General features: G+C 64.9%; 44 protein-coding genes, 1 tRNA gene and 2 pseudogenes (1 of these 47 only partly in view). 16 read left to right on the forward strand and 31 right to left on the reverse strand.

Going from position 1 to position 47,407, the window contains the following annotated elements:
• Positions 1-822, forward strand: the 3' portion of a protein-coding gene (locus AB4Z51_RS14505; protein WP_244623276.1) for an outer membrane protein. The gene continues 57 nt to the left of window position 1, outside the view; 822 of the gene's 879 nt are visible here — the last part of the coding sequence; its start codon lies beyond the left edge, outside the window; its stop codon occupies positions 820-822.
• A gap of 2 nt (positions 823-824) precedes the next feature.
• Here the strand turns inward: AB4Z51_RS14505 and AB4Z51_RS14510 are convergent, their stop codons facing one another.
• The 13 genes from AB4Z51_RS14510 to rpoZ form a co-directional block, all read right to left on the reverse strand.
• Positions 825-2,369: a GMC family oxidoreductase gene (locus tag AB4Z51_RS14510; RefSeq protein WP_135215707.1), complete on the reverse strand. Its 1,545-nt coding sequence runs from the start codon at positions 2,367-2,369 to the stop codon at positions 825-827.
• Positions 2,370-2,373: 4 nt separating this feature from the next.
• Positions 2,374-3,924, reverse strand: a complete 1,551-nt coding sequence (locus AB4Z51_RS14515; RefSeq protein ID WP_135215708.1) for an ABC transporter substrate-binding protein — start codon at positions 3,922-3,924, stop codon at positions 2,374-2,376.
• A gap of 294 nt (positions 3,925-4,218) precedes the next feature.
• Entirely contained in the window at positions 4,219-6,477 is a 2,259-nt protein-coding gene (gene parC, locus AB4Z51_RS14520; protein WP_135215709.1) for a DNA topoisomerase IV subunit A, read from the reverse strand.
• Positions 6,478-6,537: 60 nt separating this feature from the next.
• On the reverse strand, positions 6,538-6,816 hold the full coding sequence (locus AB4Z51_RS14525; protein ID WP_135215710.1) for a hypothetical protein: 279 nt from the start codon (positions 6,814-6,816) through the stop codon (positions 6,538-6,540).
• 105 nt (positions 6,817-6,921) lie between these two features.
• Positions 6,922-7,674: a DNA repair protein RecO gene (recO, locus tag AB4Z51_RS14530; protein WP_063982836.1), complete on the reverse strand. Its 753-nt coding sequence runs from the start codon at positions 7,672-7,674 to the stop codon at positions 6,922-6,924.
• 140 nt (positions 7,675-7,814) lie between these two features.
• Entirely contained in the window at positions 7,815-8,195 is a 381-nt protein-coding gene (locus tag AB4Z51_RS14535; protein WP_135215711.1) for a hypothetical protein, read from the reverse strand.
• A gap of 21 nt (positions 8,196-8,216) precedes the next feature.
• A complete protein-coding gene (gene era / locus AB4Z51_RS14540; RefSeq protein WP_085399877.1) occupies positions 8,217-9,143 on the reverse strand; it encodes a GTPase Era in 927 nt (308 codons plus the stop codon).
• Positions 9,133-9,999, reverse strand: a complete 867-nt coding sequence (gene rnc / locus AB4Z51_RS14545; RefSeq protein WP_441497589.1) for a ribonuclease III — start codon at positions 9,997-9,999, stop codon at positions 9,133-9,135. The genes era and rnc overlap by 11 nt, the downstream gene beginning before the upstream one ends.
• Positions 9,996-10,760: a signal peptidase I gene (gene lepB / locus AB4Z51_RS14550; RefSeq protein ID WP_014494746.1), complete on the reverse strand. Its 765-nt coding sequence runs from the start codon at positions 10,758-10,760 to the stop codon at positions 9,996-9,998. Before lepB ends, rnc begins: the two co-directional genes overlap by 4 nt.
• Positions 10,761-10,977: 217 nt before the next feature.
• A complete protein-coding gene (gene acpS, locus AB4Z51_RS14555; protein WP_135215713.1) occupies positions 10,978-11,430 on the reverse strand; it encodes a holo-ACP synthase in 453 nt (150 codons plus the stop codon).
• Entirely contained in the window at positions 11,427-12,179 is a 753-nt protein-coding gene (locus AB4Z51_RS14560; protein WP_135215714.1) for a pyridoxine 5'-phosphate synthase, read from the reverse strand. Before AB4Z51_RS14560 ends, acpS begins: the two co-directional genes overlap by 4 nt.
• Positions 12,180-12,224: 45 nt before the next feature.
• Positions 12,225-14,510, reverse strand: a complete 2,286-nt coding sequence (locus AB4Z51_RS14565; protein WP_071913178.1) for a RelA/SpoT family protein — start codon at positions 14,508-14,510, stop codon at positions 12,225-12,227.
• Positions 14,511-14,717: 207 nt separating this feature from the next.
• Entirely contained in the window at positions 14,718-15,110 is a 393-nt protein-coding gene (rpoZ, locus tag AB4Z51_RS14570) for a DNA-directed RNA polymerase subunit omega (RefSeq protein ID WP_014494742.1), read from the reverse strand.
• A 329-nt stretch (positions 15,111-15,439) separates the two neighbouring features.
• Here rpoZ and AB4Z51_RS14575 point away from each other — a divergent pair, with 329 nt between their 5' ends.
• Together AB4Z51_RS14575 and AB4Z51_RS14580 are read left to right on the forward strand one after the other, a co-directional pair.
• On the forward strand, positions 15,440-16,087 hold the full coding sequence (locus AB4Z51_RS14575) for a LabA-like NYN domain-containing protein (RefSeq protein WP_441497590.1): 648 nt from the start codon (positions 15,440-15,442) through the stop codon (positions 16,085-16,087).
• The gene (locus AB4Z51_RS14580) at positions 16,068-16,742 is read left to right on the forward strand and encodes a uracil-DNA glycosylase (RefSeq protein WP_063982832.1); all 675 of its coding nucleotides are present in this window, start codon (positions 16,068-16,070) and stop codon (positions 16,740-16,742) included. Before AB4Z51_RS14575 ends, AB4Z51_RS14580 begins: the two co-directional genes overlap by 20 nt.
• On the opposite strand, the gene AB4Z51_RS14585 is transcribed toward AB4Z51_RS14580, so the two are convergent.
• The 4 genes from AB4Z51_RS14585 to dapA are packed head-to-tail and all read right to left on the reverse strand — an operon-like array spanning position 16,739 to position 19,228.
• Positions 16,739-17,320 (reverse strand): peroxiredoxin, encoded by a 582-nt coding sequence (locus AB4Z51_RS14585; RefSeq protein ID WP_441497591.1) that lies wholly within the window; start codon positions 17,318-17,320, stop codon positions 16,739-16,741. The two genes, AB4Z51_RS14580 and AB4Z51_RS14585, sit on opposite strands and share 4 nt — an antisense overlap.
• A 17-nt stretch (positions 17,321-17,337) precedes the next feature.
• Positions 17,338-17,811: an SsrA-binding protein SmpB gene (gene smpB / locus AB4Z51_RS14590; RefSeq protein ID WP_008133025.1), complete on the reverse strand. Its 474-nt coding sequence runs from the start codon at positions 17,809-17,811 to the stop codon at positions 17,338-17,340.
• Positions 17,812-17,870: 59 nt separating this feature from the next.
• Entirely contained in the window at positions 17,871-18,287 is a 417-nt protein-coding gene (mscL, locus tag AB4Z51_RS14595; RefSeq protein WP_135215741.1) for a large conductance mechanosensitive channel protein MscL, read from the reverse strand.
• Between the two features lie 50 nt (positions 18,288-18,337).
• Entirely contained in the window at positions 18,338-19,228 is an 891-nt protein-coding gene (gene dapA, locus AB4Z51_RS14600) for a 4-hydroxy-tetrahydrodipicolinate synthase (protein ID WP_038975901.1), read from the reverse strand.
• A gap of 280 nt (positions 19,229-19,508) precedes the next feature.
• On the opposite strand from dapA, the gene AB4Z51_RS14605 reads away from it, so the two are divergent.
• Positions 19,509-21,905 (forward strand): lytic transglycosylase domain-containing protein, encoded by a 2,397-nt coding sequence (locus AB4Z51_RS14605; RefSeq protein WP_167768173.1) that lies wholly within the window; start codon positions 19,509-19,511, stop codon positions 21,903-21,905.
• Between the two features lie 476 nt (positions 21,906-22,381).
• Here the strand turns inward: AB4Z51_RS14605 and AB4Z51_RS14610 are convergent, their stop codons facing one another.
• From AB4Z51_RS14610 to AB4Z51_RS14655, 10 genes are all read right to left on the reverse strand, one after another.
• Complete coding sequence (locus AB4Z51_RS14610; RefSeq protein ID WP_135215717.1) at positions 22,382-23,953, reverse strand: porin; 1,572 nt, start codon at positions 23,951-23,953, stop codon at positions 22,382-22,384.
• Between the two features lie 576 nt (positions 23,954-24,529).
• Positions 24,530-24,623, reverse strand: a tRNA-Ser gene (locus tag AB4Z51_RS14615).
• 446 nt (positions 24,624-25,069) lie between these two features.
• Complete coding sequence (locus AB4Z51_RS14620; protein ID WP_014494734.1) at positions 25,070-25,336, reverse strand: hypothetical protein; 267 nt, start codon at positions 25,334-25,336, stop codon at positions 25,070-25,072.
• 1,501 nt (positions 25,337-26,837) lie between these two features.
• The gene (gene gatB, locus AB4Z51_RS14625) at positions 26,838-28,316 is read right to left on the reverse strand and encodes an Asp-tRNA(Asn)/Glu-tRNA(Gln) amidotransferase subunit GatB (protein WP_063982826.1); all 1,479 of its coding nucleotides are present in this window, start codon (positions 28,314-28,316) and stop codon (positions 26,838-26,840) included.
• Entirely contained in the window at positions 28,313-28,615 is a 303-nt protein-coding gene (locus AB4Z51_RS14630; protein WP_135215719.1) for a hypothetical protein, read from the reverse strand. The genes gatB and AB4Z51_RS14630 overlap by 4 nt, the downstream gene beginning before the upstream one ends.
• Complete coding sequence (gatA, locus tag AB4Z51_RS14635) at positions 28,606-30,081, reverse strand: Asp-tRNA(Asn)/Glu-tRNA(Gln) amidotransferase subunit GatA (RefSeq protein WP_063982825.1); 1,476 nt, start codon at positions 30,079-30,081, stop codon at positions 28,606-28,608. The genes AB4Z51_RS14630 and gatA overlap by 10 nt, the downstream gene beginning before the upstream one ends.
• Positions 30,078-30,293, reverse strand: coding sequence for a hypothetical protein (locus AB4Z51_RS14640; protein ID WP_014494728.1), 216 nt, complete (start codon positions 30,291-30,293; stop codon positions 30,078-30,080). Before AB4Z51_RS14640 ends, gatA begins: the two co-directional genes overlap by 4 nt.
• A gap of 79 nt (positions 30,294-30,372) precedes the next feature.
• Complete coding sequence (gene gatC / locus AB4Z51_RS14645; RefSeq protein ID WP_135215720.1) at positions 30,373-30,660, reverse strand: Asp-tRNA(Asn)/Glu-tRNA(Gln) amidotransferase subunit GatC; 288 nt, start codon at positions 30,658-30,660, stop codon at positions 30,373-30,375.
• 77 nt (positions 30,661-30,737) lie between these two features.
• On the reverse strand, positions 30,738-31,814 hold the full coding sequence (locus AB4Z51_RS14650; RefSeq protein WP_135215721.1) for an NAD(P)H-dependent flavin oxidoreductase: 1,077 nt from the start codon (positions 31,812-31,814) through the stop codon (positions 30,738-30,740).
• A 105-nt stretch (positions 31,815-31,919) separates the two neighbouring features.
• Entirely contained in the window at positions 31,920-32,945 is a 1,026-nt protein-coding gene (locus tag AB4Z51_RS14655; protein ID WP_135215722.1) for an NAD(P)H-dependent flavin oxidoreductase, read from the reverse strand.
• 97 nt (positions 32,946-33,042) lie between these two features.
• On the opposite strand from AB4Z51_RS14655, the gene AB4Z51_RS14660 reads away from it, so the two are divergent.
• Together AB4Z51_RS14660 and AB4Z51_RS14665 are read left to right on the forward strand one after the other, a co-directional pair.
• Positions 33,043-33,933, forward strand: a complete 891-nt coding sequence (locus AB4Z51_RS14660; protein WP_135215723.1) for a LysR family transcriptional regulator — start codon at positions 33,043-33,045, stop codon at positions 33,931-33,933.
• Positions 33,934-34,120: 187 nt separating this feature from the next.
• A complete protein-coding gene (locus AB4Z51_RS14665; protein WP_135215724.1) occupies positions 34,121-35,053 on the forward strand; it encodes a cyclase family protein in 933 nt (310 codons plus the stop codon).
• Positions 35,054-35,119: 66 nt separating this feature from the next.
• On the opposite strand, the gene AB4Z51_RS14670 is transcribed toward AB4Z51_RS14665, so the two are convergent.
• Positions 35,120-35,335, reverse strand: coding sequence for a hypothetical protein (locus tag AB4Z51_RS14670; protein ID WP_028155062.1), 216 nt, complete (start codon positions 35,333-35,335; stop codon positions 35,120-35,122).
• Between the two features lie 46 nt (positions 35,336-35,381).
• On the opposite strand from AB4Z51_RS14670, the gene ruvX reads away from it, so the two are divergent.
• A complete protein-coding gene (gene ruvX, locus AB4Z51_RS14675) occupies positions 35,382-35,867 on the forward strand; it encodes a Holliday junction resolvase RuvX (protein WP_028150651.1) in 486 nt (161 codons plus the stop codon).
• A 3-nt stretch (positions 35,868-35,870) separates the two neighbouring features.
• Positions 35,871-36,794 (forward strand): AEC family transporter, encoded by a 924-nt coding sequence (locus tag AB4Z51_RS14680; RefSeq protein WP_135215725.1) that lies wholly within the window; start codon positions 35,871-35,873, stop codon positions 36,792-36,794.
• A 15-nt stretch (positions 36,795-36,809) separates the two neighbouring features.
• Here AB4Z51_RS14680 and AB4Z51_RS14685 read toward each other — a convergent pair whose 3' ends face one another.
• Together AB4Z51_RS14685 and AB4Z51_RS14690 are read right to left on the reverse strand one after the other, a co-directional pair.
• Positions 36,810-37,574, reverse strand: coding sequence for a CPBP family intramembrane glutamic endopeptidase (locus AB4Z51_RS14685; protein WP_135215726.1), 765 nt, complete (start codon positions 37,572-37,574; stop codon positions 36,810-36,812).
• Positions 37,575-37,628: 54 nt separating this feature from the next.
• Positions 37,629-38,387: a M15 family metallopeptidase gene (locus tag AB4Z51_RS14690; RefSeq protein ID WP_135215742.1), complete on the reverse strand. Its 759-nt coding sequence runs from the start codon at positions 38,385-38,387 to the stop codon at positions 37,629-37,631.
• A gap of 214 nt (positions 38,388-38,601) precedes the next feature.
• Here AB4Z51_RS14690 and AB4Z51_RS14695 point away from each other — a divergent pair, with 214 nt between their 5' ends.
• The 4 genes from AB4Z51_RS14695 to AB4Z51_RS14710 all read left to right on the forward strand — a co-directional run bounded on the left by AB4Z51_RS14695 (position 38,602) and on the right by AB4Z51_RS14710 (position 42,914).
• Positions 38,602-39,549, forward strand: a complete 948-nt coding sequence (locus tag AB4Z51_RS14695; protein WP_014494716.1) for an aspartate carbamoyltransferase catalytic subunit — start codon at positions 38,602-38,604, stop codon at positions 39,547-39,549.
• 5 nt (positions 39,550-39,554) lie between these two features.
• Positions 39,555-40,856: a dihydroorotase gene (locus tag AB4Z51_RS14700; RefSeq protein WP_135215743.1), complete on the forward strand. Its 1,302-nt coding sequence runs from the start codon at positions 39,555-39,557 to the stop codon at positions 40,854-40,856.
• Between the two features lie 47 nt (positions 40,857-40,903).
• Positions 40,904-41,500: a glycerol-3-phosphate 1-O-acyltransferase PlsY gene (gene plsY / locus AB4Z51_RS14705; RefSeq protein WP_063986317.1), complete on the forward strand. Its 597-nt coding sequence runs from the start codon at positions 40,904-40,906 to the stop codon at positions 41,498-41,500.
• 211 nt (positions 41,501-41,711) lie between these two features.
• Positions 41,712-42,914 (forward strand): patatin-like phospholipase family protein, encoded by a 1,203-nt coding sequence (locus tag AB4Z51_RS14710; protein ID WP_135215727.1) that lies wholly within the window; start codon positions 41,712-41,714, stop codon positions 42,912-42,914.
• Here the strand turns inward: AB4Z51_RS14710 and AB4Z51_RS14715 are convergent.
• On the reverse strand, positions 42,906-44,150 hold the full coding sequence (locus tag AB4Z51_RS14715) for an amidase (protein WP_354117960.1): 1,245 nt from the start codon (positions 44,148-44,150) through the stop codon (positions 42,906-42,908). The two genes, AB4Z51_RS14710 and AB4Z51_RS14715, sit on opposite strands and share 9 nt — an antisense overlap.
• Before the next feature lie 311 nt (positions 44,151-44,461).
• Between AB4Z51_RS14715 and AB4Z51_RS14720 the strand changes: the two genes are divergently transcribed.
• The 4 genes and pseudogenes from AB4Z51_RS14720 to dprA all read left to right on the forward strand — a co-directional run.
• Entirely contained in the window at positions 44,462-44,887 is a 426-nt protein-coding gene (locus AB4Z51_RS14720) for a DoxX family protein (RefSeq protein WP_063982811.1), read from the forward strand.
• Positions 44,888-45,017: 130 nt separating this feature from the next.
• Positions 45,018-45,107: pseudogene (locus AB4Z51_RS14725) on the forward strand (hypothetical protein); the annotation flags it as partial.
• A 159-nt stretch (positions 45,108-45,266) separates the two neighbouring features.
• The gene (locus AB4Z51_RS14730) at positions 45,267-46,289 is read left to right on the forward strand and encodes an ABC transporter substrate-binding protein (RefSeq protein ID WP_441497592.1); all 1,023 of its coding nucleotides are present in this window, start codon (positions 45,267-45,269) and stop codon (positions 46,287-46,289) included.
• Between the two features lie 109 nt (positions 46,290-46,398).
• Positions 46,399-47,407, forward strand: a pseudogene (gene dprA / locus AB4Z51_RS14735) (DNA-processing protein DprA); the annotation flags it as partial.

Consider the following 47,407-nt stretch of genomic DNA (forward strand, 5'->3'; position numbering starts at 1 on the left):
ATTGTGCACATCATGCGAATTGCACTTTCCCGAGCAGCGGCATTTCTGGCAGACAGTGCCAAGTTGTCGCAGGCGGGAATGGGGACTGACATCGGGCGTTTCGCGGTCGCTTGGGTGGGCGGGCTTTTGGCATTGGGATTTTCCAGCGCGGCCTTGGCGGCTGATCTGGCGGTGGAGGCACCTCCCCTCGCGCCCATCCCCTTCACCTGGACCGGTTGCTACGTCGGCGCACACGTCGGCGGTGTCGTCAGCGACGACCGGACCACCAACTCGCTTGGAAACTCTGTCTCCTTCAGTTCAACAGGCTTCGTTGGGGGCGGACAGGTCGGCTGCGACTATCAATTTGCGACCAGATGGGTCGTGGGTGCCGAAGGCCGTGCGGCCTGGAGCAGCCTCCGCAACTCGCACGCCGGCACCGTCAGAAACCTCGTGACCGGCGTCGTCGTCCCCAGCCAGTTCACGATGAGCAACGACTTCCTGGCCTCGGCCACCGCGCGGCTCGGCTACGCGTTCGCTGATCGCTGGCTGGTGTTCGTCCGGGGCGGCGGCGCCTGGACGCGTGAAAAGCTTGACGATGCCTTCACGCCCGCTGGTGGCGTCCCCGTCAATCCCAGCGGAGCCAGCACCCGAACCGGCTGGACCGCCGGCACCGGCGTCGACTGGGCGTTCGCTCCGCATTGGTCCGCGGTTTTCGAGTACGACTATTACGACTTCGGCGACCACAGCGCGTTGCTGAGCAATGGGGCCGGCACGACCGTCAACATCTTCAGCCTGAAGGATCGCATTCACGCCGTGACGGCAGGCGTGAACTATCACTTCTAGCGCTACCGCATCATCATCCGCGCAATCGCCTCGCCGATCACCACCGTCGTGAAGTGGGTGTTGGCGCGGCAGTCGGACGGCATGATCGAGGCGTCGGCCACGCGCAGGCCGCTTATGCCTTTCACCGTACCATCAGGGTTGACCACGCCGTCAGCGTCGTTAACGCCGCTCATGCGGCAACTGCCGGCGGCATGCTGGATGTCTCCGGTCTCACGGCGCAGCAGCGCATCGAGTTCGTGATCCGGCAACGCCGCAGCTTGCGGAAGCGTCAGATCGGTGTCGGTCAGCCTGATCCAGTCGGCAATACCTGAAAGCGCCGGCTGGGAGGTGATCACGGCCAGTCGTTTCACCGCGTCCATCATGCGCAGCATGTCGCGGGGATCGGCGAGCATGTTCTCCTCGACGATGGGATCGATCGCCGGATCGGTCGAAGCCAGCTTGAGCGTGCCGCGCGAATAGGCGTTGAACAGGCCGGCGCCGATCGCTCCGGGCACGCCGATGCCGCGGTGGTTGAACGCGATCAGGATCATGTCGCGCTTGCCGCCATCGGCGAGGCCGGAGGAATAGGTCACGCAGCAATTGGTGTGGCGGGTGTCCGGATCGGTCGGCCGCAGGTTTTCGTGGAGCTGGATCGTCGCGCGAAACAGCGGGTGGTCGAAGAAGTGGCGGCCGACCGGCAGATCGCGCTCGACCGCAATCCCCATCGCATTCAGCTCATCCGCCGGTCCGATGCCCGAACGCAGCAGGATCGCCGGACTGTGGATGGCGCCGGCGCAGAGCACGATCTGGCGCGCGCTGATCTCGTGGCTGCCCTGCCCTTCGATGTGAACCCGAAGGCCGGTCGCCCGGCCGTCGCTGATCAGCACGCGATCGACCAGCGCGTGCCCGCGAATCTCGAGATTGGCCCGGCCGCGCGCCGGCTCGAGATATCCCTCGTTGGTCGTGATGCGGCGGCTGTCGCGGCTGTTGATGGGATAGCAGGCGACGCCCTCGCCATCAGGACCGTTGAGGTCGGCGCACCAGGGATAGCCGCTCGCCAGCGCCGCATCGCGCAGGCCGCGATCGATCGGGCCCCACTTCTCGGGCGGAGCGCGATAGACCGGCAGCGGTCCGCCGCGTCCATGGCCGGGGGCGTCACCAAATTCCAAATCATCCTCGATCACCGAGAACAGCGGCATCACGTCCTTGGCCGACCAGCCGGTGCAGCCACCGGCGGCCCATTCGTCGAACGCGTCGGCGACGCCGCGGATGGCAATCTGGCCGTTCATCATCGATGAGCCGCCAAGCCCCTTGCCGCGCCAGTAGAAGCGCGGCTCCTGCCCAGCCACCCGGCGCGTCAAAAGATCGGGCCATTGCCATTTCTCCTGGTACTCGCGCCTGTGGATGATCGGGATCGGATTGGGCGTCATCACCTCCCAGGGCGCCTCGTCGGCGCGCCAGTCCAGCCCCGCCTCGAGCAGCAGGACACGCCGTGCGGGATCCTCGGAAAGCCGTGCCGCAACAGCGGCGCCGGCGGAGCCGCCGCCGACAACAATGACATCGTACATCGCGTTACTTCTCAACGTTCCAGAACACCGGGATGGCGGACGGTATCAGACCACGCAGCGTGGCGCGATAGGCCGCCGGCTGCGCGAACTGGCCCCACGGGATCGCGGGCGCCTGATCGTACATGACGCTCTGAATCTCGCCGGCGATCTTCTTGCGATCCTCCTCGGCAGGCGCCTTGGCGAAGGCCTCCATCAAGGGTGTGATGCGCGCATCGCATTGCCAGCCGGTGAAGTCGGCGCAGTTGAAGGCGACCATGACGTTGGTCAGCGGCGAGCCCAGATCAAAACCGCCGGCGTGGACGCCATAGACGCTCCAGCCCTCCTTCTTGGCGCGGCGCGCCAGCACGCTCGCCCAGTCCATCACCTGGAGATCGACGTTGAACCCGGCCTGCTTCAGCCGCTCAGCTAGCACCTGCGCCGAGACGCGCGGGGCTTCGAGGTCGTTGGCTTCCATGACGACAACGGGCTCGCCGGCATATTTGGTCGCCTTCAACGCGGCTTTCGCCGCTTCAATCGACGTCTTCACGGCCGCTTCCGTGCCCGCCTTGCTCTCATAGGTGGTGCCGCAGGTGAAGAACGTCGCGCAGGGAGCGGCGTATTTGGCATCGAGCCCGAGTGCATCCAGCACCTCGCGCTGGTCGACCAGCTTCCACAGCACGCGGCGAATTTCCGGATCATCAAACGGCTTCGATGCGGCGTTGAGACGATAGGCGCCGGCGAACATGTTGCCGCCGGTGAAATTGACCAGCTTGACGCGGGAATTCTTTTCCAGCTGCGGCAACAGATCGAACGGCGCATATTGCATGAAGTCGACCTCGCCCGCCTGCAGCGCGGACGCGGCGGTCGCACCATCCGGGATGACACGGATCTCGAGCGTGTCGATGCCGACGCGCTTGCCGCCGGCGAGGAAATCGGCGGGCTCGGGGCGCGGCACATAGTCGGCGAATTTCTTCAGGATCATGCGATCGCCGGTGCGGTGATCGCCCTTGCTGTAGACGAACGGGCCGGAGCCGATGATCTCCGTGATGCGCTGGTCGCCGGGTGTTTTCGCGATGCGCTCGGGCATCATGAAGGCGACGGGGCTGACGGGATTGCCGAGCGCATCGATCACGAGGCCGGACGGCTCCTTCAGCGTCAGCACGAAGGTTTTCGCATCCGTCGGCTCGAGCGAGGCCGTGATCGCGAAGATGCGACGGCCGAGCGCGCTGCGGGTGCCCCAGCGGCGCAGCGACGCCACGCAGTCGGCCGCCGTGACCGGCTGGCCGTCATGCCATTTCAGGCCATCGCGCAGCGTGAACGTATAGGTCAATCCGTCGGATGAGACTTTCCAGTCCTGCACCATCTGCGGCTTGATGTCGCCCTTGGAGTCTTTCGCAAAGAGCGTGTCGAACACCATGTAGCCAAACGTGCGCGAAATGTAGGCCGTGGAAAAATGCGGATCGAGCGTGACGATCTCCGCCTCGAGCACTGCAACGAGATTGCCCGCCGCATGCGCGGGCGCCGCGACCAGCGCGAACCCGAACAGCGCGGGGATGAAAGCCTTCAGTTTGAACATTGTGCCTTTTGCTTCTTCTTGAGAGTTCATTTGCAGGCAAAGAAAAAGCAATGTTCGTGCCCGATCAACGCAGGCACTCATGCGCTCACGCCTATCTGCCACGCGTTTGCGCCACACTCGCTGTCATCGCCCGCGACGGCGGGCGATCCAGTATTCCAGAGAGGGGCGTGATGAAACCGAGAAGCCGCGGCGTATTGGATGCCCCGGTCAAGCCGGGGCACGACATCTGTGTTGTGGCGTCCCGGCTCTGCGCAGCAGCGTTTCACGCTGAGCGCGTCCGGGACACGAGCCTGCTTACCCGATCACCTTGCCGAACTTGTTCGACTTCGGGAAACCCTTCGGCGGCATGCGGCCGGCATCCGCACGGGTACCTTGCCACTCAGCGAGCTCCTTCATGGTCGCGGAGAATTCGCGGCCGGCGGAGTCCTTCCAGGTCAGGCCCGCCTTGGCCTCGAACACGGCGACATCGGACAAGCCGCCGTCCTTGTACTTCTGCAGGCGCACGCCGCGACCGCGGGCCATCTCCGGCACCTGGTCGAGCGGGAAGATCAGCATCTTGCGGTTCTCGCCGATGACCGCGACTGTGTCCCCGATCACCTCGGTGACCGTGCGCGCCTCGTTCGGCATGTCGACGTTGAGGACCTGCTTGCCCTTCTTGGTCGTGCCGACGCAATCGTCTTCGTTGACGACGAAGCCCTGGCCCTCGTGGCTCGCGACCAGGAATTTACGCCCGCCCTTGTTGACGAACAGCGCAACGGGAGCGGCCTCCTGCTCGAGGTCGATGAACAGACGGATCGGCTCCCCGTGACCGCGACCGCCCGGAAGCTTTGCGACATCGAGCGAGTAGAATTTGCCGTTGGTGGCGAACAGCAGCAGCTTCGAGGTCGTCTCCGCAAAGAAGGCAAAACCGAGCTTGTCGTCCTGCTTGAAGGCCAGCCCCGAGAGATCCTCGACATGGCCCTTCATGGTGCGGATCCAGCCCTTGTCGGAGACCACGACCGTCACCGGCTCGCGCTCGACGAGGGCTTCTTCCATTGCGGCGAGGTCGTGCTCGGGCGCATCCGCAAAGGTGGTGCGACGCTTGCCGAGGGGCGTCTTCGGTCCAAACATGTCGCGGACCTTGCCGACCTGCTCGCCGACCTTCTTCCACTGCTCCGGCTCCGAGGCGAGCACCGCGTTGATGCCCTTGAGCTCGGCGCGGAGGTTCTTGTCCTCGGTGCGGATCTCCATTTCCTCGAGCTTGCGCAAGCTGCGCAGGCGCATGTTGAGGATGGCTTCGGCCTGCACCTCGGTGAGCTTGAACGCCTTGATCAGCGCCGGCTTCGGCTCGTCCACGGTGCGGATGATCCTGATCACCTCATCGAGGTTCAAGTACGCGATCAACAAACCGCCCAGAACTTCGAGCCGGTGCTCGATCTGCGTCTTGCGGAAGTTGGTCCGGCGGATCAGGACGTCGCGCAGATGGTCGAGCCATTCGCGCAAGCACTCCGCGAGCCCCACGACCTTGGGGATGCGGCCCTTGATCAGCACGTTGAGGTTCAGCGGAATCTTGTTTTCGAGCTCGGTCAGCCGGAACAACGATTCCATCATCAGGGCGGGATCGACGTTCTTCGACTTCGGCTCGATCACGATGCGGACGTCTTCGGCCGACTCGTCCCTGATGTCGCCGACCAGCGGCAGCTTCTTCTGGTCCAGCAGCTCGGCGACCTTCTCGATCAGGCGCGACTTCTGCACCAGGAAGGGGATCTCGGTGACGACGACGACCCAGGTGCCGCGCGTACCCTCTTCCTGCTCCCATCGAGCGCGAACACGGAACGAGCCGCGACCGGTCGCATAGGCTTCAGCGATCGCCTGCTTGGAATCGACGCAGATGCCGCCGGTCGGGAAATCCGGGCCCTTCACCCACTTCAGCAACGCCTTGGATTTCGCGTCGGGCTTCTCGATCAGGTGCAGCGCGGCGTCGCAGAGCTCGGCCGCGTTGTGCGGCGGGATCGAGGTCGCCATGCCGACCGCGATGCCTTGCGCGCCGTTGGCAAGCAGGTTCGGAAAGCCGCCGGGCAGCACGACCGGCTCTTTCGACTGGCCGTCGTAGTTGGGCCGGAACTCGACGCCGTCCTCGTCGATGCCCTCGAGCAGAAGCCGCGCGACGTCGGTCATGCGCGCTTCGGTGTAGCGATAAGCAGCCGGGTTATCGCCGTCGATATTGCCAAAATTGCCTTGGCCGTCGACCAGCGGGTAGCGCGAGGAGAAATCCTGCGCGAGGCGTACCATGGCGTCGTAGATCGCCTGGTCGCCATGCGGATGGAACGAGCCCATCACGTCGCCGACGATCTTGGCGGATTTCTTGAACGCCGTGCCGGGGTCGAGCCGGAGCAAGCGCATGCCGTAGAGGATGCGCCGGTGCACCGGCTTCAGACCGTCGCGCGCATCCGGCAGCGCACGGTGCATGATGGTGGAGAGCGCATAGGCGAGATAGCGCTCTTCCAGCGCCTCACGCAGCGGCACCTCGTGAATTTCGGCCGGTTCCTCCGGCGGAATCAATCGTTTTCCCATGCCGCCCGGTTAAACCGTGGAAGCGAATCGGGCAAGGATCGATTGGTTCCCTCTGGGCGGCTATTGCCCTGCCCAGCCGGCGGTCACTGGCTGCTGGGTCTTGGCTTGCGCGGTGACCGGCGCATTGGTCAGGCAACGCCGGGCGACCTCGATTTCGGCCTCCGTTGCCCCCTTGGACCGCGCCCAACTCTCTGCGGCCGCAGCGGAATATTTCGCCACGTAATACCGGATCACGGTGCAGGATGCCCGGCGAAAGACACCCGGTTGCGGCTCGCCAGCCGCGGCGTCAGGCGCGAACGCAAGCAACGCCGCCGACACGGCGAATCCCTTGATCAACATTTTTTGGCTGTCCCCGTTGTGGAACCCTGCGAGGGCCAATTCAGCCAGGGGGATTTCGTTCCCGGGAAATATCATGCCCGCGGGCAAGGCAGAGGCGCCCTCAGGTCATGGCGCCGGAATAGCCGCCTTCGCCTGCTGCCGCGTCAGCGCATTGATGAAGCCGGCGCGCGCGTCGGAATGGCCCTGGCCGCGGGGCTCCAGCACATGGCGCAGCAGGAACAGGCCGGTGAGCCGGAAGCCGTCCTGGAGATCCTGGTCGGTGAGGTCGCTCGCGGCCTCGCCACGACGCAGGAACGGCGGCAGGCGCAACAGCCGGTCGCGCCACGGTTCGCCGGCCCCGCGCGACACCGCGCCGCCGGATTTCGGCGAAACATAGATCAGGTCCGTGGTCTCGCCGGTCACCGCGCAGTTTTCCAGCGCGAGCCCGAATCCGAGCTCGGCGAGCATCGCCAGCTCGAAATGGATGAGGTGCACAGCGGCACTGCCGATATCGTCGAAATCATCGAGCGAGTGTTCGAGCATCGCAAAGATGTCTTCGTGCGGATCGCGCTCCGGCAGCAGCCGCGCAATCGAGGCGAGATGGGTGACGCCATAGACGCCGTGGGAGGATCCCAGCAGCGTCGCCGCGCGCAGCTTGAGGCCCTCAATCGCATAGGTGCCGAGATGCTCGTCGAGCCGCGCCCGCCACACCACACCGACGCTGTTGCCGGGCTGCAAGAGCGGCCGCATCCGCGAACCGGCGCCACCGCGCACGAGGCCGAGATGCCGGCCGTGCGCACGCGTCAGCAGCTCGACGATGGCGCTGCTCTCGCCATGCCGCCGCACGCCCAGCACGATGCCTTCGTCGGTCCATTCCATGGAACGGAGCTTATCGCATTTCAGGTGAGTGTAGGACGGGCAAAGCGAAGCGTGCCCACCAATTTGATCCGCAGCGCGATTATGGTGGGCACGGCGCGCAAGGGCGCGCCTTTGCCCACCCTACGGCATCGCGCAAGACGTTAGGCGTTGAACCAGCCCTGGGCGTCGCCGCTGAACGAGAAATACAGCCCCATCGCGGTCAGCACGCAGGAGACGATCTCGATGACGCTGTCGAGCTCCAGGCCCTTCTCGCCGATGATCTGGCCGAGCGAGATCACGGACAGTACGAGGGCCGCCGCCAGCACCCAGCGCGGCCAGTTCTTGCGCCAACGCGCAGCCAACCAGACGAAATAGACCAGCAGCAGGATCATGCCGCCGGCGAGCAGGGTCGCCATCATGATCATCGGCTCGGTCATCTCGGCACTGGGCGTGCGGTCCTGCACCGCGACCGACAGGGCATCCAGCATCAATGACGCATAGAGCAGCGCTTCGAAGCGCCGGACGTTGCTGGGTACGCTCATCGGTGACCGATCTTTTCTTGGTTATTCTTTGGGAAATTCCAGGCCCATCTCGCGATAGCGATCGGGATCGTCGCCCCAGTTTTCGCGCACCTTGACGAACAGGAACAGGTGCACCGGCACGCCCAGGATCTCGCCGATCTCCTTGCGCGAGTCCGCGCCGATCGACTTGATGGTGGCGCCGCCTGCGCCCAGCACGATCTTGCGCTGGCTCTCGCGCTCGACGAAGATCGTCTGCTCGATGCGCACCGACTTGTCCTTGCGCTCTTCCCACTTGTCGGTCTCGACCGTGGATTGGTAGGGCAATTCCTGGTGCAGCTTGCGATAGATCTTCTCGCGCGTGATCTCGGCCGCAAGCTGCCGCATCGGCGCGTCCGACATCTGGTCTTCGGGGTAGAGGAACGGGCCCGGCGGCACGATTTCGGCCAGCGTATGCCTGAGGTCGTCGACGCCGTCGCCCGAGATCGCCGCGATCATGAAGGTCTTTGCAAAGGCCATGCGCTCGTTGGCGGCCTGCGCGAGCGCCAGCAGCTTCTCGCGCTGGACCAGATCGACCTTGTTGATGACCAGGATCTTCTCGTGCTTGACGCTGGCGACCTTGGTGAGGATCGCCTCGGCCTCTTCATCAATCCCGGCCTTGGCGTCGAGCAGCACGCAGACGAGGTCGGCGTCGTGCGCCCCGCTCCAGGCCGTCGAGACCATGGCACGGTCGAGCCTGCGCTTGGGCAGGAAGATGCCGGGCGTGTCGACCAGGATGATCTGCGCGTTGTCCTCGATGACGATGCCGCGGATCAGCGCGCGCGTGGTCTGCACCTTGCGCGAGACGATCGTGACCTTGGCCCCGACCAGCGCATTGACCAGTGTGGATTTTCCGACATTCGGCGCGCCGATCAGCGCAACGAAGCCGCAGCGCGTTGCGGAGGGCGCTTCGCCGCTTGCTTCAGCCGTCATTGCCGCCGCCAACACCTTCACGTTCGATCATCACTGAGGCCGCCACCTTCTCCGCTGCACGCTTGCTGCCACCGATGCCTTCGGCCGACGCCAATCCCGGCAGATCCACCGCGACGCGGAACTGCGGATCGTGATGCGGGCCGGTGCGCTCGACCTCGCGGTAGACAGGCGTCGGCAGCCCCTTCCCCTGCGCCCATTCCTGCAGCACGGTCTTGGGATCGCGCAAGGGACGCCGCGGCTTGTGCATCCGTTCGGTCCAGTTGCGCCTGACGAATTCCGCCGCCGCCGCGTAGCCACCGTCGAGGAAGACGGCGCCGATCACGGCCTCGCAGATGTCGCCGAGCACGCTCTTGCGCAGGCGGGCATCGGCGCTCGGCCCGACCGAACCGAGCTTGACGTCGTCGAGCAGACCGAGCGACTTGGCAACGTCGGCGCAGCTCTCCTTGCGCACCAGTTCGGCAAGTCGCTTGGACAGCTCGCCCTCATCAGCATTCGGGAAGACGTGATAGAGCATGTCGGAGACGACGAGCCCCAGCACATGGTCGCCCAGGAATTCCAGCCGCTGATAGCTGTCGCCGCGCTTGCGCCCCGACTTCAGCGCCGAGACATGCGTGATCGCCTGCATCAGCAGATTCGGATCGGCAAAGCTGTGGCCGATGCGCGCCTCGAGCGCCGCGTTCGCATCCGAGGCCTTGGCCTTGCTGCTCCGCACCCGCTTCTTCTTTGCAGGCGTCTTGCTTTCAGGTCTCTTGGCTTCAGGCGTCTTGGTCGCAAGCGTCTTGGTCGCAGCTTCGCCGTCGGCGCCCGCCGCGGGCTCGGTCGATTGGATCGGGATGTCCTTGGCTTCGTCTTTCATCGGACGATTTTGAAGAAACGGTTCCAGCGCACCGCCCAAGGCCAGCGCCAGAACATCCAGGCATGTTCGCCTTCGGCGATGGAGAAGAAGATCATCTGGGCGCGGCCGATCAAATTCTCCTGCGGCACGTAGCCGACCTGGCCGAGGAAACGGCTGTCGGTGGAGTTGTCACGGTTGTCGCCCATCATGAAGAAATGGCCCGGCGGCACGTTGTAGACGTTGGTGTTGTCCATGTAGCCGTTGTCGGCGCAGTCCAGCGTCTCATAGGACACGCCGTTCGGCAGCGTTTCCTTCCAGCGCTTCACCCGCGAGATGCCCCCGCCCTCGGAGCCGCAAGGATCCTCGCCGACAAATTCGCTCATGCGCTGCCGCTCGACCGGAGTGTCGTTGATGTAGAGCAGCCCATCCTTCATCTGGATGCGGTCGCCGGGAAGGCCGATGACGCGCTTGATGTAATCGGTGGAGTCGTCCTTCGGCAGGCGGAACACGACGATGTCGCCGCGGTTCGGGTCCGAGCCCCAGATCCGCCCCGAGAACAGCGGCGGCGAGAACGGGATCGAGTAGTGGCTATAACCGTAGGAATATTTCGAGACGAACAGATAGTCGCCGACCAGCAGCGTCGCCTTCATCGAACCGGACGGGATGTTGAACGGCTGGAACAGGAACGTGCGGATCACGAGCGCGATCAGGAGAGCATGGATCACGACGCGGATCGTTTCGCCGACGCCGCTTTCAGTTTTCGTTCCCGAAGTCACGCTCATTGCTCTCTCAATTCCGGCCGGCGGTCACAGAGCGCCCTCCTTCCGCGAACAGCCCATCGCTTCGCGGCCCAAGGAGATTGTCCTGATTCTGATAATGAGGGCCAATTCCGGCGTAAAGCCGAATTCGCCCAGGCTGATTTGCGTCCGCGGACTTTTAGACGGTTGTCAGGGGCCACGCAATCAAGGATCGCATCAAAACTGAATAAGACATTGATTCTTAATGAGAATTATAAAAACAGCCCGCTGCCGGTCTGGGCTTGGCCAGCGGCACGGCGGAAATGATGACGAAGGCCTGCGCCAGCGGCCAGTCGTCGGTGATCGACAGGTCGATTTTCGCCTCGAACCCCTCGGGCGTCAGGGCCTGGAGCCGGGCCAGCGCCCCGCCCGTCAACTGCATGGTCGGTCGCCCTCCCGGCAAGTTGACCACCCCCATGTCGCGCCACCAGACACCGTTCCGGATGCCGGTGCCGAGCGCCTTCGAGCAGGCCTCCTTGGCCGCGAAGCGCTTGGCGTAGGTTGCAACCACCATCTTCTCGCTCTTGGCGCGCCGCTCCGCCTTGGCCCGCTCGGCCGCGGTGAAGATGCGGTCGAGGAAACGCTCGCCATGGCGCTCGATCACCTTGCCGACGCGGGTGATGTCGATCAGGTCGGAGCCGATGCCGATGATCATGCCCGGCTCCGGCCGCGGTCCATCGCCGCGCGCATGCTGCGCACCGTCTCGGCGAGCCCGACGAACAGCGCCTCGCCGATCATGTAGTAGCCGATGTTGAGCTCCATGATCTCCGGCAGCGCCGCGATCGTCTCCGCCGTCGCGTAGTCGAGCCCGTGGCCGGCATGGATTTCGAGCCCGGCTTGCTTCGCCAGCTTCACCCCCGCCACGATCCGCTTCCACTCCGCCTCGGCCTTGTCGGTATGACCGTCGACGACGGCGTCGCACCAGGCGCCGGTGTGGATCTCGATCACGGGCGCCTTCAGCCGCGCCGCCATCTCGATCTGCGCGGGATCGGCGGCGATGAACAGCGAGACCCGGATGCCCGCATCGTTCAGCCGTGCGATGTAGGGCGCGAGCGCATTGTGCTGGCCGACCACGTCGAGGCCGCCTTCGGTCGTCACCTCCTGGCGGCGCTCCGGCACGAGGCACACCGCGTGCGGCTTGGTCGCGAGCGAGATCCGCATCATGTCGTCGGTCGCCGCCATCTCGAAATTGAGCGGCTTGGAGATCTCGGCCTTCAGCCGCGCCATGTCCTCGTCGCGGATGTGGCGGCGATCCTCGCGCAAGTGAGCGGTGATGCCGTCGGCGCCGGCCTCGATCGCCAGCAGCGCGGCACGCACCGGATCGGGATGGCGGCCGCCGCGCGCGTTACGCACGGTTGCGACGTGGTCGATATTGACGCCGAGGCGGAGCGGAGAAGCGGACATTTCAGGACTCACGAAATCAGGGAGACGGACGCATGCGAGAGGCGTCTATCCATTAACACGTTCGACACGGGCCACGACTGCCTTGGCGCGCAACTGGGCGAGGATCGCGCTCAGATGCTTGAGATCGTAGACCTCGAGGTCGATCGTCGTCTCGGTGAAGTCGGGCGAGCGGCGCTGCATGCTGATGTTGTCGATGTTACCGTCGTGCTCGGCGATCACGGTCGCGATCTGTGCCAGCGCGCCGGGCTCGTTGACGTTCTCGACCTTGATGCGGGCCGGGAAGCGCTGCGGCGCGGAATCCTCGATGTCCCAGCGCACGTCGAGCCAGCGCTCCGGCTCCTCCTCGAAATCCTTCAGGGCCGGCGCCTGGATCGGGTAGATCGTGATCCCCTCGCCCGGCGTGACGATGCCGACGATGCGGTCCCCGGGCACGGCGCCGCCGTTCGGCGCGAACTTCACCGGCAGGTCGGAATTGATGCCGCGGATCGGGATCGCGACCGGGCTGCGCGGCGGCTCCGACGACTTCTCCCTGAGCTTGGCGGCGAGCCCCTTCTTGACGCCGTAGCGCGCGATGCGCTCCTCCTTGTAGTCGGGATACATCGCACGCGCGACGTGGGAGGCCTTGATCTCGCCGCGGCCGACCGCCGCCATGACGTCCTCGATCGAGGTGCGCGCCAGCCGCGGCAGCGCGCCCTTGAGCTTGTCGTCGGCGTATTCGATCTTGGCGCGCTCGAACAGGCGCTCGACGATGCGCCGGCCGAGACCGACATATTGGTCGCGCACCGCCGTCCTGGTGGCGCGGCGGATCGCGGCGCGCGCCTTGCCGGTGACCGCGAGCGTTTCCCAGGCCGAGGGCGGCGCCGCTTGCGCCTCCGAGGTCAGCACCTCGACCTCGTCGCCATTCTGGAGCTCCGAGGACAGCGGCGCGAACTGGCCGTTGATCTTGCAGCCGACGGCGCTGTTGCCGACGTCGGTGTGCACGGCATAGGCGAAGTCGATCACATTGGCATGGCGCGGCAGCGCGATCAGCTTGCCCTTCGGGGTGAAGCAGAACACCTGGTCGTGGAACAGCTCGAGCTTGGTGTGCTCGAGGAATTCCTCGGGGTTGGCGCTCTCCGAGAGGATGCCGATGGTGTGGCGCAACCAGGCGAACGCATTGGACTCGCGCTTGAGAAACTCGGTCGGCGAGCCCACGTCTTCCTTGTAGAACACGTGTGCGGCGATGCCGCGCTCGGCGATCTGGTCCATTGCCTCGGTACGGATCTGGAGCTCGACGCGCTGGTTGCCGGGGCCGATCACCGTGGTGTGGATCGAGCGGTAGTCGTTCTGCTTCGGCGTCGAGATGTAGTCCTTGAACCGCCCGGGCACGACCGGCCAGTTGGTGTGGACGATGCCGAGCGCGCGATAGCAGGCTTCGATGTCGTTGACGACGAGGCGGAAGCCGAAGATGTCGGACAATTGCTCGAAGCCGACCGACTTGCGTTCCATCTTGGTCCAGATCGAGAACGGCTTCTTGCGGCGGCCATAGACCCGCGCGCCCAGCCCCCGGTGGCGCAGATTGTTGGAGAGCTGGTCCTCGATCTCGCCGATCAGGTTGCGGTTGCGCTCGGCGAGCGCGTCGAGCCGCTGCATCACCACCGAATAGGCTTCTGGATCGAGGGTGCGGAAGGACAAATCCTCCAGCTCCTCGCGCATTTCCTGCATGCCCATGCGGCCGGCCAGCGGCGCATAGATGTCGAGCGTCTCCTCGGCGATGCGCCGTCGCGACTCCGGCGGCACGAAGTCCAGCGTACGCATGTTGTGCAGGCGGTCGGCGAGCTTGACCAGCAGAACGCGGACATCATCGGCAATGGCCAGCAACAATTTGCGCAGGTTCTCGGCCTGCTTGGCCTCGCGCGACACCAGCTCCAGCCGCTTCAGCTTGGTCAGCCCCTCGACCAGCGCGCCGATCTCGGGCCCGAAGATCTGGTCGATCTCGGCACGCGTCGCCTCGGTGTCCTCGATCGTGTCGTGCAGCAGGGCGGCCACGATGGTGGCATCGTCGAGCTTCAGATCGGTGAGAATCGCCGCCACTTCGAGCGGGTGCGAGAAATACGGATCGCCCGAGGCACGTGTCTGCGAGCCGTGCGCCTTCATGGCGTAGACATAGGCGCGGTTCAGCAGGTCTTCGTTGGTATTGGGATTGTAGGACCTGACGCGCTCGACGAGGTCATATTGACGCATCATGCGCGCGCGAGGCTTGGCCGGGCGCCCCACCGGCGCAGTCGGGGCCACGGCAACCGATTCGGTTGCGGCCAGCATCTGCGTTTGTCTCCGGCGCCGATACACCATGCCATCCTGCCTTCAAACGGACCATGAGCTGCCCGTCGCATACATCTTAGCCCCGATCGCGCGTGCGTCCGATCAATTCGGTGACAGGCAAGCAACGCGATGCGGCAACGCTATGGTAACCACGAAAACGCCAACAAAAGCAAAGGCCCGAACACGGGTTCGGGCCTTTGATAAGATCACAAGAAATCGACGACTGCGACGGGACGATTACTCGTCCTCCTCGGGCTGTTCTTCCGGCGGCGCGAGGCCCTCGAGGCCCTTCAGGAGCTCCTCTTCGGTCATGCGCTCAACGGCAACTTCGGTATCGTCGGCATCGACGCTGGCACCGGCGGAACCGATCAGCGGGACCGTATCGGGCTCGGGCTCGTCGACCTCGACGAATTTCTGGAGCGAGTGGACCAGCTCCTCGCGGAGGTCCTCCGGCGAGATGGTCTCGTCGGCAATTTCGCGCAAAGACACAACAGGGTTCTTGTCGTTATCGCGGTCAACCGTTAGTTGTGAACCGGACGAAATCATGCGGGCGCGGTGGGCGGCCAGCAGGACCAGGTCAAACCGGTTGTCGACCTTGTCGATACAATCTTCTACGGTGACGCGAGCCATGGACTGTCGCTCCGTTGTGGGTGGGACGAAATATGTGGATGATTGGGGCTAGTTATAGGGGACAGGGCGATTTCGCAAGGCCAATTTGTGATTTGGCCTCGCCAAACGGCTCTGCTACCCCCACATTGGGGCTGGGATGGGTGGTTTGCCGGGCTGCTATTGAGGGTGGCACCGGGCGTATGCAGGTCCGCCATAACTATACCTTGATTGCCACGACTTCTCCGGATTTGCGGTTTCGACGGGCTTCGGCGGCACCATAGACCTGCGCGGCTTGCTGTCGCCGCGCCAACAATAAACGATCAATCACGAACGCTACGCGAGCAAACTGAATGTCACCTTCTGCCACTAACAAGATCGCGCTCTTCATCGATGGGGCCAATCTCTACGCGACGGCGAAAACTCTCGGCTTCGAYATCGACTACAAGCGCCTGCTGAAGGARTTTCAGRGCCGMGGSACKCTGKTKCGSGCGTTYTAYTAYACCGCGMTCRTMGARGAYCAGGARTAYTCYTCGATCCGCCCSCTGATCGACTGGCTCGACTACAACGGCTACACGGTCGTCACCAAGGCGACCAAGGAGTTCATCGACGCCTCCGGCCGCCGCAAGGTCAAGGGCAACATGGACATCGAGCTCGCCGTGGACGCCATGGAGCTCGCCGAGCACATCGACCAGATGGTGCTGTTCTCGGGTGACGGCGACTTCCGCTCCCTGGTCGAAGCCGTCCAGCGCCGCGGCGTCCGGGTTACCGTGATCTCCACCATCGCGAGCCAGCCGCCGATGATCGCCGACGAGCTGCGCCGCCAGGCCGACGTCTTCACCGACCTCGTCGAGCTGCAATCCAAGCTCGGCCGCGACCCGTCCGAACGCCCCGCCCCGCGTGACCGCGGCGAGCGTGGCGAGGGACGCCATCACGCCCCCCAGTTCCTCCAGCGCGCGACCACGATGGCGCCGAGGGGCGATGACGACTTCGAGGAGTGAGGCGGCCCGGTCAAGCCGCCAGCCTCTCACCCTCGTTCCCGACCGTGACTGTCCGCTTTGTCCGCGCCTGGTCGCCTTTCGCGAGGCGAACCGCGCGCGCGAGCCGTTGTGGCACAACGCGCCGGTCCCTCCCTTCGGCGACATCAAGGCGCGCCTGCTGATCGTTGGCCTTGCACCAGGCATGCAGGGCGCCAACCGCACCGGCCGCCCCTTCACCGGCGACTACGCCGGCGACCTGCTCTACGCCACGCTGCTCGAATACGGCTTCGCCAAGGGCACCTATCAGGCGCGGCCCGACGACGGCCTGAAGCTGGTCGACTGCCGGATCGCCAATGCCGTGCATTGCGTTCCGCCGCAGAACAAGCCGCTGCCGGTCGAGATCAACACCTGCCGCCAGTTCCTCGGGGCTACCCTCGCGTCGATGCCGAAGCTGCGCGCCATCGTCGCGCTCGGACGCATTGCGCACGACACGGTGCTCAAACCGCTGAACCTGAAGGCCTCGCAAGCTCCCTTCGGCCACGGCGCCGTGCATCAGGCCGGCGCATTCAGGCTCTACGACAGCTATCATTGCTCGCGCTACAACACGAACACCGGCGTGCTGACGACGGACATGTTCCGCAGCGTGTTCGCGAAGGTGAAGGCCGACCTGGACTAGGGCTCGGCTGGATTGGCCTTCAGCCAGTCCAGGACATCGCCGGCGTTCCGGTCGGGCGGAAACACCGGATAGAACACATGCGTGACTTTGGCGTCGTCGATGATCAGCGCAAGCCGCTTGATCAAGGTCAGGCCAGCGACCTCCATGGTCGGCAGATTGACGGCGCGCGTCAGCGCCAGCTTCTCGTCCGACAGCACGGGGAACGGCAGGTGCAGCCGCGATGCCATCTCGGTCTGGTACGCGTTGCTCTGGGTCGAGAGGCCGTACACCTGGGCGGCGCCGGCAGCTTTCAGCTCGGCAAACAGATCACGAAACGCGCAAGTCTGCGGCGTGCAACCGCGCGCGCCCGGGATCATGTCCCAATCGTCGACCAGTCCGATCTTGCCGGGCTCGCCGGTGCGCGGATAGGCGAACACCACGGTCCGGCCGGAGAGTGCTGACAGATTCACCGACGTATCGTCGGTCGCGAGCAGGCTGATCGCCGGCAGCGTCATGCCCTTGAGATGCGCGGCGCCGCCGTCGTCGGTGGGTGCGGGAATYTGGCTCCAATCGACCTCGAGCAGGTTCTTCTGAGTCATCCGCCAACCTCTTGCCGCTATCCCCTCGCCCGCAACAGTCGGCCCTTCTCCCGGCTCCAGTCGCGCTTCTTCTCGGACTCGCGCTTGTCGTGCAGCTTCTTACCCTTTGCAACCGCCAGCTGCAGCTTGGCCCGCCCGCGCTCGTTGAAATAGAGCTTGAGCGGGATCAGCGTCATGCCTTCGCGGTCGACCGCGCCCATCAGCTTGTTGATCTGCTTGCGATGCAGAAGCAGCTTTCGCGGCCGCTTGGGCTCGTGATTGAAGCGGTTGCCCTGGAGATATTCGGGAATGGTGGCGTTGATCAGCCAAATCTCGCCGTCCTTGGAATCGGCGTAGGACTCCGCGATCGTGCTCTTGCCGTTGCGGATCGACTTGACCTCGGTGCCGGTGAGCGCAATGCCCGCCTCGATCGTATCTTCGATCGCATAGTTGAAGCGGGCCTTGCGATTTTCCGCCATGACCTTGATTGGACGTTCGTTCTTATCGGCCATGGAAGACAAACCTGATCGAGATGCGCGAGGACGCTAACAGTTTGGATGAAGCGCGCGCGTCAAGACTTCTTGAGGAGATCGCGGATCTCGGTCAGCAGCTCGACCTCGGCCGACGGTTTTGCCGGAGCCGCAGGCGCCGCCTCCTCCTTGCGCTTCAGCGTGTTCATGGCGCGGATCACCAGGAACAACACGAAGGCGACGATGATGAAGTTGATCGTCAGCGTCAGGAAGCTGCCGTAAGCAAGTACTGCACCTTGCTTTTTCGCATCCGCTAAGTTGGTGGCGGTCACCGCCTTCGACAAGGGGGCGAAGTAGTTCGAGAAGTCGAGGCCGCCGGTCGCGGCGCCGATGATCGGCATGATGACGTCACCGACCAGCGACGTGACGATGGCGCCGAAGGCCGCACCGATGATGACGCCGACGGCGAGGTCGACGACGTTGCCTTTCATGGCGAACTCGCGGAACTCTGTGAGCATCTTCCTGCCCTTCTCGTCGACGCTCATGAACGGCTCCCCGGTTGGCTAAATCAGTTGATCAGCCCAGCATGAACCATCGCGCTGCGCACGGCAACGCGCGTCGGCTCGGTGACCGGAACCATCGGCAGGCGCAGCGTCTCGTCCAGCTTGCCGAGCAGCGACATCGCGTACTTGATCGGCGCCGGATTGCTCTCGATGAAGAGGTTGTTGTGCAGCGGCATCAGCTTGTCGTGGATTGCGAGCGCCGCCTTAGTGTCGCCCTTCGCCCAGGCGGCCTGGAATTCCGAGCACAGCCGCGGCGCGACGTTCGAGGTCACCGAGATGCAGCCATGGCCGCCATGCGCCATGTAGCCGAGGATGGTCGCGTCCTCGCCGGAGAGCTGGTTGAAATCCTCGCCCATCGCCGCGCGCTGCTGCGAGACGCGGACCATGCTGGCGGTGGCGTCCTTGACGCCGGCGATGTTCTTCAGCTCCCACAGCCGCTTCATGGTGTCGACCGACATGTCGATTACCGAGCGCGGCGGAATGTTGTAGATGATGATCGGGATGCCGATCGCATCGTTGATCGCCTTGAAGTGCTGGTACATCCCCTCCTGGGTCGGCTTGTTGTAGTAGGGCGTCACGACCAGCACGGCATCCGCGCCAGCCTTCTCGGCGTGCTGCGCGAGCTCGATCGCCTCTTTCGTCGAATTGGAGCCGGCACCCGCGACCACGGGTACGCGCCCCTTGGCTTCAGCGATGCACCATTCAACGACCTTCTTGTGCTCGTCATGGCTGAGCGTCGGGCTCTCGCCGGTGGTGCCGACCGGGACCAGGCCGTTGGTGCCTTCCGAGATCTGCCAGTTGACCAGCGAGCGGAACGCCGCCTCATCCAGCGAGCCGTTCTTGAACGGCGTGACCAAGGCGGTGAACGATCCCCGGAATTTCGTCTTGGCTGCCATGGACTTCCTCCGTACGCGGCTATCTCTTGAGCAAGCTGCATTCATATCGGGTCTATCCCGCCGGTAAAAGACCCGCTTCCGTGTGACGCACCGTTTAGGCCGCGATTTTGCCGCGGTGGTGGTGCAAACCGGGCAAAGGTAAGCAGCTGTTGGTATTTTGTCCGCATATTCAAGCGAATACAGCTAGGTCTTGAGCCAACTGACTGATTCGGGGCGACCAAACGCCGTGACCTCCTTTCCTCGTTCCGCATGGCGATCCACCGGTCTGGCCGTATGCCTCATGGCCGGGCTGTCGGTCGGCTGCGCCGCCCTGGCCAAGTCCAATGAGACGACCGCGGACGGGGCCAAGGACACCGCGAAGCCGGCGGCCAAGGACGCCGCGAAGGGATCAGCCAAAGAAACAACGAAGGGAACCGGCAAGGAAACACCGAAGGGCGCGAGCAAGGGAGCAACTGCCGCCCCGGCCAAGGATGCCGCGAAGAAACCTGGCAAGGATGCTGGCAAGGACGCCGCCAAGGATGCAGGCAAAAGCGCCGGCAAGGAACCCGCCAAGGACAAGCCCAAGCCCGCAGCCGCCGCGCCAAAACCACAGCCGGCCGCCAACGGCTCGCCCCCCAAAACCGCACCCGCGCCGGCCGTGACAGCCACCGTCAGGCCTGCCGCCCCGGCGCCCGTCGCCAAACCCGTCGCAGCTCCTTTGCTTGCGCCGGCGACCCGCCAGCACGCCACGCCGCGCAAGCCGGTCACGCCGGCCGCGGTCGCTGCGACCTCCTCGACGTCGCAGGCCGACAAGGACACGCTTGAGAACGTCATCGAGCTCGTGCGCAAGCGCAAGGCGGCCGACGCCACCAATTACGCCGCCTCGATCTCGGATCCCGTCGCACGAAAGCTCGCCGAATGGATCATCCTGCGCAGCGAGGACAATGGCGCGACCGTGGAACGCTATCGCGCCTTCCTCTCCGCCAATCCGAGCTGGCCGTCGCAGACCTTCCTGCGCCGGCGCCTGGAGGCCGCGATGTGGGACGACAGGCGCGACGATTCGGTCGCGTGGTCGTGGTTCGAGAATGAATCGCCTGTGTCCGCCAAGGGCCGCTTCACGCTCGCCAAGGCGATGCTGGCGCGGGGCGACCGCGCCAACGCCGAGCGGCTGGTGCGCGAGGCCTGGCGCAGTGATCCGATGTCGGAGGAGACCGAGAACAACGCGCTCGACCAGTTCGGCGCCCTGCTGACGCCGGGCGACCAGAAGGCGCGGATGGACACCTTGCTCTACGGCAGCGAGAACGAAGCCGCGCTCCGCGCCGCAAAACGCCTCGGCGCCGGCTATCTCGCGCTCGCCAAGGCCCGCATCGCCTCCGTCAAGAAGGCGCCGAACGCGCGCGCGCTGCTCGACGCCGTGCCGCGCGAGCTGCACAACGATCCCGGCTTCATCTTCAGCAAGATCCAGCTCCTGCGCCGCGAGGAGAAGTTCGCCGAAGCCGCCCAGCTGATGTTGTCGGCGCCGAAGGATCCGAACCGTCTCTACAATCTCGACGAATGGTGGATCGAGCGGCGCCTGCTGGCGCGCAAGATGATCGACACCGAGGAATTCCGCAGCGCCTATCTGATCGCGCGCGACGCGGCCCTGCCCTCGCGCGACATCTACAAGACCGAGCAGGAGTTCACCGCCGGCTGGATCGCGCTGCGCTTCCTCAACGACCCCGCCGCCGCCACCCAGCATTTCGCCCGCATCGGCGTCGGCAGCGTCAATCCGACCACGCTGGCGCGCGCCGGCTATTGGCAGGGCCGCGCGGCGGAAGCGGCGGGCCGCCAGCAGGAGGCGCGCAACGCCTACGCCCGGGCGGCCGAGCAATCCACCAGCTATTACGGCCAGCTCGCGCGCGCAAAACTCGGCCTGCCGCAGATCGAGCTCAACAGCCAGCCGCGCGGCCGCGGCGCCGAACGGCTGGAGATCGTGCGCGCCGCGCACCTGCTCTACGAGCTCGACGAGCGGGAGATGGCGATACCTGTTCTCGCCGACATGGGCGAGAACGGCGATCCCGAGGCGCTTGCCGGCCTTGGCGAGCTCACCCAGCGCTACAGCGACGCGCGCGGCATGCTGCTGCTCGGCAAGGCTGCGCTCAACCGCGGCCTCCCCTTCGACTTCTACGCCTATCCCGTCAACGGCATTCCGCAGTTCACGCCGATCGGCCCCGAGGTCGAGCGCAGTATCGTCTATGCGATCGCGCGGCAGGAAAGCGCGTTCAACCCCTCCGTGGTCTCGCCGGCGCAGGCTTACGGCCTAATGCAAGTGACGCCGGACGCCGCGCGTTACGTCTGCAAGCGGCACGGCGCGACCTACGATCTGGGGCGGCTGAAAAACGATTCGGTCTACAACGCCACGCTCGGCTCGGCCGAGCTCGGCGGACTGCTCGAGGACTACCGCGGCTCCTACATCATGACCTTTGCCGCCTACAATGCCGGCCGCGGCAGCGTGAAGAAATGGGTCGACCGCTACGGCGACCCGCGCGATCCCAAGGTCGACGCGGTCGACTGGGTCGAGCTGATTCCGTTCTCCGAGACGCGCAACTACGTGCAGCGGATCATGGAGAATCTTCAGGTCTACCGCGCCCGCTTCGGCGGCGGCACACGGTTGCAGATCGAAGCTGACCTGCGCCGCGGCACCGGCAGCGTGGAATAGAGCCATCCTCCTGTGCGCTCCCGATTGACCGCCGAGAGCGTCGGCGGCGAGTGCCGCAGCGCGTCCGGACGTGAGCTGCTGAAGAAGAGCTGAAGCTCGCGCGTGATCTTCAGGCAAGCCTTGCTCGACACTGAGCCCCGAGCGCTCCCTGGTCGCAGTCCGATCGGCAAGCTCGCCGTTCCACCTCCTCGAGGATGAAGGCGTCGATTGCCGCCTGCTGCAGCGTCAGGACGATGGGGCGCTTGCAAGGCCATGCCGTCAACGGCAGTCGGCCCGTTGCATACATTGTGCGGAGATGCCCGCAGCGCAGGGGCCCCTCCTCCGTAACAGCCTCGTCCAGATCGTCACGGACGATGGAGCACGGGAGCAACGCCAGCCCTCCGCCAGCCCTCCGCGGCGTTAGAACAGCCATGCCGCCAAAAGAAAAGCCCCGGCGGTTTCCCGCCGGGGCTCTCTGTCAGGTCGTTAGACCAAACTTACCAGTTGCGCTGAGCGCGGAGGAGCAAGCTGACCGTGTTCTGATCCTTCAGCTCGTACACAGCACCCGGCTTTGCGACAACTGCCGCAGGGCCAGCAGCGAGCGTGCTGATCGTGCCCGCGAACTTCTGGTCGAGCATGGTGTAAGCCACGTCCGCCGAGAAGGTCAGGTTCTTCACCGGCGTCCAGCGGGTGATCAGACCGATCGTGCCGATGTTGAAGTTCGGGTTGCAAGAGGTGATACCCGCAGTGGCGGCACCCAACGTAGCGAGTTGGTTGCAAATGAGAGTCGCACCACCGTTGCTGTACGTCAGCTGAGCGTACGAACCGTAGATCGCGGTGTTCCAGTACGGATCCCAGTTGTGGGTGTAGGCGCCGCGCATACCCCAGCTCGTAACCGTGTTGATACCGGTTCCGTTGGCGAACACACCGTCAGCCGCACCGGCAATGCCAATGCTCTGATAGGCACCAGCCAGGTTGGTACCGCCGAACATTGCATAGTTCTGCGAAGCCAAGCTCTGGAAGTTGTAGCGGGTCGCACCGTCGGTGTAGACCGCCTGGACGTTGATCACGTCGCCCGCACCCGTCGGAATGTTCTTGATGGACAAGGCCGCCTGGACAGCCCAGCCCCACTTGTCGCCCGGATGACCGGCTGCTTCGGTTCCGACAAGCCCCGGAGTCGCGTAGTACGCTACGTGGTTGTTATGCGCCGCGGCAGACAACTGGAACAGACCCCAAGCCTGGTCAATACGGACCATACCCTGGATGTCAGGAGCCCGCGTGCCGCCGAAGGCATTGATGCCGTAGCCGCCGGTACCAACGTTCGCGACCGAAAAGCCGGCGCTGGTGTTGTACAGGTTGCTCTGATAGTAGGCCGTCGGATCCACCGCCGAAATCGCGGCAGTGATGCCCTGACCGAAGTCGGCAGTATAGGTGAACTGGTTCACACCAGTGACCGTGCCGCCGCCGCCGGTCAGACCGTCGAAGTTGTTACCCGGATAGTTGGTCCAGGGGGCGTCGAACTGGGCAACAGCTTTACCCATCGTGAAGCCCGCGAACTGGATGAAGGCGTAGTACACGCCGAGCGTACCGCCGGCGATTGCGCCTGCGTTGGCATTGTTGGGTGCGCCAACGCCCGTAGCGCCGAGCTGCGAGTAAACGGTGGAGCCGTTGCCGGTGCCGTTGCCCGTGTAGTTATCCGTCGTCCACGAGAACACCACGTCGGCGAAGGTACGAACCACGCCGTATTCGGTCGCGGTGCGCGTGTCGACGTTGAAGTCTTCACGGGCACGAGTGACGTAGTAGTTCGTCAGACGGTTCGCAGAACCGTTAACACTGCTGAAGTTACCGTTAAAATCGGTAGCGTTGATCGCGACTTCAGCACGCAGGTAACCACCCAGCTTGATGCAGGTGTCAGTGCCCGGGATGTAGTAGAATCCGGCACCGTACAGGGAGCAGATCTTCACGTATTCGACCGCTTTGGCCTTCACGGGGAGATCGGCTGCCTGTGCTCCGCCAACGGCAATCAGACCTGCCGCTGAACCGAGCAAAAGGCTCTTAACCAACTTCATGTTAAACCTCCAAGTTTGCTCTATAGGGAAGGTTCCGGATCCGCTGGGTGACGACACCCTAAGGTTGGTTCCCTTGTCCCTTAACTTACCGCTTAGTCGCTTCGCGCCTTCGGACACACCCGCTGAACGCGAGGGACTTAAGCGAACCACCTAAAACGGGACGACCTCGGGATGCCCCCCTCCGTCGCTCAGTCACAATTACCGAACGTCCTTGCACACACAACAAGAGAACGCTCCGCCGCGAGCCCATGACGTTTGTTTTCCGAAGGGTGTTGCACAAATAACACGCAGATGTGATCGAAGCGCTCTCGCAACATATTGTTTTTACTTATTTTTCTAGGACGGTTCCGTTTGCCGTCAAAATTCCCCACCTGAGGCGTTGTGGACGGAACTCCGGCCTGAACAGGCTTTGACGCGCACGAATCGTGGAATCAGAAGGAGACTCAAGGAGAAGGCACACAGGTCTTCCCGCGACTCTCCACCGGGCGCAGACATGGTCGCGGCGACGCTCGAGACGCGCTGCGAAGGCTCTTTATCGATGGTGGGGATGATTGAGACCGGAGCGGACAGCTCGGCTGGCGGAGACGGAGGGATTCGAACCCTCGATAGGCCTTTACAAGCCTATAACGGTTTAGCAAACCGCCGCCTTCAGCCACTCGGCCACGTCTCCAATATGCCGGGTATGCCCGACACGGCGGCGAGCCGCAAGCGGCAGAATCAAGGTCTGTGCGTTCTTTCACCTGAAAGCGACCGCCGGACGACAGCGAAAGCCTGGCGCAAGGATCAGCGCGGCACGCGCAGCCGATTCGCGCTCTATATATATGTGTGCATCCAGAGGCGGGATGCCGGATCCGCCACTGCGAGGGCGCATTCAGCGCCGCCTCGCCGGCTCAGATATTGAACCAGACGCCGGCAGCTGCGCCGGGACGGAAGGCCCAGGACCTCTATATCCCCGGCAAGGGGCCCGTCTTGTGCGGCCGTCCGGGTTCCAGAGCGGAGTCGTCGGGCGGCGGCTCGGTCATGCCGCGCGGGTCCATGTGGCGACACGACGAAGGAACTTGATTGAGCGCAATCGGGCTGCCCCGTGAAGACAGGGGTGTGGATGCGATTCTCGGCTCAGTGAGCCGAGACCCACGCCCTCGCCTCGCGCTGCGCGGCCGAGATCTCGGCGTCCGACATCTGCCCGGCGACTTCCTGGCGCAGCGCCACGGCGTCCTTGCGGCCCTTCAGCGCGGCGAGGTTGAACCATTTATGTGCGGCGACGAGGTCGACGAGGCCGGAGCGGCCGCTCGCCCAATAGATCCCGCGCTCGAACAGCACGTCCGACAGTGCGCTCGCGTCGATCGGCGTCGCCGTCTCCAGATCGAAAGTACCCTGAAACATAACGCATCCCCTTTTTTTCTGCCGCCTCGTTCCCCCGAGCGCGGCTCCCGTCCAAAGAACTGTTCAACTCATCCCCATGCCGTTTGCCGGCTTGTTGGAGGCGATGATGGCGGGCAAATTTGAATGGCAGTTTAAGTATCGCGATGAAGCAGACGTAAACGCACCCGCACGGGGCGCGCGCGACGAATGCAAGAAGTCCCCACTTTGCAGGCACTTCTGCGATTCGTCAGATTCGGTTTACCCTGGGATTTTGGGAGAACGATAACCATCGCGCGCGGTGACGCGTGTCCTGCGGTTACAATTCGTGGGAGGGGCGCGTTGTGGGAGGGGCGCGCCGGCAAAGCCACACGGGCGCCTCGCGTGGCCACCCCGTGGCCGACAAGGCCGCGCAGCGCGAAGCGCGCGACTTTAGGAATCGGAGCGACGGCTTCGCATTGCGCCTGCGCGGCGCGCCGTCGCGGCAAACGACAGTTCGCCGCAGCCCTCGCCTGCCCCAAGGCAGCGCGGCCACGTCACGGTCAGATCAGCAATGTGGGAAAAGGGAATGCCGGCAATACCCCGGCCTCAAAAGAACGAGGGCGTCGGCGAACACGTCAGGACCAGATTCCACGTTGGCCCGAAGGCCGCTTGTGAAATTGCGGAGCCCTTGAGAAGGAGAACCGCACCGAACGAAGAAAACTTGTTTCTTCTGCCGGACCGTACTTTGGCGAGCGAACCCGCGAAAGAGAACGATCCGACCGTTGGCCTGATGTCTCGCCGACACCCTCTATCGCCGACCAGAACCTGTTAGAAGGCGCTGATGACGTGCCGGCTCTCTAGGAGCCGGCAACTTCAGAAGCGAAGTTACTTCTTCTTCGCGACCTTGCGGGTCTTCTTCGCAGTCTTCTTCACTGSGCTCTTCGCCTTCTTCGCCTTCTTCGCTTTCTTGGCCATGTTGCCCTCCGATGTGTGAGATGGCTGTAATCGCTGCATGCAGTCGGGGATCGAATGCACACTCATCCCGAATACACCAACACGACGAAAAAAACAGCTTCTCGCTTAAAGAAGTGTTGACGGCACAACGCGCCTGCGCTTGGCGAGCGCGATGCGGGCGCACTGCATGACGCGTGCTTGCGATCGCGGGGAGTGCCCGCATCGTCGATGTTTGCGCGAGATGCGATTGCAGAAAAACACTACACGGCAAGTATTTTTCCGCACGCGCGCATTGCGCATGCGCGATGCGATGATGTGCATCGTCGATCCCACGATCGCCGCGCAAGGGCGCTTCGCGGACTCTGAGTCGCGAGTTTTGGCAACGAAAATATTTTCATGCTTAACGGCGCAAGCGCTCGTCAGCGCGTGTGGAAGCCGCCGTTTTGCGCGAATCGCGTGGCGGCGATTCGGCCGCCGCATCGCCGTCGGTCGGGATGGAGTTTGCCGCCGAGGGTGCGCGCGAGCGTCGCAGCGCGAACCGGAAGCGAGGTGACGAAGCGTATCCGTCACCTCGTTCGAACGTGTGACGTCAGATGCCGAGCTTCGACTTCAAGAGGTCGTTGACGCTCTGCGGGTTGGCCTTGCCGCCGGACGCCTTCATCACCTGACCGACGAACCAGCCGAGCGACTGCGGCTTGTCCTTGACCTGCGCGGCCTTGTCGGGATTGGCCGCGATGATGTCGTCGACCACCTTCTCGATCGCCGAGAGGTCGGTGACCTGCTTCATGCCGCGGCTTTCGACCAGCGCGCGCGGATCGCCGCCCTCCTGCCAGACGATCTCGAACAGATCCTTGGCGATCTTGCCGGAGATCGTGCCCTCGCCGATCAGGTCGATGATCGCAGCCAACTGCTCGGCGTTGACGGGGGAGGCCGTAATATCCCGGCCTTCCTTGTTGAGACGGCCGAACAGCTCGTTGATCACCCAGTTCGCCGCCATCTTGCCGTCGCGGGCGCGGTTGCCGAGCGTGTCCAGCACCGTCTCGTAGAACACCGCGCTCTCGCGCTCGGCGACCAGCACGCTCGCATCGTAAGCCGACAGGCCGAAGTCGGCGACGAAGCGCGCCTTCTTCTGGTCCGGCAGCTCCGGCAGCTCTGTCTTCAGCTCGTCGACGAAGCTTTGCGAGAATTCGAGCGGCAGCAGGTCGGGATCGGGGAAGTAGCGGTAGTCGTGCGCCTCTTCCTTGGACCGCATCGATCGCGTCTCGCCCTTGTTGGGGTCGTAGAGCCGCGTTTCCTGGTCGATCTCCCCGCCGTCCTCGAGGATCTCGATCTGGCGCCGCGCCTCGTACTCGATCGCCTGGCCGATGAAGGTGATCGAGTTCATGTTCTTGATCTCGCAGCGGGTGCCGAGCGGTGCACCCGGCTTGCGCACGGAGACGTTGACGTCGGCGCGCAAAGATCCCTTCTCCATGTCGCCGTCGCAGGTGCCGAGATAGCGCAGGATCGAGCGCAGCTTGGTCACATAGGCCTTGGCCTGCTCGGCGTCGCGGATGTCGGGCTTGGAGACGATCTCCATCAGCGCCACGCCACAACGGTTGAGATCGACATGGGACATGGCCGGCGACTGATCGTGCAGCAACTTGCCGGCGTCCTGCTCAAGATGAAGGCGCTCGATGCCGATGGTCGCGGTCTTGCCGCCATCCAGTTCGACCACGACCTCACCTTCGCCGACGATCGGCGACTTGTACTGGCTGATCTGGTAGCCCTGCGGCGAGTCCGGATAGAAATAGTTCTTGCGGTCGAACACCGAACGCAGATTGATCTGCGCGTTCAGCCCGAGCCCGGTCCGGACAGCCTGTCTGACGCATTCCTCGTTGATGACGGGCAGCATGCCCGGCATCGCGGCATCGACCAGCGACACGTGGCTGTTCGGCTCGCCGCCGAACGTGGTGGACGCGCCCGAGAACAGTTTTGAATTCGAGGTCACCTGGGCATGGATCTCCATGCCGATGACCATCTCCCAGTCACCGGTGGCGCCCTTGAGAAGCTTGTGCGTGGCCGTGCTCATGTCCTGCTCCCGAGCAGCGTGGTAGCGATCCGCTCCCACTCCGCCTCCAATGAATCCTTTGCCGCGGGTTGGCCGGCCTGGCGATACCAGTAGCCGGCATTGCCGAGATCGCCTTCGACCCGGTGCAGATAGGCGTGCACCCAGGCGGCGTCGCGGCTGCTCTCGTCCTGAACGATCTTGTGCGCCTGATCCCAGTCGCCCTTCGCGGCCCACCAGAGGCCGGCGAGCGGCGCGCTCAAATCCGGCGCGGGCGCCGCGCCGTCGAGGCTCGCGATGAACGCGGCGACATTCACCACCACCTCGCGGGCGTGAAGCGGCCGGCGGCCTGCTCGATCACCTCGCCGAGCGAGAACAGCGTCTCCTCGTCGAACGGGCGGCCGATCAGCTGCAAGCCGAGCGGCAGGCCTTGCGCGTCCTTGCCGGCGGGCACGGCGATGCCAGGCAGGCCCGCCATGTTCACGGTCACCGTGAAGATGTCGTTGAGATACATCTCGACGGGATCCGCCCCGCCCTTCTCGCCGATGCCGAAGGCCGCCGACGGCGTCGCCGGCGTCAGGATCGCGTCGACGCCCTTGGCGAAGCAGTCCTCGAAATCCTTCTTGATCAGCGTCCGCACCTTCTGCGCACGCAGATAATAGGCGTCGTAATAGCCGGCCGAGAGCACATAGGTGCCGATCATGACGCGGCGCTTCACCTCCGCGCCAAAACCCTCGGCGCGGCTGTTCTCGTAGAGCTCGATGATGTTCTTGCCCTGCTCGCGCAGTCCGTAGCGCACGCCGTCATAGCGCGCGAGGTTGGAGGACGCCTCCGCCGGCGCCACGATGTAATAGGCCGGCAGCGCGTATTTGGTGTGCGGCAGCGACACTTCGACGAGCTCGGCGCCGGCCGCCTTCAGCCAGGCCGCACCCTCGCTCCAGAGCTTCTCGATCTCGGCCGGCATGCCGTCGAGGCGATATTCCTTGGGGATGCCGATCCTGATGCCCTTCACGGACTTGCCGATCGCGGCCTCATAGTCCGGTACGGCAATGTCGACCGACGTCGTGTCCTTTGGATCGTGTCCGGCCATCGAGCGCAGCAGCATCGCGCTATCGCGCACGCTGCGCGCGATCGGACCGGCCTGGTCGAGCGAGGAGGCGAAGGCGACGATGCCCCAGCGCGAGCAGCGGCCGTAGGTCGGCTTGATGCCGACCGTCGCGGTGAACGCGGCCGGCTGGCGGATCGAGCCGCCGGTGTCGGTCGCGGTCGCGCCCATGCACAGCAACGCCGCCACGGCCGAGGCCGAGCCGCCGGACGAGCCGCCCGGCACCAGCGTCGTGTTGCTTCCCTCACGCCGCCAGGGATTGCCGACGGGGCCGAAGCAGGAGGTCTCGTTGGCCGAGCCCATCGCGAACTCGTCATTGTTGAGCTTGCCGAGCATCACGGCGCCGTCGCGCCACAGCTGCGAGGTCACGGTGGACTCGTAGGTCGGCACGAAATTGCCGAGAATCTTCGAGCACGCCGTGGTGCGCACGCCCTTGGTCGCGAACAGATCCTTGATGCCGAGCGGGATGCCGGCGAGCGGGCCGCCCTCACCCTTGGCGATCTTCTCGTCCACGGCCTTCGCCATGTCGCGCGCGCGATCGGGCGTCTCCATCACGAAGGCATTGAGCACGCGTGCGGCTTCGATCGCGTTCAGATGCGCGTCGGTCAGCTCGAGGGACGTGAAAGTCTTGGCCGCGAGGCCCTTGCGGGCCTCGGCGAGCGTCAGCGATGTCAAATCGGTCATTTATTGATCGGGCTGCAGAAGAACGGAGACAGGGTTTTGTCGTTGGCCGGGTCGTCTTTTTTCTTGGCGGCGGCGTTCGCGGCGGCCTCGATCTCGTCGAGCACGGCATTGACGGCGACGTTGGGATCGGCAGCCTTGCCCTGCCGCTCCATCTTGTCGAGATAGTTCATGTAGGCCTGATAGGCCTTCTCATCGTCGCAAAGCATGCACATCGGACTTGGTCCTAAGGCTCTTTAGTTTGACGCGTTTTCTTTACGCGAACCGGCTTCCACTTCGCTCGAAAACGCTACGTCACTCGACCACCTTGGGCACAAGAAAGAAGTGGCCTTCGGTCGCGGGCGCGTTGGCAACGATATCGTCGGCGATCTCGCCGTCATTGACCTCGTCCTGCCGCTTCTTCATCTGCATCGGGGTGACCGAGGTCATCGGCTCCACGCCCTCGACGTTGACCTCCGAGAGCTGCTCGACAAAGGCGAGCATGGCGTTGAGCTCGCCCTGCAGATGCGGAACCTCGCCCTCGGAAACCGCAATGCGCGCCAGATGCGCGATGCGGCGGACGGTAGCGTCGTCGACGGACATTATATAAGGCCTCTCACGGCAAAATCTAACTGCCGTATAGCAGAGGCCGGTTTTGCGCCGCAACCGGCGGCGCGACCTTAGCCAGCCAGTCCCTTCATGCGGGCCAGGGCCGATTTGGCAAAATCCCGGGTCAATTCGGCCGCGGGGACCTCACGGCCCAGGGCCACGGCCTGGCCGGCCCAGAGATTGGTGAAATCCACCCTGCCCTGCTTTTCGGCAACCGCCTTGAGCGGCCCCAGCGCGGTCGCTGCATGGGGAAACGGCGGCGCCTCGGGCGAGATCGGGCCGGCTTCGCGCATCAGGCGGTTCTGGACGCCGCGCGCCGGACGCCCGGTCATGACATTGGTGATGACGGTGGAATCGTCCCGCGCTTCAGCCAGCGCCTTGCGCCCGCCCGCGCTGACCTTGGATTCCGGGCAGCGCAGATAGGCGCTGCCGATCTGCACGCCGGATGCGCCGAGCGCGAAGGCTGCGGCGATGCCGCGCCCGTCGGCGATACCGCCGGCCGCGATGACAGGCACCTTCACGGCGTCGGCGACCTGCGGCACCAGCGCAAAGGTGCCGGGCTGCTCGGAGATCTTGTCGGTCAGGAACATGCCGCGATGGCCGCCGGCCTCGGCGCCTTGCGCAATCACGGCATCGACGCCGCGCTCTTCCAGCCAGACTGCTTCCTTCACCGTCGTGGCGGACGAGATGATGAGGCAGCCGGCCGCCTTGACGCGCTTGAGCAGCCCCTGCTCCGGCAGGCCGAAATGAAAGCTGACGATCTCCGGCTTCAGCTCCTCGACGACCTCGCAGAACGCGGCGTCGAACGGCGCACGGTTCGCGGCGTTGATGGGCGCTGCGGGATCGAGGCCGTGCTCGGTGTAATAGCCCGTGAGCCGCTGCTTCCAGCGCGCTTCGGCTTCGGCCGTGAGGTCAACCGGCGTGTGGCAGAAGAAGTTCATGTTCACCGGCGCCTTCACCCGCTGGCGAATGATGTTGACCTGCTCGCGCGCCTTCTCCGGCGACAGCATCGCGCTCGGCAGCGAGCCAACCCCGCCGCCCTCTGCCACGGCGATCACCAGTTCGGCATCCATCACACCGGCCATCGGCGCCAGCACGATCGGGAATTCGGTCTTGAAGAGATCGATCAGTCGACGGTCAGGCCACATAATTCTTGCCTCATGTTCGCTCTTCCCTCTCACCTTGTGCGAGAGGGTGGATCGCCGCGCAGCGGCGAGACGGGCGAGGGGTTTGCATCCGCGGAGACAGACCCCTCATCCGGCGCGGATTGCATCCGCGCCACCTTCTCCCACAAGGGGAGAAGGAAAAGAAGAAACCGAGTTGCGCCGGCCGGCGAGCAATTGCTCCGCTTCGATCGCAATCCGCTCCACGATCTCGGCCGCCGGTGCAATATCATGAATCAATCCGACCGCCTCGCCCGCAATCACGGCCGCGACATCGAAATTGCCGGCTGCTTTCGCGGCCGCATAGTCCGCCGCGACTGCGGCAACATTCTGCATCAGCTCGACCTCGCGGCCGATCCAGCGCCTGGCGTGGTCGTTGATGAGGCACCTTCCCGTGAACGGCGCCGGCCAGACATTGTTGCGCGAGAGATCGAAGATGATGCCGCGCACGGTCGTGCCGCTGTTCGCTGCGCAGATACGCCGCTTGGCCTCCTCCGCGCCATCAGCCTCCTGGCTCGCATAGAAGCGCGTGCCGAGCAGCACGCCGCTCGCGCCCAGCATCATCATGGCGGCGAGACCGCGCCCGTCGGCGATGCCGCCGGCCGCGACGACAGGCACGTGGCCCGCGGCAAGATCGACGATTGCAGGCACGAGATCGACGGTGGTGCGAGAGGCGCCGTGACCACCCGCCTCCGTGCCCTGCGCGATCAGGATGTCGGCGCCGGCATCGAGCGCCTGCCGCGCCATGGCTTCATCCTGCACCTGGCAGATCAGGCATGCACCTGCGGACTTGATCTTCGGCGCGAACGGCGCGGGATCACCAAACGACAACATGATCGCAGACGGTTTTGCGGCAAGAGCGACATCGAGAAGCTCGGGCCGCTTGGCGAGGCTCCAGGTGATGAAGCCGATCCCGAATGGCGCCGACAACCCCGCGAGCTTCCCAGTCTCCTGCTCCAGCCACACCTTCTCGCCATAGCCGCCGCCCAGAATGCCGAAACCGCCGGCACGGCTCACGGCCGTCACAAGCCGGCTGCCGGCAACGATGTCCATCGGCGCCAGCAGGACGGGATGCTCGATCTCCAGCAGCCTGGTCAGCGACGTCTCAATGGGCATAGCCCCTCCCTGATCTGGACAGGGAGATTAGGCGCGACTAGCATTCTCGAAAAATGAATTGTTGCGAACGCTGCCATCACAAAAGCGAAACGACGCCATGGAACTCAGCGATATCCAGACCTTTGCCGCCGTCGCCCGCACCGGCGGCATCACCCGCGCCGCCGAAGAGCTGAACACGGTGCAATCCAACGTCACCCAGCGCGTGAAGGCGCTGGAAGCGGAGATCGGCACACCGCTGTTCGAACGCCACAGCCGTGGCATGACGCTGACCGGCGCCGGCAAACGCCTCCTGCCCTACGCACAGCGGATGGCCGCGCTATCACGGGAGGCCGTGCTCGCCGCGCGCGACGACGGCGAGCCGAAGGGACCGCTCGCGATCGGCTCGATGGAGACGACCGCAGCCGTGCGGTTGCCGTCCCTCCTCGCCGATTTCCACCGCAACTTCCCTGCCGTGCGGCTGAGCCTGCGCACCGCGACCACCGCCGACCTCGTCGCGGGCGTGCTCGAAGGCACGCTCGACGGCGCCTTCGTCGCGGGTCCCATCGCACATGCCGACCTCACTGCGACGAGCGCGTTTCGCGAAGAGCTGGTGCTGGTCAGCGCGCGGCGCTGGGGTTCGCTCGCCGAGCTGCGCGCCGGCACGCCGGAGTCCGGTCCGACTGCGCTGGTGTTCCGCACCGGCTGCACCTACCGCCAGCGTCTCGAACAGATCTTTGTCGAGTTCGGCTGGCCGTCGGCGGCACGCTTCGAGCTCGGCACGCTCGACGGCATGATCGGCTGTGTCGCCGCCGGCATGGGCGTCACGCTGCTGCCGCGCGCCGTGGTCGAACGCAGCGCGATGGCCGGCAGCGTGTCGATCCACGCGCTGGGCCCGTCACATGCGCGCGTCGAGACGCTCTTCATCCAGCGCAGCGCCGGACATCAATACAGCGCGCTTCAAGGTTTCATGTCCTGCCTGAAGAAAGACAACGACGTCTTCGCGGCCTGACACCGGCGCAGCGTTCCACGCGGCGAAATTCGTCACAAATCCATCGCGCTTGAATTAGTCTGCGCTGCGTTCAGCCGCCGCAGCGCGGCAGCTCGAAATGCTTTGAAGCACGCATCCGTTCTACGTTAGGATGTGTCACTGGCCAGCGCGAAAACATAACGAAGCCAAAACATCGGGAGGACTATCGATGCGCAATACGCTCGTGTTGTGCTGTGTCGCCGCGTTGTCGGCGATATCAGGAACTGCAAGCGCACAAGACTGGACCAAATCGAAATGGGGACCGAACGACGAGATCGGTGCCGCCAATTACATGACGCCGGAGCTGGTGGTGAAGGCCGCCTCGCTGGTGAAGACCGGCAAGACCTACGCCCTCGGCATTCCCGTCACGCCACAGACACCCGCCTATCCGCCACGCACGTTCAAGCTCACCATCGTTCAGCCCGGACAGGCCGGCAGCCCGGGTCTCGGTCCGAACAAGGCGACCTATAACGACGACATCCTTGATACGTGGGTCGGCATCGGCAGCCAGCTCGACGGCCTCGGCCATCTCGGCGTCGAGCACGTCTATTACAACGGCAACAAGCTCGCCGATTTCGCCGATCCGAATGGCTTGAAGAAGCTCGGTATCGAGAAGGTCCCACCGATGGTCACGCGCGGCGTGCTGCTCGACATGGCCGCCTATTTCAAAACCGACATCGTGAAGGAAGGCACCGCCTTCAACGTCAAGGAGATCGAGGAAGCCGCCAAGCAGCAGAACGTCGAGATCCGCCAGGGCGATGTCGTCATCTTCCACACCGGCTGGCTCAGCCTGATCGGCAAGGACGACAAGCGCTACTCGGCCGGCGAGCCCGGTCTCGGCGTCGAAGGCGCGAAGTACCTGACCGGCAAGGGCGTGGTCGCCATCGGTGCCGACACCTGGGCGCTCGAGGTGCTGCCGTTCGAGTCCAAGAACGTATTCGAAGTGCACCAGATCCTGCTCGCGATGAATGGGACCTACATTCTCGAGAACATGGACACCGCGCTCGCTCGCGACAAGGGCTACGAATTCCTGTTCGTGCTCGGACAGCCGCGCTGGACCGGCGGCGTGCAGGCGATGATCAACCCGATCGCGATCCGCTGATCGGCGACGTACTCAGCGGGCGAGGATCGGCCTGCCGCCCGGCAGGCGCCCTCGCCGGACTGTCCGTCATCGCGGCCTCAGGTGCCATCGCCGCAATGCAACGAAGGCCCAGATGGCTTCGACGAGGCCAAACGGCCAGGCGCCTTGCAGGAAGCCGTAAGCCGAGCCGAGCGCGCAGGACACCGCGAACAGCAGCACGAACCAATGGCTGCGATCCTCCAGGGCATAGCAGACCAGCATCGCCGTCACGGCAAACAGGCCGAATAGTGTCAGTGCATCCATGTTCCGGGTTCACTCCGCAGCGCGACGCGTGATAAGCGCTAGTCCCATGCCGGCTCTTATCCTGCCCCTGATCGATGCTGCAACCCACTGGCCCGAACGCGGCGGGTTGGTCGGCCTTGACCTCGGCACCAAGACCATTGGTGTTGCCGTGTCCAATCCGGACCGGCGGTTAGCTACAGGCGTCGAGACCATCCAGCGCAAGGCGTTCAAGCAGGACGCGGCGCGGTTGCTCGCGATCGCGGCCGAGCGCAAGGCGGTCGGCTTCGTGCTCGGCCTGCCCATCAACATGGACGGCAGCGAGGGCCCGCGGGCGCAGTCGACCCGCGCCTTCGCCCGCAACCTTGCCGGGCTGACCACACTCCCCATCGGCCTCTGGGACGAGCGTCTGTCGACCGCAGCGGTCGAGCGCGAGCTGATCGGCATGGATGTCAGCCGCGCCAAGCGCGCCGAGGTGATCGACGAGCACGCCGCGATCTTCATCCTGCAAGGCGCGCTCGACCGCCTCGCCAATCTTCGCGCGGCATCGGGCTGATCCATGGCCGTCGTGATCGCGGCGCTGCTGCCGGTCTTCATCCTCATCGTGCTCGGCGTGGTGCTCAGGCGCACCCTGATGCGGCTCGACACGCAATGGCACGGGCTGGAGCGGCTGACCTATTTCGTGCTGTTCCCGATGCTGCTGATCCAGACGCTGGTGAAGGCCGACCTCTCCAGGGTGCCGGTCGCCGGCGTCGGCGGCGCGCTGCTGCTTGCGGTGCTCGCGATGTCGCTGCTCTGCCTCGCGCTRCGCCCGGCGCTCGCGCGGTTCGACATCGACGGTCCCGCCTTCACCTCGATCTTCCAGGGCGCGACGCGCTGGCAGACCTATGTGGCGCTCTCGGTGTCCGCCAACATGTTCGGCGATGTCGGGCTGGCGCTGGCGTCGGTGGCGATGGTCGCGATCATTCCGCTGGTCAACGTATTCAGCGTCGCCGTGCTCGCGCACTATGCATCGCCCGAGAAGCAATCGGCGCGCGCCATCGTCATGACGGTGGTCCGCAATCCCCTGATCTGGGCTTGCGTGATCGGCCTCGTCATCAACGTCATCCATCTGCCGCTGCCAAAGATCTGGCACGAGGTTGCGGACGCGCTCGGCCGGTCCTCGCTCGCCATCGGCCTGCTCGTCACCGGCGCCGGCCTGCAGCTCAAGGGCCTGCTCCGCCCGAGCGTGAGCGCGACCATCGGCGTGGCGTTCAAGCTGGCGCTGATGCCCGTGCTCGCGCTGGCGCTCGCCGCCTGGTTCGGGCTCTCGGGCGACAGCCTGGCGATCGTCGCAATCTGCGCGGCGGTGCCGACCTCGCCCAGCGCCTATGTGCTGGCCCGCCAGATGGGCGGCGATGCGCCGCTGCTGGCGCAGATCATCACGTTGCAGACGATCTTGGCGGCGGTCACGATGCCGATCGCGATCGCGCTGGTGGCTTAGGCCTCGTGCGAGGCCTCAGCTCCCCAGCCACATCGTCAGCACCACCGCCGTCAGATTGTTCAGCGCATGCAGCACGATCGTCAGCCAGAGCGAGTTGGCGCGATAGCGCATGTAGCCGAACCACAGGCCGATGGAGAAGACCTCCGCGAGGAAGTACAGGTCGTACTGCAGGTGCACGACCGTCCACACCAGTGACGACAGGATGATCGCGCCGGGCACGCGCAGGAAGCTCGCCGACCAGCCGCGAAACAGGAAGCCGCGCGCCAAAACCTCTTCCGACATCGGCGCAGCGACACTGAACGCGAACAGCAGCATCACAGCCGCGCCCTTGTCGCGGCCCGATTTCAACAGATCGGTCATGAAGCCCGGCGTCGCCTCGCGGCCAAGGCTCCGCGACATCGTCTCCCAGGCAACCACGATCAGGACAAGCCCGATGGCGCCGAACAGCATTTGCTTCCAGGACGGCCAATGCAGCGCGAGGTAATCGACGAACGAGGCCTTCTTGATGCGGATGGCGAGCCATACCGCGGCCAGYGTCGCCGGCAGGCCCATGGTCACCGACAGCGCGAGCGCCGCGGGCTCGCGACCGACACGCTGGATCGACATCAGGTCGAGGGGATCGCCACGGTCCCAGGCCAGATAGAGGATGGCACCGATCTGGCCGACAAACATCGCGACGAAGATAAGCAGGCCCCACACCGCCGTGCCCCAGAATTTCCAGACGCGCGGTGCGGCTGGCGTCACGGTCATCGGCGGGAGATCGGGATTGAGGGAGTCCATTCAAGCGCTTTCGTTGGGACGGCACCGTCATTCCGGGGCCGTTCGCCCGACGATCTACTTCGTTCGCGGCGGAATCGGGAAATCATAGGCCGCCCCGCCCGCCCCCGGCAGGGAAAAATGCCACCACTCCTTCGCATAGTTCACAAAGCCTTGCTTCGCCATCGCGGCCACCAGCCGCTTGCGCCAGGCGCGCTGGTCCGGATTGATCGACGTTACAGCGGTATGCCCCTTCGCGTCCGTGCAGTCATAGCCCGTGCCCATGTCGACGCTGCCCTCCGGCAATCGCGCCTCGACCGGCGCCGTGCAATCGGCATAGGTTTTCGACGGGTCGTATCTGGCGGAATTGTCAGCCTCGAGATCGACCAGCGTGAGATCGAGCGCCGCGCCCGTGGAATGCTGCGAGCGGCTCGCGATGTAGCCGAGGCGGAACAGCTCGCTCTTCGGGATCTTCGGATTGTAGCGCCGCTCGGCCGCCGTCTCGTGGCCGTTCTGCGACCACCTCACCATGTCGAGCGAGGCCCGCGCCGGCCGGTAGCAGTCGAACATCTTCAGCGACAGGCCTTGCGCCGCCAGTTCCTGCTGAACCGCCTTCAGCCGCAGCCCCACCTCCCGCTTCACTACGCATTCGCCGGCGCCGTAACCGGCGAGCGGACGGCCGACGAAATTGTTCGAGCTGGCGTAGCGGATGTCCTGGATGATGCCGGGGTCGATGTCGCGCAGATAGACGAAGCCGCCGGGAAGCGATTGGGCGTGGGCCTCGGCCGTTATCATCGTCAGCGCAATCACAATTCGGATTAACTTCACGTGATCCATCCCCATCGTCATGGCCGGGCTCGTCCCGGCCATCCACGTCCTTTTGCCTCAAATGCGATAGAAGATCGTGGATGCCCGGGACAAGCCCGGGCATGACGGAGATATTGGCGACAGGCCACGCCAGAGCGACGAACCTGACAGATCAGGGGATAACTTCCCGCCCCGGCATTGGCCCTTGCTCCCCCCGCCATCCCCGCCTATAGCTCTCGTTTTAATGACATCGAAATCGACCTTCGTCCTCGGCCACCGGCATTTGCTGGGCATCGAGGGCCTTTCCGCGGCCGACATCACCGGCCTCCTCGACCTGTCCGAAGAATATGTCGAGCTCAACCGCCAGGTTGACAAGAAGCGCACCGTCCTGCGTGGACGGACGCAGGTGAACCTCTTCTTCGAGGCCTCCACCCGAACCCAGTCCTCGTTCGAGCTCGCCGGCAAGCGGCTGGGCGCGGACGTCATGAACATGTCGGTCTCCTCCTCGTCCATCAAGAAGGGCGAGACGCTGGTCGACACCGCGATGACGCTCAACGCCATGCATCCAGATATCCTGGTGGTGCGCCATCACGCCTCCGGCGCGGTGGAACTGCTGGCGCGCAAGGTCGACGGTTCCGTGATCAATGCCGGCGACGGCGCGCACGAGCATCCGACGCAGGCGCTGCTCGACGCGCTGACCATTCGCCGCAACAAGGGCCGGATCGAGGGCCTCGTGGTCGCGATCTGCGGCGACGTGCTGCATTCGCGTGTGGCCCGTTCCAACATCATCCTGCTCAACACCATGGGCGCCCGCGTCCGCGTCGTCGGCCCCTCCACGCTGCTGCCACCCGGCATCGAGCGGATGGGGGTCGAGGTTGCGCGCGACATGCGCGAAGGGCTCAACGGCGCCGATATCGTCATGATGCTGCGGCTCCAGCGCGAGCGCATGAACGGCTCCTTCGTGCCGTCGACTTCCGAATATTTCAACTATTTCGGGCTGGACCAGAAAAAGCTCGCTTATGCCAAGCCGGACGCGCTCGTCATGCATCCCGGTCCGATGAACCGCGGCGTCGAGATCGACACCGCGGTCGCCGACGGCGCGCAATCGCTGATCCGCGAACAGGTCGAGATGGGCGTGGCGGTACGGATGGCCGTGCTCGAAGCGCTCGCCCGCAACTTGCCGAACGCGTGATGCTCATGCTGACTGACCGCCGTCCCATCCTGCTTGCCAACGCCCGCGTCGTCGATCCCTCCAGGGATTTCGACGGCCCCGGCGATGTCCTGATTGCCGACGGAATCATCCGCGAGACCCGCCGCGGCATTGGCGCTGCCGGCGTCCCCGAGGGCACCGACGTCGTCAACTGCGCCGGCAAGATCGTGGCCCCCGGCCTGGTCGACATGCGCGCCTTCGTCGGCGAGCCCGGCTTCAGCCACCGCGAGACCTTTGCCTCCGCGAGCCAGGCGGCTGCGACCGGCGGCATCACCACCATCATCTGCCAGGCCGACACGTCTCCGGTGATCGATAATTCGGCGACCGTCGACTTCGTGATGCGCCGCGCCCGCGACACCGCGATCGTCAACATCCAGCCGATGGCGGCGCTCACCAAGGGAATGCACGGCGAGGAGATGACCGAGTTCGGCCTCCTCAAGGCCGCCGGCGCGATCGCCTTCAGCGACAGCGACAAGAGCGTGATCAACGCGCAGGTGATGCGCCGCGCGCTGACCTACGCGCGCGATTTCGACGCGCTGATCGTGCATTACACCGAGGATCCCGATCTCGTCGGCGAAGGCGTGATGAACGAGGGCGAGTTCGCCTCGCGGCTCGGCCTGATGGGCATCCCGAACGCGGCGGAGGCCGTGATGCTCGAGCGCGACATGCGTCTCGTCGCGCTCACCGGCGGGCGCTATCACGCGGCGTCGCTGACCTGTATCGACTCGCTCGACGTCCTCAAGCGCGCCCGCGACGCCGGCCTCGCCGTGACCGCCTCCGTCTCGATCAATCATCTTGCGCTGAACGAGAACGACATCGGCCCCTACCGTTCCTTCCTGAAGCTGTCGCCGCCGCTGCGGACCGAGGACGACCGCCGCGCGCTGGTCGCAGCGGTCGCCTCCGGCCTCGTCGACGTCATCATGTCCGACCACAATCCGCAGGACGTCGAGGTCAAGCGCCTGCCGTTCGCGGAAGCCGCACCCGGGGCCATCGGGCTCGAGACCATGCTGCCGGCGGGCCTCCGCCTCGTGCACAATGAGGAACTCGACCTCAAGACGCTGATCCGGGCCATGTCGACGCGGCCGGCCGAGATCCTGGGTCTGCCGGGTGGAACCCTACGCGCCGGCAGCCCGGCCGACGTCATCGTGATCGACCCCGACGTCCCCTGGGTGGTCGATCCCGCCGACCTCAAATCGCCCTGCAAGAACACCCCGTTCGACGAGGCCCGCTTTACAGGCCGCGTGGTGCGCACCATTGTCGGCGGACGGACGGTCTACGAACATGTCTGACGGGCAGATTCATGCGTGGCGTCGCAGTTCAGCATGGAGATGCGGCCATGGGGCTTGAAGCCTTCCTGCCGGTGGCCTTCGTCATCGGCTACCTGCTCGGCTCGATTCCGTTCGGGCTGGTCCTGACCAAACTCGCCGGCACGCAGGATATTCGCTCGATCGGCTCCGGCAGCATCGGCGCCACCAACGTGCTGCGCACGGGCCGCAAGAGCCTTGCCGCGGGCACCCTGCTGCTCGACGCRCTCAAGGGCACGGTCGCGGTGGTGATCGCCGGCTACATCGCGGGACCCAATGCCGCCATGGTGGCCGGGCTCGGCGCCTTCCTCGGCCATCTCTTCCCGGTCTGGCTGAAGTTCAAAGGCGGCAAGGGCGTCGCCGTCTATATCGGCATCCTGCTCGGCCTGTTCTGGCCCGGCGCAATCGTGTTCTGCCTGCTTTGGCTCGCCACCGCCTTCACCACCCGCTACTCCTCGCTGTCCGCGCTGGTGGCGGCATTCATCACCCCGATCTTCCTGTGGTGGTTCGGGCACCTCGCGCTTGCATCGCTGTTCGCCGCGCTGACGCTGCTCTTGTTCTACGCGCATCGCGAGAACATCAAGCGACTGCAATCCGGCAAGGAAAGCCGGATCGGCGAGAAGGCCTAGAGCGTTTTCGAGCGAAGTGGATACCGGTTCGCGTCAAGAAAACGCGTCAAAACAAAATCCAAGGCCGGAAAAAGTACGGATATCGCCGCACCGCCTCCGCATTATGTGCCAATTCCTGTTCGCAACTTGGAAGCTGCTCGCGGCCGGAGTGGCGAACGAGTTCCACGCCTGTCATCCTGACAGCGGAAATGGCGTTACGCGGTAGCTCAGAATGAGCGAGAAGATTGTCGGCGCGCATGACGGGCCTGGTTCGCACGGTGCTTCCAGCACCGCAGCAAGCCGGCTGCTCTCGATGACCAATGTCTGGTCCGATGCGCCCTCGCCGCTGCCCGCGCCCGAGCCTGCTCCCGTACCCCCGCCAGTGACCCGGCCTGCGCCCGTCGCGCAAGCCGCCGCGCCAGTCGAGATCGTGACCATTGCCGCGCCGGTCGCGCCCGTGCAGCCGCGCTCCAGCCAATGGCCGCCGCAAAGAGTGTCGCTGGCCCTTCAGGGCGGCGGCACTTTTGCGGCCTTCACCTGGGGCGTGCTGGAGCGGTTGCTGGAACACCCGACCATCCAGATCGACACCATCAGCGGCGCCAGTGCCGGCGCCATCAATGCGCTGCTGGTCGCCTCCGGCCTTGCCGAAGGCGGACGCGAAGGCGCCCATTCGCGGTTGAACCGGTTCTGGGCCCGCCTGATGCACGAGGCCTCGTTCCGCTCCTTGATGCTGGTCGGCGGATTCTCGCCGGCGGGAAGCTCGGTCGCGTTCGGTCCGACGCTGCGCTCCGGCCAGTTCGATCCGTTCGATCTCGATCCGCTGCGGCTGGCGCTATCGCGCGACATCGATTTTGCCGCCTTGCGCGACGCGGCCTGCCCAAAACTGCTGATCGCCGCGACGCGGATCCGCGATGGGCAGCAGCAGATCTTCCGCAACGATTGCATTACCGCCGACGTCGCGCTGGCCTCGACCTGCCCGCCTTTGGTTCACTGCGCCGTCGAGATCGACGGCGAGGCCTATTGGGATGGCGGCATTGGCGGCAATCCGCCGCTGGTGCGCCTGGCGCAGGAATCGACAGCCTCCGATCTGCTGCTCGTCCAGGTCACGCCCACGCGCGACAGCTACGTGCCGATCACGCTCGCCGCGATCGACCGCAGGCTCGACCAGATCGCAGCCAACGCCGCCCTCAACGCCGAGATCGCGGCACTGGAATGGGCGCGAGCCACCGCCGCACCTTCGCTGCGGCTCTCCAGGATCGCGGCCGAAGACTCCATTGAGGGCCTGGCGCAGCGCTCATCCACCGATCTCGGCCGCGGCTTCATTCGTACGCTGCACCGGAGTGGCCGCGAGGCCGCCGAGCGCTGGCTCGGACAAGGCGCGACAGGCACCGAGGCCGAACGCGCGCTGCCCGCCGCTGAGCCGGCGCTAGCCTGATTTCGCCAGCGCGTCCTCCAGGAACCATGCCGCCGCAAGCGCGCCCGGATCGTTGCCGAAGCGCGCGATCACCTGGACGCCGATCGGCAGGCCGCCGACCTTCAGCACCGGCACGTTGACGCAAGGATTGCCCATCAGCGTCCAGAGCCGGTTGTAGCGGGGCGAGCCGGTCGAGGCGAGCTCCTTGGCCGGCGCGGTGCCCGGCGCCGAATAGGTCAGCAGCACGTCAAAACCCTCGAACAGCTCGCCGAGCTCGCGGCGGCCACGGCGGGCGATCCGACGCGCGTCGTCATACTGCTTCGGCGTCAAGCCGACGGTGTCATCGAGGCTGGCACGCAGCATCGGCGCGATCTCGTCATGATGCTCCGAAAACTCCCACGCCAACGCGCGATGCGCCTCGAAATCCTGGATGATCGGATGGATGCGCCAGGCTTCCTGCACCGACTCCGGCAGATCGATGGTCTTGACACTGGCGCCGGCCTTCTCGGCCGCCTTGATCGCAGCCTGCAAGCCCTCTTCCGCCGCCGGCTCCACGGCCTCGGCAAACTCCTGCCTCACCACGCCGATGCGCGGCGCCTTGGCCGCGGCGATGCCATCGAATTCAGTGCGGCCGGTGATCGCCAGCAGTCCGCGCGCAAGATCCTCCGCACGGCTGCCGAACAGGCCGACCGTGTCGAGCGCCCACGAATAGCACTTCACGCCGATGGTCGGCAGCATCCGGAACGACGGCTTGATCGCGGCAGCCCCGCAATAGGCGGCGGGCCGGATCACCGATCCGCCGGTCTGGGTGCCGAGCGCCAGCGGAATCATGCCGGCGCCGACGGCCGCAGCCGAGCCCGAGGACGAGCCGCCCGGCGTATGGCCGAGATTGTGCGGATTGAGCGTCGGGGTCGGATCGCGCGAGGCGAACGCCGTGGTGGTGGTCTTGCCGATGATGGTGGCGCCTGCCCGCTTCAGCATCATCACGACCGGCGCGTCCGAGCGCGGCTGCCAGCCGCGATAGATCTCCGAGCCCATCTCGGTCGGCATGTTGGCGGTGTCGATGATGTCCTTGATGCCGACGGCGATGCCGCGCAGCGGGCCGGAGGCTTGCGCCTTCGCGGATTTGTCGTGACGGACGAAGGCGTGGACGTCCTTCTCCCTGGCCTCGATCGCCGCGTGCGACTGGGCGATGGCGTCATCGGGCGAAAGCTCGCCCGCTTCGATGCGGCGCTGGAGGTCGGCGAGTGAGATCATGGCAATACCCTTCTTATTGCCATCGCTTTTAGCATCGGGACGAGGTCGCGCAAGCGCACGTGGACGCGGTCGATCCATGCGTGCAGTCGACCGGGACCAGCGGCTCGACCAGAGCATCCGCGTCCGCGGGCGCCGCGCGGATGAGATCAAAAATGGAAACAGTATCTTTCAATTATTTCTATTTTTATCGCGATTCAATCGAGCCAGTGTGAGGTCACGACGCAGGGCCCTGCGGCGCGCACTCTCTACGAACCACAAACGCCTGGTGCGTCACCGCCGTCGGACCTCAACCAAGCACAGGAGCGATGACCATGGATACGACCCGTTATGCTTCCCTCGTTGGCCGCCTGCTGATCGGCCTCCCGTTTGCAATGAGTGGCTTCAGCAAGCTCACCGCTTATGGTGCGACGACCGCTTACATCGCCGCTGCGGGATTGCCGGTGCCCCCGTTGGCATATGCGATCGCAGTTCTCGTCGAGCTCGGTGGCGGTCTCCTGCTGATCGCGGGCTATCAAGCCCGCTCGGTCGCGCTGGCGCTCGCCATATTCTCGCTGGCCGCGGCAGTCTCGTTCCACAACAACTTTGCCGACCAGAATCAGATGATCCATTTCCTCAAGAACGTGATGATGGCAGGCGGCCTGCTCCAGATCTTTGCCTTCGGTGCCGGTGCGCTCAGCCTTGACGCTCGCGTCTCGCGGAGCGGCGTCGCTGTCGCTCAGGCGGCGCACGCGCGTTGATAAGACGACCTTGCGGAAGACCCGTCGACCACGTCGGGTCTTCCGGCAGCGCCCTTGAAGCCCGATCAAGCGCACGCAGCTGTTGCCCACGCCCTCAGGTTGTTCCATGTTGCCTCCATAAGGAGACGCCGTGGACGCCATCAATCCGAGCGTTGAGCTGACCGAGGCTGAGCGGATCGACCGCCTGCGGCTGATCCGCTCTGACAATGTCGGGCCGCGTGGCACTAACGCGGAAACGCCGCAACCTTTGCGTTAGTTCTAAATTGCCCCGACAATCAAGGCGATGAGATTCGAATTGCCGGACTGTTGGACGCTCACGCCGTCTCGGCTTAGGCTGTGCGCCTTCTGACCCAACCTGTTCATTGACGCGGCTGGACCAATGTCGAAAAATGCTTACTCTCTGCCAGAGGATAAGCGATTTAGCGGTGCTATGAAACGACGCGGATTCATCACTTTGGCTGGCGGGGCGTTGGCGTGGGCAACGGCCGCACGCGCTCAGCAAGTGAAGCGCGTCTCGCGGATCGGCCTTTTCCTCCCCCCACCGCGAAATTCGGAGGTCGACGCGTTCCTCGTTGCGCTTCGCGGTCTCGGTTGGGTTGAGGGCGAGAACGTCCACGTTGAATATCGCGACGCCGACGGCGACGATAACCGGCTTCCGGCGCTGGCTGCTGAACTGGTCGCCCTCGGCGTCGACGTTCTCGTGACAGCCACATTTCCCGGGGTTCTTGCCGCGCACCGTGCGACGACCACAATTCCAACCGTGATGATCGTGGGTCCCGATCTGGTGACCTTGGGCCTTGCAGCCAGCATGGCTCATCCCGGTGGCAACATTACGGGACAGACCTTTTTCCTTACAGAACTAGCTGCRAAGCGGTTAGAGGTTCTTGCGAGCATAGCTCCCTCGATGACCCGCGCAGGGGTGCTCATGCAGCGAGGCAACCCCCTGAACAACGGCACCATGAGTGCCATGACGAACGCCGCGCGGGCAATGAAGGTTGAGCTGCGACCGATCGAGCTTGACGTCCCCGGCGACCTCGACAACGCGCTATCAATYTTCGGCTCCACCGCCATGGACGGTCTCGTCATCACGGACGCCAATGCGTTTGTCACCAATTCGGCGTTGGTCGCGGCGATTGTCGACAAGTGCCGCGTGCCATCGATTGCCGCACCCATCGTCGCGTCCCGGGGGGGCGCACTGGTAGGGTACGGGGTAGACTTCACCTCCATGTTTCGCCGCGCCACTGTTTTCGTTGACAAGATATTGAAGGGCGCGAACCCGGCCGACATCCCCATCGAGCAGCCGACGCTGTTTAAGACGGTCATCAACTTGAAGACCGCCAAGGCGCTCGGCCTCGAGATATCGCAGTCGTTGCAGGTGCGCGCGGACGAGGTCATCGAATAGCAAAAGCCTTGAGGAATGAGGCAGCGCGTTGCTCCATTCCTCCTCCGCCCATGATTGGGGCGATAGAAACAACCACACGCCACTGTTGCCCACGCCCTCAGGTTGTTCCATGCTGCTCCCACAAGGAGACGCCGTGGACGCCATCAATCCGAGCGTTGAGCTGACCGAGGCTGAACGGTTCGACCGCCTGCGGTTGATCCGCTCCGACAATGTCGGGCCGCGCACCTTCAAATCGCTGGTCGATCATTTCGGCAGCCCGCGCGCCGCACTGGAGCGCCTGCCGGATCTGGCGCGCCGCGGCGGCGCTCAGCGATCGGGGCGCATCTGTAGCGTGGACGAGGCGAAGGCCGAGCTCGCCGCGAGCCGCAAGTTCGGCATAGCTTGGCTCGCGCCCGGTGAGGACGGCTATCCATCGCGGCTCGCCACGCTCGACGATCCGCCGCCGCTGCTCGCCGTACGCGGCGACACCACGACGCCGATGCGTCCGATGATCGCGATCTCGGCTCGCGCAATGCCTCTGGCGCGGGACTGAAATTCGCCGGTCAGTTGGCCCGTGAGCTTGGCGAAGCTGGCTTCATCGTCATCTCGGGGCTCGCCCGCGGCGTCGATCAGGCCGCACACCGCGCCAGTGTCGAGAGCGGCACCATCGCGGTGCTCGCCGGCGGACATGATTGCATCTATCCGTCCGAGCATGGCGACCTGCTCGCCTCGATCCTCGATCACGCGGGCGCTGCGATTTCCGAGATGCCGCTCGGCCACGAGCCGCGCGCCCGCGACTTCCCCCGCCGCAACCGGCTGATCTCGGGCGCAGCCCTCGGCGTGGTCGTGGTCGAGGCGGCGCACCGCTCGGGCTCGCTGATCACCGCGCGCATGGCGGCCGAACAGGGCCGCGAGGTATTCGCGGTGCCCGGCTCGCCGCTCGACCCGCGCGCCGCCGGCACCAACGATCTGATCAAGCAGGGCGCAACGCTCGTCACCGAAGCCGCCGACATCATCAACGCTGTCGCACCGATCATGGAGCGGCCGCTGATGCATCCGGCGAGCGAGCCCGATAGCGAACCGTTCGAGAGCGACCCGCAATCACACGACCGCGACCAGATCACCGGCCTGCTCGGCCC

The sequence above is a fragment of the Bradyrhizobium sp. 2TAF36 genome, from assembly GCF_052114925.1.
Lineage (GTDB): Bacteria > Pseudomonadota > Alphaproteobacteria > Rhizobiales > Xanthobacteraceae > Bradyrhizobium > Bradyrhizobium barranii.

What these genes read in the sequence shown, in the direction of transcription:
- AB4Z51_RS14510 (WP_135215707.1), bottom strand. Translation starts at nt 2,369, where the DNA reads ATGTACGATGTCATTGTTGTCGGCGGCGGCTCCGCCGGCGCCGCTGTT.
- AB4Z51_RS14515 (WP_135215708.1), bottom strand. Translation starts at nt 3,924, where the DNA reads ATGTTCAAACTGAAGGCTTTCATCCCCGCGCTGTTCGGGTTCGCGCTG.
- parC (WP_135215709.1), bottom strand. Translation starts at nt 6,477, where the DNA reads ATGGGAAAACGATTGATTCCGCCGGAGGAACCGGCCGAAATTCACGAG.
- AB4Z51_RS14525 (WP_135215710.1), bottom strand. Translation starts at nt 6,816, where the DNA reads ATGTTGATCAAGGGATTCGCCGTGTCGGCGGCGTTGCTTGCGTTCGCG.
- recO (WP_063982836.1), bottom strand. Translation starts at nt 7,674, where the DNA reads ATGGAATGGACCGACGAAGGCATCGTGCTGGGCGTGCGGCGGCATGGC.
- AB4Z51_RS14535 (WP_135215711.1), bottom strand. Translation starts at nt 8,195, where the DNA reads ATGAGCGTACCCAGCAACGTCCGGCGCTTCGAAGCGCTGCTCTATGCG.
- era (WP_085399877.1), bottom strand. Translation starts at nt 9,143, where the DNA reads ATGACGGCTGAAGCAAGCGGCGAAGCGCCCTCCGCAACGCGCTGCGGC.
- rnc (WP_441497589.1), bottom strand. Translation starts at nt 9,999, where the DNA reads ATGAAAGACGAAGCCAAGGACATCCCGATCCAATCGACCGAGCCCGCG.
- lepB (WP_014494746.1), bottom strand. Translation starts at nt 10,760, where the DNA reads ATGAGCGTGACTTCGGGAACGAAAACTGAAAGCGGCGTCGGCGAAACG.
- acpS (WP_135215713.1), bottom strand. Translation starts at nt 11,430, where the DNA reads ATGATCATCGGCATCGGCTCCGACCTGATCGACATCACCCGCGTCGGC.
- AB4Z51_RS14560 (WP_135215714.1), bottom strand. Translation starts at nt 12,179, where the DNA reads ATGTCCGCTTCTCCGCTCCGCCTCGGCGTCAATATCGACCACGTCGCA.
- AB4Z51_RS14565 (WP_071913178.1), bottom strand. Translation starts at nt 14,510, where the DNA reads ATGGTGTATCGGCGCCGGAGACAAACGCAGATGCTGGCCGCAACCGAA.
- rpoZ (WP_014494742.1), bottom strand. Translation starts at nt 15,110, where the DNA reads ATGGCTCGCGTCACCGTAGAAGATTGTATCGACAAGGTCGACAACCGG.
- AB4Z51_RS14580 (WP_063982832.1), top strand. Translation starts at nt 16,068, where the DNA reads ATGACGACTTCGAGGAGTGAGGCGGCCCGGTCAAGCCGCCAGCCTCTC.
- smpB (WP_008133025.1), bottom strand. Translation starts at nt 17,811, where the DNA reads ATGGCCGATAAGAACGAACGTCCAATCAAGGTCATGGCGGAAAATCGC.
- mscL (WP_135215741.1), bottom strand. Translation starts at nt 18,287, where the DNA reads ATGCTCACAGAGTTCCGCGAGTTCGCCATGAAAGGCAACGTCGTCGAC.
- dapA (WP_038975901.1), bottom strand. Translation starts at nt 19,228, where the DNA reads ATGGCAGCCAAGACGAAATTCCGGGGATCGTTCACCGCCTTGGTCACG.
- AB4Z51_RS14605 (WP_167768173.1), top strand. Translation starts at nt 19,509, where the DNA reads ATGGCCGGGCTGTCGGTCGGCTGCGCCGCCCTGGCCAAGTCCAATGAG.
- AB4Z51_RS14610 (WP_135215717.1), bottom strand. Translation starts at nt 23,953, where the DNA reads ATGAAGTTGGTTAAGAGCCTTTTGCTCGGTTCAGCGGCAGGTCTGATT.
- AB4Z51_RS14620 (WP_014494734.1), bottom strand. Translation starts at nt 25,336, where the DNA reads ATGTTTCAGGGTACTTTCGATCTGGAGACGGCGACGCCGATCGACGCG.
- gatB (WP_063982826.1), bottom strand. Translation starts at nt 28,316, where the DNA reads ATGAGCACGGCCACGCACAAGCTTCTCAAGGGCGCCACCGGTGACTGG.
- gatA (WP_063982825.1), bottom strand. Translation starts at nt 30,081, where the DNA reads ATGACCGATTTGACATCGCTGACGCTCGCCGAGGCCCGCAAGGGCCTC.
- AB4Z51_RS14640 (WP_014494728.1), bottom strand. Translation starts at nt 30,293, where the DNA reads ATGTGCATGCTTTGCGACGATGAGAAGGCCTATCAGGCCTACATGAAC.
- gatC (WP_135215720.1), bottom strand. Translation starts at nt 30,660, where the DNA reads ATGTCCGTCGACGACGCTACCGTCCGCCGCATCGCGCATCTGGCGCGC.
- AB4Z51_RS14650 (WP_135215721.1), bottom strand. Translation starts at nt 31,814, where the DNA reads ATGTGGCCTGACCGTCGACTGATCGATCTCTTCAAGACCGAATTCCCG.
- AB4Z51_RS14655 (WP_135215722.1), bottom strand. Translation starts at nt 32,945, where the DNA reads ATGCCCATTGAGACGTCGCTGACCAGGCTGCTGGAGATCGAGCATCCC.
- AB4Z51_RS14660 (WP_135215723.1), top strand. Translation starts at nt 33,043, where the DNA reads ATGGAACTCAGCGATATCCAGACCTTTGCCGCCGTCGCCCGCACCGGC.
- AB4Z51_RS14665 (WP_135215724.1), top strand. Translation starts at nt 34,121, where the DNA reads ATGCGCAATACGCTCGTGTTGTGCTGTGTCGCCGCGTTGTCGGCGATA.
- AB4Z51_RS14670 (WP_028155062.1), bottom strand. Translation starts at nt 35,335, where the DNA reads ATGGATGCACTGACACTATTCGGCCTGTTTGCCGTGACGGCGATGCTG.
- ruvX (WP_028150651.1), top strand. Translation starts at nt 35,382, where the DNA reads ATGCCGGCTCTTATCCTGCCCCTGATCGATGCTGCAACCCACTGGCCC.
- AB4Z51_RS14690 (WP_135215742.1), bottom strand. Translation starts at nt 38,387, where the DNA reads ATGGATCACGTGAAGTTAATCCGAATTGTGATTGCGCTGACGATGATA.
- AB4Z51_RS14695 (WP_014494716.1), top strand. Translation starts at nt 38,602, where the DNA reads ATGACATCGAAATCGACCTTCGTCCTCGGCCACCGGCATTTGCTGGGC.
- AB4Z51_RS14700 (WP_135215743.1), top strand. Translation starts at nt 39,555, where the DNA reads ATGCTGACTGACCGCCGTCCCATCCTGCTTGCCAACGCCCGCGTCGTC.
- AB4Z51_RS14710 (WP_135215727.1), top strand. Translation starts at nt 41,712, where the DNA reads ATGAGCGAGAAGATTGTCGGCGCGCATGACGGGCCTGGTTCGCACGGT.
- AB4Z51_RS14715 (WP_354117960.1), bottom strand. Translation starts at nt 44,150, where the DNA reads ATGATCTCACTCGCCGACCTCCAGCGCCGCATCGAAGCGGGCGAGCTT.
- AB4Z51_RS14720 (WP_063982811.1), top strand. Translation starts at nt 44,462, where the DNA reads ATGGATACGACCCGTTATGCTTCCCTCGTTGGCCGCCTGCTGATCGGC.